Genomic DNA, 53987 nt, shown 5'->3' on the forward strand with positions numbered 1-53987 from the left:
GCGGACGCGACGGCGTAGCCTGAGGCGATGCAGAGAGCGTTCACCCACGAACCGGATGCCGACCGCTACGTGCTCCGACTGAACGGCGAGATCGCGAGCGTGCTCGACTACCGGGTGCTCGGCGATGCGATCGCCATGACCCGGGCGTTCACGAACCCGCCGTACCGCGGCTCCGGGTTCGCGGGCGAACTCGTCGCGTTCGCCGTCGACGACGTGGAGGCGAACTCGTCGCGGTACGTCGTGCCGAGCTGCTGGTACGTCGGCGAGTGGTTCGACCGCCACCCCGAGCGCGCGCAACTGCTCCGCCCGCGCACGGCCTGAGCGGCCGGCGTCGAGCGGAGCGGTTCGCGCGTTCGGACTCCCCGCGGAATCAGTACCAGTTGACCGACTGCGAGTGGGACCAGGCGCTGCAGGGCGATCCGTAGGAGCCGGCGATGTAGCCGAGGCCCCACGTGATCTGCGTCGCGGCGTTCGTCGCCCAGTCGGCGCCGGCCGTGGCCATCTTGCTGCCGGGCAGCGACTGCGGGATGCCGGTGGCACCGCTCGAGTCGTTGTAGGCCGTGTACGACCAGCCGGACTCCTTGGCCCAGAGGCTGTCGAGGCACTGGAACTGGTCGTCGCCCCAGCCGTACATCGACGCGGCGAGCGACCGGGCCGTGGCGCGGGCGCCGTCGGGCGTGTTCGCGTTGGCGAGCGCCTGCGCGGCCTCGGCGGCGGCCTGCGCGGCCGCGGCCTGCTGAGCCTTCTCGTACGCGGTGGTGTCGGCGGCGATCTTGGCCGCCGCCTCCTTCGTCTGCTTGGTGAGGTCCACGACGTCGTCGGTCGGGATCTTCTCGTAGTCGCTCAGCGAGGCGACGGATGCCGCGAGCGCCGAGGCGTCGACCTTGCCGTCGGCCTTCTCGAGGGTGGCGGTGGCCATCGAGATGGTGTCCTTCGCCTGGGCCTGGACCTTCGCGGCGGCGATGCCGCTGTACACGCCGAGCGTGTCGCGGCTGAGCCCGGTCGCGTTGGTGAGCTGGGCCGTGGCCTGCACGCGCGCGTCGGCCTCGATCGCGTTCTGCACGGCGAAGCCGCTGCCGGCGACGAGGCCGACGGCGACGACGGCACCGGCCGCGATGAGGCGGCGGCGCCCCACCCGGCGCGAGCGCAGGCTGCGGCGGGGGTGCGATTCGGGGGTGGAGTTCGAGCGTTCTGACGGTGAGTTCGTGGTGGTTCGCATGAATCCTGTGATGCTCGGGGTGGGGGGAAACGGGGGTTGGTACCCGCCGAGCCGGGCACAAGGCACAAACTCTGCCCAGCGTTTCTGTACAGATCCTCATTTCCTCCTGTGCGGACCATGACCGCGCACCCGCGTGCCCCCGGAATACTGGGGGCATGGCGCAAACCTCCGAATCCGCTGAGTTCCCCGCTTCCGGCAACCGTTGTCCGTGCACGAGCGGCCTGACGTTCGGCGAATGCTGCGGACGATGGCTCGCCGGCGGAGAGACCGCTCCCACGGCCCAGCAGCTCATGCGCTCGAGGTTCACGGCGTTCGCCGTGGGCGACGTCGGCCACCTGCTCGCGACGTGGCATCCGTCGACCCGTCCGGCCGACCTCGAGCTCGACCCGACGATCCGCTGGCTGCGCCTGGACATCGAGCGGACCGAGCGCGGCGGCCCGCTCGACCGATCGGGCATCGTGGAGTTCACGGCCCACTACCGCCACGACGGCGAACGCGGCGCGCAGCACGAGACGAGCAGGTTCACCCGCGAGGGCGGCGCCTGGTTCTACGTGGACGCCGTCGACTGACGCCCTCAGGCGTCCTCGACGCTCCCCTGATCGAGTGGGAGGCCGTCGAGGGTCGCGTAGGCGCGTTCGACCGCACCGGCGAGTCCCGCGGTCGGGAACGGCCACTCCTCATGGGCGGCGAGTGCCTCGGTCGCATCGAGGCCGGCGGCGTGGGCGGCGGTGAGGCGCTCGGCGATGAGGCGGAGCTGCGCCGCCTGTCGCGCGACGAAGGCCGCGTCGACGACCGCCCCGTGCCCGGGCACCACGAGGTCGTCGGGGCGCATCTCGGCGACCAGGGCCTCGAGCACGTCGGGCCAGCCGAGCGGGTAGCTGCCCGAGCCGTACATGGGCGGGCCCGACTCCTCGACGAGGTCGCCGAGGATCCACACCCGTTCGGCTGGCAGGAACAGCACGAGATCGGTGTCGGTGTGCGCCTCTGGCTGCGGGCGGAGCTCGACGACGCGCCCGCCGGGATCGAGCCGCGTGAGCCGGGCGACCGGATGCGTCGGCGCCACGAGTCCGACCTGTTCCCAGCGCCGCTCGGGCTCCCGGGCGTGATCCTCTCGCCAGGCGGCCACTCGCGGGCCCTCGTACCTCGCGAAGTGCCGCTCGATCGCGACATGCCCGTGGATCGCGGCATCCGTCGCCGAACCCGGACCGAACGCCTGGTTGCCGAACGTGTGGTCGAAGTGCGCATGCGTGTTCACGAGGCCGATGATCGGGCGATCGAATCGTGATCGGATCAGGTCGAGGATCTCCTCGCCCTCCTCGGGATCTCCGCCCGAGTCGACGACGAGCAGTCCGTCATCGCCCTCGATGACGACGACGGAGAGGTCGAACCCGCCGATGCGGAGCTGGTGCACCCCGGGGGCGACGATCGTCCAGGTCGGCATGGGTCGATCGTACCGACGCGGCCGCTCGGCGGCATCCGGTCAAAGCGAATGCAGAGGTTGCCCACGTAGCGTGGCCTGCGTGACTTCGAACGACGACGCGGCCTCCCGTGACGACGCGCCCCACGCGCTGACCGAACGGGCCCAGCGGGCCCTCGAGGCGATCGACGGCGGCACGCTCGACGAGATGCGCAGCCTCCGCGACGAGACCGAGCGCTTCATGCTGCGGTACAAGTTCGGCATGGACGAGGTGATCACCAAGCTCTCGATCCTCCGCGAGGAGTTCGGGCAGACCCACGCCTACAACCCGATCGAGCACATCTCGAGCCGGCTGAAGAGCCTCGACAGCGTGATCGAGAAGATGGACCGCAAGGGCATCGAGCCGACGTTCGAGTCCATCCGCGAGACCATCACCGACATCGCCGGTGTGCGCGTCACGTGCAGCTTCGTGTCCGACGTGTACCGCGTCTCCGAGCTGCTCACCGCGCAGGGCGACATCCGGGTGCTGAAGAAGAAGGACTACATCGCCGAGCCGAAGGCGAACGGCTACCAGAGCCTGCACCTCATCGTCGAGGTGCCGGTGTTCCTCTCGACGGGTACGCACCTCGTGCCCGTCGAGGTGCAGGTGCGCACGATCGCCATGGACTTCTGGGCGAGCCTCGAGCACAAGATCTACTACAAGTACGATCGCCAGGTGCCGACCGAGCTCCTCGACGACCTGACGGATGCGGCACGCACGGCGTCAGAACTCGACGCCCGCATGGAGCGCCTGCACCGCGAGCTGCACGGCGCGCCCGTCAGGTCGATCGCGACGCGGCCGATCGCGGTCTGAGACCGCCCGGGCCGCTGACCGGCCCGGCCCGCGACGGTCGACCGAGGTCCCGCGATCGAGGATGCCCGAGGGCGACGGCGCCGGAGGTCGAGCCCGCAGCCGATGCGTGGTGGTCAGTCGGCGTCGCCCGCGTCGTCCTTGCGCGCGCGACTCGGCTGCACGCGCATCGGCTCGCCCGGCATCTTCGGGAAGTCGGGCGGGAACGGCAGCTCGCCGAGGCCGTCGTCGAGGTCGCGCTGCCACCAGCCGAGCAGCGTGCCGATGCGACCGGGGTGCTCGTGCATGCCGTGCCAGGGATCGCCGTGCTCCGCCAGGCGCTGCGGCACCGTACGGATCGTGTGCGCCGTGGGGTCGGTGGACTCGAGCTCGCTCCACTCGAGCGGGCACGAGACGGGCGCGTGCGGCAGCGGCCTCGGGCTGTAGGCGCCGGCCATCGTGCGATCGCGGTTCGCCTGGTTGTAGTCGATGAAGATGCGGTCGCCGCGCTCCTCCTTCCACCAGTTGGTGGTGACCTGCTCGGGCAGGCGCCGCTCGAGCTCGCGGCCGAGCGCGATGACCGCGTGACGCACGTCGAGGAACTCGTGCTCGGGCTCGATCGGCGCGAACACGTGGATGCCGCGACTGCCCGACGACTTCACGAACGCGGTGAGTCCGACCTCGCCCAGCAGGTCGCGGAGGGCGAGCGCGATGGGCACCGCCTCGGCGAAGCCGGTGCCCGGCTGGGGGTCGAGATCGATGCGGAGCTGGTCGGGGTTGTCGGTGTTCTCGGCGCGCGACGCCCAGGGGTGGAACACGACGGTGTTCATCTGCGCGGCCCAGACGGCCCCGGCCGGCTCGTCGAGCACGAGCTGCGGATGCCGCCGGCCGCTGGGATACGTGACCGTGACGGATCGCACCCACTCGGGCGCCCCGCGCGGCGGGTTCTTCGAGAAGAACTGCTCGCCGTCGACGCCCTCGGGGAAGCGCTGCAGGGAGACGGGTCGTGCGCCGTTGGCCTCGATGAACGCCGGCCCGACCGCCACGAGGTACTCGGCCAGCTCGAGCTTGGTGATGCCGACCTCGGGCCAGAGCACACGGGACGGTGACGAGACGCGGACCTGCCGCTCGCCGTCGGGTGAGGGAACGGTGAGCTGTGCCGCGTCGCCTGCCATGCTGCGACGCTACTCCCTGCCGCCGACGCGACGCGAGCGATGGACGCGGTGCGAGCGACGGATGCGACGGACGCGACACCGGCGCGCTCGGTGAGGTCGGGCGTGAGGCGTCGCCCGGTCGTGCGCTACGCCTGGCCCCGGCGCTGCTCGCGGGCGGCCTCGCGGGCGGCATCGCGCGCCGCATCGGCCGCAGCGGCCTCGGCCGGCGTCGGCGCCGTGCCCCCGAGGCTCCTCGGCTGCCACCACGCACCGGTGCCGTCGACCGGGTACTCGCGCTGCAGGCGGTCGACGAGCTCCTGGAGCCGGCCGCGGAGCCGCTCGGTCACGGTGTGGAAGTCCTCGCCGGCACCGACCGTGATCGGAGCGCCGAACGCGAAGCTCACGGGTACCCCGAAGCGCTCGAAGAACCCGACGCGGTGCCCCTTGGTGAGCAGGCGCTGCCCGCCCCACACCGCGACGGGGATGATCGGCACGCCGGCTTCGGCGGCGAGCCTCGCGGCACCGGTCTTCAACTCGCGCACCGTGTACGACGCGCTCACGCCCGCCTCGGGGAACACGCCGAGCAGCTCGCCGTCGCGAAGCGCCTCGACCGCCTTCGCGTACGCCGCCGCTCCGGCCTTCATGTCGACGGCGATGTGGCCCATGCCGCGGAGCAGCGGCCCGGTCACGGGCGAGTCGAACACGCTCTGCTTGGCCATGAACCGGATGTGACGGCGGTTGGCGAGCCACGTGACCCACTCGACGAGCGCGAACTCGAGGTAGCCGAAGTGCGTCATGGCGAGCACGGCCCCACCCGCGACCGGCACGTGCTCGACCCCGAGGACCCGGCGCTTCAGGCCCCAGAAGCCGAACAGCCCGCGGCCGACGCCGATGGCCGTGCTGTAGATCGGTTCGCTGGGGTGTCGTCGGCTCATGGGCCCCAGCGTAGGGCTGCGCACTGTGGACGGACTGAAGAATCTCACGCCCGCGACGCCGTGTCGCCGGCCACGGGCTGGAGCCGGAACAGTCGCACCACCCGGCCGGAGTCCCGCTCGTATCCACGGTAGCCGGGCCACTGCGCCTCGATCAGTCCCCACGCGGCCTCGCGCTCGGCGTACGACCGGATCAGCGTCGCGCGCACGGCGAGCCGTCTCCCGCGCACCGTGATCGAGGCATCCGGATGCCGCAGCAGGTTGTAGGTCCAGCCGGGATGCCGCTCCTGTGCGAACGTGGTGCCCGCGACGATCGCCCGCCCGCGCCCGTCGGGCGTGTACATGAGGTAGCTCGATCGCGGATCGCCGGTCTTCGCGCCGGTCGTGTGCAGCACGAGCGAGGGCACGAGCAGCCCGCTGAGCTGCACACGACCGCGCGTGAGCCGTCGCAGTGCCCGCTCGACCGGCGGAAGCAGGATCGGGCCGAGAGCTCGGAACAGTCGAGTGCGCGTGAGCGGCGCGATCGCCGAGCGCACCAGCACCAGCACCGACGTCATCCACGTCCTCCGTCGCTCGGGTCGTCCGCCGACGACGACGCACGCTCGGCGGCGACGGCCTCACGCGCCGCGACGACCTCGGCCGCGGCATCCGCGGCTCGTCGCTCGGCCTGCCGCAGCCGCCGCGTCGCGAACGTGGGCGCGCCGTACCGCGCGCTCACCCGATCGCGTTCGTCGTCGATGCCCGTGATGATCCAGGCCGCGGCGATGAGGATCACCTGGCTCGAGAGGTTCAGCCAGAGCAGGAGTGCGATGAGCGAGCCGAACGAGGCGAGGAGCGGGTTGCCCGTCGCTCCGCTGACGAACAGGCTCGAGAGCTGCTGGAGCACGGTGAGCCCGACGCCGCCGAGCAGGGCGCCGACCCAGAGGGTGCGGCCCGTCGGCCGCATGCCCGAGAGGATGCGGAACATGGCCGCGACGACGACGGTGTCGATCGCGAAGATGACGACGACGGAGACGAGGCGGGTCGCGAGCTCGTAGCCTCCGTCTTCGGTGGACAGTCCGATCCACCCGAAGAGCGTGCCGATCGCCGTCGTGCTGAAGAAGGTCACGACCGCCGCGAGGAGGAGCGACCCGCCGAACGCGATCGCGAGCCCGAGGTCGCGCAGCATGACCCAGACGAAGAACGTCTGCGAGTTGGGCTGATCGCCGAGGTTGCGGATCGCGACCCGCAACGAGCCGATGGCGCCGATCGCGGCGAAGAGGAGGCCCACGAGCGCGATCGCTCCGGCGATGCTGAGCGTGAGCGGCTGGATGAGGTCGTCGGGGTCAATGAGGGCGCCCTCGCCGACGAGGCCCGGGATGACCTGTCCGACGGTGTCGATGAGCGCCTCCATCGCGGCGGGATTGCCCGCGAGCCAGACGCCCGCGATCGCGAACCCGAGGAACGTGCCGGCGAAGACCGAGAACAGGGTGCGGTACGTCACGCTGTCGGAGAGTGCGGGGCCGTGGTGCTCCATGTAGAGCAGGTACGCCCGAACCGGCTTCAGCGCGAGCCCCCAGGCTGTCAGCCGTCGGATGCGCTCCATGAACGGCACCGGCTTCGCGACGGCCTGCCCGGTCTCCTCATCCCCCATGCCGTCAGCGTATCGAGGGCGGATGCCGCGTGCAGGCGCTTGACAGGAGCGACGGCGTCACGCAAGGCGTGCAACACGACGGCGCCCCGACCGGAGTCGGGGCGCCGTCGTGTGCGGTGTGCGCGAGACCTGCGGACTCAGTACCAGCCCTGCGACTCGGAGGTGCTCCAGGCGCCGCACGCGCTGCCGTAGCGGCCCGCGATGTAGCCGAGGCCCCACGAGATCTGCGTGGCGGGGTTGGTCGCCCAGTCCGCGCCCGCGGTGGACATCTTGCTGCCGGGGAGGGCCTGCGGGATGCCGTAGGCGCCGCTCGGGTTGGACGCGTAGACGTTCCAGCCGGACTCCTTGTTCCAGAGGGCGACGAGGCAGCCGAACTGGTCCTCGCCCCAGCCGTAGCGCGCGGCCATCATGTCGCGCGCGATGGCCTGGGCCTCGCTCGGGTTCGACGGCGCGCTCGGGGCCGACACGACCGCGTCGGAGCCGGTCGAGGAGCTCGCCTCGGCCTCCTCCGCCTCGCGCGCGGCAGCCTCGGCGGCGGCCTTCGCCGCGGCTTCGGCCTCGGCCTTCTTCGCGGCGGCGACCCGGTCGGCCTCGGCGACGGCCTTCTTGACCTGACCGGTCTGGGCCTGCGTGGCGTCGACGAGTTCGAAGACCTTGCTCGGGCTGAGCAGCGCGTACGAGTCGAGGGCTGCGACCGAGGTCGCGAGCGCGCTCGCGTCGGCCTTGCCCTTCGCCGAGGCGATGGCGTCGTTGGCGACGCTCAGCGTGTCCTCGGCCTGCTTCTCGGCGCGGACATCGAGCACGGCTCCGTGATCCACCTCGAGGTCCTGCACCGTGTCACGTTCGGCAGCGAGCGCGAGCGCCTGCGTCTGGGCGACGCTTGCGGCCTTGGCGTCGGCGTTTCCCTGCACGGCGTAGCCGGAGCCGACCAGGGCGCCGACGGCGACGATGGCGCCGGCCGTGATGAGCGGGGTGCGGAAGCGGTGGAACGGGCCGGAGCTCCGGTTCCGGTCGCGACGCGGGGTCGGGGTCGCCGTCAGGTCGTCGGGCGCGGATTCGATGGGAGTTGTAGGAAGAGTCTCGTTCTGCATGTCTTTCACACGGGCGGAACGTCGCACGGGGGTGCGGCGATCCTGACTTGGCGTTCCACGGACGCGGGGGCGCCCGGGCGAAGTCGTCAGTCTGCCGAGAGGTTCTGTACAACCCCTCACCTTTCCCTGTGAATGTCATCCGAACTCTTGACGAAACCTCACGATCAGGAAGTGGGCTTCTGCTCCGCTTGATCGTCGTGGTGCACGTGCAGTTCGAGGCTGATCTGCGTGGCATCCAGGGCCTCGAGGGCCTCGGTGAGCGCCGCCGAACTGAACCGGCCCTCCTCGCGCTGCGCCCACAGCGCCTCGCGCTGCTCGTGGAGCACGTCCAGCCGGAACGCGTACCCGCGGGCTGCAGGGCCGGGCCGATCGTCGCCTGCGGGGGTCGCCTCCTCGATCCGCCTCCGCGCGATGTCGCGGAGCATGCCGTCCAATTCCTCGCGATCGGCGTCGATCGCCGCCTGGTCGAGGCGGGCCGGCTTCACCCAGCGCACGAGCATCGGCAGCGTCCCGCCCTGGATGATGAGCGAGGCCGCCGCGACGACGAACGCGACGAAGACGAGGAGCGACCGCTCGGGGATGTCGGCGGGCAGCGTCTGCGCGGCCGCGAGGGTCACAGCCCCGCGCATGCCCGCCCAGACGATGACGGCGCCCTCCCGCCAGCCGAGCGGCTCGGCCGTGAAGTAGTCGATGTCGGCGACCTTGCGCGTGATCCGCCGCCGGAACATCGCGAGCCGCTCCTTCGGCACCTCGCGGCCCACCTCGCCGCTCTGCGGCCCGGCGCGGCCCTCGAGCCGCAGCGACTGATCCTCGCCGAGGTTGTCGAGGCGGTCCTGCATGCCCGAGAGCTGGTCGCGCATCACGACACCGCGTCGTGCGCGCCGGCGCTGCAGTCCGAGCGTCGGGAACACGTAGACCGCCCTGACGGCGATGACGGCGGTCAGGGCGAGGCCCGCGAGGACGAGCCCCACGAGGATGCCCGAGCGTCCGCCGTGGACGTCGGCGACGATGGTCGACATCTCGAGCCCCATGACCAGGAAGACCGTGCCCTCGAGGATCAGCTCCACCGTGCGCCACGCCTGCGTGTCGGAGGCCCGATGCTGCGGTGAGAGGCGCCGGATCGCGCCGCTGCCCGTGACGAGGCCGGCGACGACGGCGGCGACGAGGCCGGACGCCCCGAGCACCTCGGCCGGCACCGACGCGAGGAAGGGGACGGTGAACGAGATGACCGTGTTCACGGTGGGGTCGGTGACCCGCTCCCGCACCCAGAGGTTCGCCTTGCCGACGAGGTAGCCGATCACGATCGCGACGACGACCGCGAACACGAAGTCGCCGAGGATGCCCCAGAAGGTGACGGATGCCGCGGTCGCGACGATCGCCGAACGCAGCAGCACGAGCGCCGTCGCGTCGTTCAGCAGGCTCTCGCCCTCGAGGACCGTCACGATGCGGGGGCTCACGCCGATGCGCTTCACGATCGAGGTGGCGACGGCATCGGTGGGGCTCACGATCGCCCCGAGGGCGATGCCGCCCGCGATGCCGAGGTCGGGGATGAGCCAGGCGAACAGCAGGCCGAGCAGGACCGAACTCACGACGACGAGCCCGACCGACAGCCCGCCGATGGCGCTGAACTCGCGCCGGAACTCCATCGCCGGCATCGACACCGAGGCGGAGTAGAGCAGGGGCGGGAGCACGCCCGCGAGGATCCACTCGGGGTCGATCTCGAAGTCGGGCACGAACGGCAGCAGGCTCGCGCCGATGCCGACGATCACGAGCAGGAGCGGCGCCGCCACGCCCAGCCGCGGGCCGATCGCCGTCGCCGCGGCGATGCCGAGCAGCCCGAGCACGACCACGACGAGCAGTTCCATGTTCACTCCCCTGGGCTGCGGGTCGCCCGGCCGCGGCAACCGAGCTCGCCGATGGGGAAAGTCTTGCGCACGGGGCGCGACCTGTCACGGCGGCACGCCTCACGGCGAACTCACAGCGTGCGGGCGCAGCATCCGGAACAGCAGGGGCCGCTCGATGGTTTTCTCCAGTGTCGCGCCGCGAAAGGCGATGCGACCGACGAGGGTGCCGCAGCCAGCGGTGCCCCACGAAGGAGGAACGACATGTCGAACGACTACCGCAGCACTCCCGAGGCGCTCGCCCGCCTCACGCCCCTCCAGCGCAGCGTCACGCAGGGCGACGGCACCGAGCCGGCGTTCCGCAACGAGTACTGGGACAACCACGACGACGGCATCTACGTCGACGTCGTCTCGGGGCAGCCGCTCTTCTCCTCGACGGACAAGTACGACAGCCGGTCGGGGTGGCCGAGCTTCACGAAGCCGCTCGACGCCACCGCCGTGACGGAGCATGTCGACCGCACGCTCTGGATGAAGCGCGTGGAGGTACGCTCATCGGGTGCCGACAGCCACCTCGGCCACGTCTTCGACGACGGGCCGACCGATGCGGGCGGCCTCCGCTACTGCATGAACTCGGCGGCACTTCGCTTCGTGCCCGTCGCCGAGCTCGAGGAGCAGGGCTACGGCGACTTCCGCAGCCTGTTCACGACGACGGATGACGCGGCCGCGGCATCCGAGAAGGAGAACGCATCATGACGAACACCGAGACCGCGATCCTCGCCGGCGGCTGCTTCTGGGGCATGCAGGACCTGATCCGCAAGCGCCCGGGCGTCGAGTCGACGCGCGTGGGCTACACGGGCGGCAGCAACGCCGAGCCCACCTACCGCAACCACCCCGGCCACGCCGAGGCCATCGAGATCGTCTTCGACCCCACGCAGACGAGCTACCGAGAGGTGCTGGAGTTCTTCTTCCAGGTGCACGACCCGTCGACCCTGAACCGCCAGGGCAACGACATCGGCACGAGCTACCGGTCGGCGATCTTCCCGCAGAGCCCCGAGCAGCAGGAGATCGCGCTCGACACGATCGCCGACGTCGACGCGTCGGGCCTCTGGCCCGCGAAGGTCGTCACCAGGATCGAGGAGGCCGCGCCGTTCTGGGAGGCCGAGCCCGAGCACCAGGACTACCTCGAGAAGTACCCGAACGGGTACACGTGCCACTTCGTGCGCCCCGGATGGAAGCTGCCCAAGCGCGACGCCTCGGCGCTCGCCTGACCCTCGCGTCGGCCCGTGCGCCGAACGGGTGACGACGAGCCGTCGAGCGGATGCCCCGCCGGAGACGATCCGGCGGGGCATCCGTCGTTCGCGGGCATGGTGCCGAGTCACAGCGAGGCGAACGTAGGCTGGATGTCATGGGTGTGCTGAATCCGGATCCGATCGCAGACGGTCTCGCGGCGAACGGCGCACCCCCCACGCTCGTGCCGGCGACGATCGAGGCGTTCAAGGCCGCGTTCCGGGACCACCCGGCCGGCGTCGCACTCGTGACCGCGACCACTCCCCTCGGGCCGGTCGGCCTCACCGCGTCGAGCGTGGCCTCCGTCTCGGCCGAACCCGCGGCCCTGTCGTTCTCGGTCACGCGCGCCACCGGTTCCGCCGGCGGACTGCTCGCCGCCGAGACCATCGTCGTGCACCTGCTCGCCGCGGGCCAGGTGGAGGTCGCCCGGGCGTTCGCCAGGTCGGGCGCACCGCGCTTCACCCCCGAGCAGGGCTGGTCGTCGCTGCCCACCGGCGAGCCGTGGCTCGTCGAGGCGCCGGTGGCGCTGCGGGCCCGGGTCATCCACACGCTGCCCGTCGGCGGCTCCTCGCTCGTGGTCGCCGAGGTGCTCGACGTGCGGCTCGGCGAGCGGGCGCCGTCGCTCGTGTACCGCGACCGGCGGTTCCACGCCCTCGACGACGAGTCCCCCCAGATCTGATCGACCCTCGTCCGCCGAATCGCCCCGTGCCCTCACCGCTCGAGAGGAACCCGCTGATGTCGCAGCCCGCCCCGCGGAGACGCCGTCGACGACGACGTCTCTCGTATGCGCTGCTCGCGGTGCAGTTGCGGCGCTGGGGACTCGCCGGGTTGATCGCCCTCACCGCGATCGGCGCGATCATCGCGGCCCTGACCACGCGCTGAGCGCGCGCCCTCGACGCGCCGAACGCGCGCCGATCCGCGTCAGCCCGCGACGCCGAGCCGGTCGAGAGCGTCCTGCACGATCGTGAGTCCGCCGAGGCCCGGCATCCCGCTGATGCTGTCGTCGACCTTGCGCGCCGCGCGACGCCCCTCGGGACCGCTCATGAGGTGGCCCATGACGTGGCGCACCTCGTCGGGCTCCATGATGCTCGACCCGACGGGTGCCCAGAACCGGCTGAGGGCGAAGCGCGTGACCTTCTGCGCCTTCGTGCTCGCGGCGAGGCGCTCGCGCGCCTGCGACGTGTAGAACGCGACGTGCCTGGCCTCCTGCTTCGCGATGCGGCGCAGGAGCTCGGCGAGCACCGGATGCTCCTCGAGCTCGGCCATGCGCTGGTAGGCGGTGATCGCCGACCACTCGTTGGCCGCACCCCACGACATGTGCACCGCCACGAAGTCCTGGCCGACGAGCCCGCCGAGCACGGACTGCTTGATCGGGTCGAGCCGATCCTTCCACCCGAGCTTCAGCCGGCTCGCCTTCAGCTGGTCGTAGTCGACCGTGATGTCGTGCATCGCGAGCACCGCGGCGAGCGCCTCCCCGTGCCAGAACTCCTCGCGGTTCCACATGGTCATGAAGGCGCTGACGTCGGCCTCGCGGTGCGAGGGGGTCGTGAGCAGGTCGCGGGTGTAGCAGACCGTGTGGTACTCGACGTCGGCCATGTACCGCAGGGTCCGCAGCGATGACGCGGGCAGCGGCTCGTGACGGAAGACCTCGAGGTCGAGGTCGCTCCAGTCCACGCTGACCGAGGTCGCGGTGTAGCGGTCGATGTCGAAAGCCATGCCCGTGCTCCTGCCGCGCCGGTCAGCCGGCGAACCTTCCGACGACGCGCGACGCCGTCCGCTCGTCGATGCCCGGCAGCGAGCGGATGCCGCGTGCGAGCCGGGTCGCGCCGTCGCCCTCGAGGGCGAACCGGGCGAACGACCGCCGGTCGGCGACGGGGATCGCCCCGCTGCCGAGCGGCCAGGCCGAGCGACGGAGCTCGCGACGTGCGAGTCGCGCGGCCCTCGGCGAGGCCGCGAGGCGGCGGGCCGCCTCGGTCTCGAAGAACGCGGCGTGGCGTGCCTTGATCGCGAGGATCCGGGCGACGGCGTCGGCGAGCGCCCGATTCGGCACCTCATCGGCGATCGCCCCGAGCCGGTCATAGGCGAGCCCGAGCATCAGGTCGTCGACGCGACCGAGTGCGAGGTGTGCTCCGATGACGTCCGGCCCCTGGCCGAAGCCGGCGATCGCACGCCGGATCGGCCCTCGACCTGTCTCCCGCCCGTGCATCGCCGTGTCGGCCCCGGGGCGGACGGGTTCCGCCGTGCCCGCGGCATCCGTCACCTGTCGCAGGGCGTCCGCGATCCAGTACTTCTCGTACGCCCATGAGACGAGGAACGCCGTGACCCTCGCATCCTTGTGCGTCGGCGTGACGAGGACGTTGCGGAGGTGCGCCATGGTGGCGCCCTCGAGTGCGGCGAGCGTCGTCACCGCGCGCACGGCCTCGTGCGGAAGCCCGGCATCCGCGATGGCATCGAGGTCGAGGTCGTCGCGAAGGCTGCCGTGCGCGGTGCGCGCGAACCCCCGGACGTCGAACGACGCCGGCTCGGACCCCATCGTCGAGGTCCGGCCGGCGTCGTGCGAGTCGTTCATGTGCCGAGGCTACTCCGTGGCGCCGCCGCCACGCAGGCCGCGGTCGCGGCATCCGCCTCAGAACTTGTTGCCGAGGGCCTTGCTCTTCAGCGCCTGGTACTCGCCCTCGGAGATGATGCCCTGATCGCGCAGGGCGGCGGCCTTCGCGATCTCGTCGCTCGGACTCGCGAACGAGACCTTGCGCACCTCCTCGTCGGAGTACTCGACGTACTCCTCCCGACGACCGGCTGAACGCTCCGCCATGCTCTTGCCGCGCACGATCAGGTAGACCAGGCCGGTGATGAACGGGACGAAGACGAGCAGGATCACCCAGAGGGCCTTCAACCAGCCGTTGAGGTCACGCGAACGGAAGATGTCGATCGCGATGTAGATCAGGATGAAGATGTACGCGATGTACGCGAAGATCCACAGGCTGAACCAGAACCAGTCCCAGACGGTGGCGAAGAATCCCATGAGCGGCGTCCTTTCGAATTCGGTGGCCCGCGATGCTGGTCGAGGCCGTCTCGCGCTCAACCTATCGGGGAGCGCTCCCCTGCGCGAGAGGCGCGCCCGCGCGTAGAGTGGCGATCGGTCGGCTTCGGACGAAGGAGTCTTCATGAGGGCGCTGCTCACCGGGTCGACGATGGCGATCCTCGTGATCGCGTGGGCGACGACGGTGTGGGCGCTCGCGTTCGGGCACGGCCTCGTCGCGCATCCGCCGAACGTCGCCGTCGGCGTGATCACGTTCGTCGTCATCCTCGCGGCGATCATGGTCGCCGCCTTCGGCGTCGTGCACCAGGCCGAGCAGCTCGCCGAGCAGGTCGGCGAACCCTTCGGCACGCTCATCCTGACGCTCACCGTAGTGGTCATCGAGGTCGCCCTGATCGCGTCGGTCATGCTCGGCCCGAGCGGGTCCGCGACGATCGGCCGCGACTCGCTGTTCGCCGTGATGATGATCATCATCAACGGCGTCATGGGCCTCGCCATCCTGCTCGGCGGCCTGCGCCACGGCCCCCAGAACTACAACACGGTCGGCACCTCGGTCTACCTGGCGGTCATCGTCGCGCTGTCGCTCTGCACGCTGGTGCTGCCGAACTTCACGAGCTCGACCCCGGGTGGAACGCTGACGAGCTTCCAGTCGATCGGCATCGCGGTGCTCGCCGCCGCGCTCTACGCGTTCTTCCTGGTCATGCAGGTCGGCCGGGACCGGAACCTGTTCGTCCAGCCCGTCGTCGCGGCTGCGACGGGTGGGTCTCCCCCGGACGCGGCGCCGACGGCGGTGGCGTCTTCGTCGTCGTCGGCCGGGCACGCGGCCGCCGCTCGGGGCGAGCTGGTCGGGCGAGCCGTCCTCCTCATCGTGACCGTGCTCCCGATCGTGCTGCTCTCGCACGACCTCGGCGTGCTCGTCGACCTCGGCATCGAGGCGACGGGCGCGCCCGTGGCGCTCAGCGGCGTCGTCATCGCGATCATCGTGTTCACGCCCGAGGCGGTGACCGCGATCCGCGCCTCGCTCGCGGACCAGAACCAGCGCGCCTTCAACCTCGGCCTCGGCGCCTTCACGTCGACGGTCGGCCTGACCATTCCCGTCATCCTCGTCATCGGGCTCATCAGCGGCCAGGAGGTCGTCCTCGGCGAATCGCCCGCGAACATGGTGCTCATCGCCATCACGCTCGCCATGACGCTCATCACGTTCTTCTCGCCCCGCACGACCGCCGTGCACGGCGCCGTGCACCTCATGCTCTTCGGGGTGTACGCGATCCTGCTCTTCGCACCGTGAGCCGTGGCGGCTCGCGTCCGCTCGCCCTCAGCGCCCGCTGCGACCGGCGAACAGCGCGTGCAGCAACGGCAGCACGGAGGCGATCATCAGCACCGTGCCGAGCACCACGTCGTCGGCCCGGATCACCGCGCCCGCGACGAGCAGCCCGCCGAAGAGGATCGCCGACACCGCTCGCCGCGTCGTGCGCTCGAGCCGGGCGACCCGTCGTTCGAGCGTCGGGTTCGACACCGCGACGGATCCCTCCTCGATGCGCGTCGCGAGCGCGTCGAGTCGCTTCGGCAGGCCCACGGCGATGCCGGCGATCTCGACGGCCTGCTTCGCGAGGTCCTGCACGACGTTGCCGCGCTCGTCGCGGATGAGCTTCGTCGCGTACGGCTCGATCGAGTCCCACAGGTTGAACTCGGGATCGAGGGCGCTGCACACGCCCGACGTGAGCGACATCGCCCGCACGATGAGCAGGAAGTTCTCCGGCAGCTGGAACGGCAGGGAGCGCACCACGTGGCCGAACTCCTCGGCGAAGTCCCGGAACTCGCGCGGATCCACCTCGCGGAGTTCGGCGAAGCCCATGCCGCCGAACCGCGCGAACAACTGCGTCATCGCCCGCTCGAGCTCACCGGTGTCGGCCGAGGGAAGCAGCACGCCGACGTCGCGCACGGCATCGACGAGCCCCTTGCCGTCGCGCGAGGCGGCCGCGATCAGCAGCTTCCGCAGGCCGCTGCGCGTGCCGGCCGGCACCTCGCCCATCATCCCGAAGTCGATGAACGTGAGCTTCCACGACCGCTTCGCCGAGCCGTCGACGACGGGCAGCGGCGTGACGAAGATGTTGCCCGGGTGCGGGTCGGCGTGGAAGAAGCCGTTCGTGAAGAGCTGGTCGAACATGACGGCGGCGAAGGCCGGCGCGACGTCGGCGGGATCGATGCCCGCGGCCGCGAGCGCCGCGGCATCCGTGACCTTGATGGCCGTCACGTCTTCAAGGGTGAGCACGCGGCGGGTGGTGCGCTCCCACGCGATGGCGGGCACGCTCACCCGATCGTCGTCGGCGAACTCCGCCGCGAAGCGCTCGGCGTTCGCGGCCTCGTGCAGGTAGTCGATCTCTTCCAGGCTGGTCTGCGCGAATTCCTCGACGAGCGCGTGCGTGTTGACCCGGTTGGACACGAGGCGCACATGGCTGAGCCACCCCGCGACCTTGCGCAGGGCGGCGAGGTCGACGTCGACGATCTCGTCGATGCCCGGCCGCTGCACCTTGACGACGACGTGCTCGAGCCCGGTGTCGGCCGCATCGAGCGGCGCGAGACGGGCACGGTGCGCCTGGCCGAGGGATGCCGCGGCGATCGGCTCCTCGTCGATCGAGGCGTACGCCCGATCGAGCGGCAGGCCGAGTTCTGCCTCGGCGAGCGCTCGGATGGCCGGGAACGGGACCGGCGGGACCTCGTCTTGAAGCCCGGCGAGCTCGGCGGTGATCTCGGGTGGAAGCACGTCGAGGCGCGAGGACATGAACTGCCCGACCTTGATCATGAGCCCGCCGAGGTCGATCGCGAGCACGTGGAAGCGCTGGGCGAAGCGCCGCATCCGCTTGGAACGCGTGCGCTCGGCGACCCCGGCGAGCCCGATGCGCGGGAGGAACAGCTCGTACCACCAGGTGACCGCGAGGTTCCAGCCCGCGAACCGCAGGATGCGGCGGTAGCGCGCGCGGGTATTGCCGGCACCGGGCATCGAGTCGCCTCGATCGCGAGGAGCGGATGCCACCCGCGTCAGTCCTGGGCGAGGATCGCGTAGAGCCGTCGTCGCGTCTCGTCGAGCGCGGCCACGGCCTGCTGCACCTGCTCGGGAGTGCCCGTGCGCCCGACCTGGGCGGCGGCCTGTGCGAGCTCGAAGCCCGCCTTGGGCAGTGCCGTCGGCCCGGTGCCGTCGCCGGCACCCGGCGCGGCCCATGGGGCGGACGCGCCCGAATCGGCCACCGACGCCCGCCCCTCGTCGGTGAGCGAGTAGGTCTTGCGGCCGTTCGACTCCTGGGCGCTGATGAGCCCCTCGTCGGCGAGCAGCTGCAGGGTCGGGTAGACCGAACCGGCGCTCGGCTTCCAGGTGCCGCCGCTGCGCTCCTCGATCTCGTGGATGATCTGGTAGCCGTGCATCGGCTGCTCGGCGAGGAGCGCGAGCACCGCCGCGCGCACGTCGCCACGACCCACACGGCTGCCCGCGCGCTTCTCGAAGGTCGAGCGCAACTGCTCGAAGGCCTGCCAGATGCTGTCGGTCGGGATGCCGGCACCGAATCCGCCGGCGGGGAACGAGCCACTCATGACAACCTCTTCCGTCGCGTGTGAACGATACTCAACGATATAACGTGACGGGCCTGAGCGATAGGGCCACGGCTCCCGCAGGCGATACCGTCGAGTGCGGTGGATCACCCCACGATGGAGGCAGGACGGCAATGGAGCACTTCGACACGATCGTGGTCGGCGCAGGAGTGGCGGGCCTGACGGCCGCTCGGCTGCTGGCGAGGGACGGCCGCCGGGTCGCGGTGCTCGAGGCCCGCGATCGCGTGGGCGGTCGCGTGTGGACCGACCGGACCGACGGGCTCGTGACCGACCTCGGCGCCTCGTGGATCCACGGCGTCACCGACAGTCCCGTCGCCGCGGCGGCCGCGGCGTTCGGCATGCGCACGGCCGAGTTCACGGTCGGAGGATACCAACCCGACAGCCGTCCGATCGCGTACCACGGGCCCGACGGCGAGCGCCTCCCCGATGCCGATGCGCATCGCTTCGCCGCCGACATCCACGACGTCGACGCCACGCTGCTCGACGTGGTGGCGGCATCCGCTCCGGATGCCTCCTACCGCGACGTGACCGAGGCGGCGCTCGCCCGCCAGGCGTGGGACGCCGAGCGCGTGCAACGGGTGCGCGAGTACCTCGAGCACCGCTCGGAGGAGCAGTACGGCGCGTGGATCGAGGACCTCGCGGCGCACGGCCTCGACGACGACTCGATCGACGGCGACGAGGTGGTCTTCCCCGAGGGATACGACCGCCTGCCCCAGCAGCTCGCCGAAGGGCTCGACCTCCGCCTCGAGCACGTCGTCTCCCACGTACGGTGGTCGGCCGACGGGGTCGTCGTCTCGACCGATCGCGGTTCGTTCGCCGCCGACACCACGGTCGTGACCGTCCCGGTCGGCGTGCTGAAGTCCGACGACCTCGTCGTCGAGCCGCCGCTGCCCGAACCCGTCGCCGGCGCCCTGGGCAGGCTCGAGATGAACGCGTTCGAGAAGGTGTTCCTGCGCTTCCCGACGAGGTTCTGGGACGACGGCGTCTACGCGATCCGGCAGCAGGGCCCCGAGAGCCGCTGGTGGCACTCCTGGTACGACCTCACCAGCCTGCACGGAACGCCGACCCTGCTCACCTTCGCCGCCGGCCCGGCCGCCCGCGAGACGCGCGACTGGCCGGAGGGGCTGGTCGTCGAGTCGGTGCTCGCGCAGTTGACGAGGCTGTACGGCGATCGCGTGGAGCAGCCGACCCACGTGCACCGCACCGACTGGCAGGGCGACCCGTTCGCGCGGGGCTCGTACGCCTACATGACGGTCGGTTCGTCGACCGCCGATCACGACGACCTCGCGACCCCGATCGGCGGGGTCCTCCACCTCGCCGGCGAGGCCACCTGGACGGATGACCCCGCGACGGTGCCCGCGGCGATGCTGTCGGGGCACCGGGCGGCGTCGAACATCCTGGGGCGCGACATCCCGATCGACGAGGTGTGGTCGAACTGACGCGACGTCACCCCTGCATCCGCGGATCCTGGGTCGGATCCCAGTAGACGGCCGGGCACCCCTCCTCGATCGCCTCGGGGTGCCGCTCGAAGTGCCACGGCTCGTTGTCGTAGGTCGGGCAGAGGCCGTATCGGGCGCCGTGCTCCTGCAGCCAGTCGATCGCGTCGTACGACCCGACATCGACCGCGTTCCCGGCGACATGTTCCGACGTCTCCGCGGTGGCGACCCACCTGGCCGCCTCGGCCTCCGAGCCGTACTCCACGACCGCCTCCTCGAGGAGCTGCTCCTGGTAGGCGGGTGACCGCCAACCGCTGCTGACGAAGACGTCGATGCCCTCGTCGGCGGCGTCGTCCGCCGCCGCACGGAGTGCGCTCAGCAGCTCGGGGTCGAGGTTGACGACCCCCGGGTACTGCTCGTCGAAAGCGCTCACCCCGTCGGGCAGGACGCCGTCGGCCTCGGTGGCGGCGCCGTCAGCCGCGAGCAGCGCCGTACCGCCCTCCCCTGGCGGCCGCTCGCCGAACGCGCCGGCCGAAGAGAAGGCTGAGGACCGGCCGAGTTCGGATCCGAGCATCACCGCGCCGGCGATGACGAGGATGAGGAGGCCGACGACCGCGGCCAGGAGGGTCCTGCGGGCACGGGCCCGGGATGGTGCGTGGTGACTCATGCTGCCAGCCAACGCGTGCGCGTGTTGCCCGCCCGTATGCGGTTTCGGATACGCCGACGATATGCCCCGGCTCCTAGCATGGCCATCATGCGAGTGCTGGTGGTGGAGGACGAACCGTTGATGGCGGAGGCCATCCGCGACGGGCTGCGCCTGGCGGCGATCGCGGCCGACCTCGCCGGCGACGGCGACACCGCGCTCGAACTCCTGAGCATCAACGCGTACGACATCGCCGTCCTGGATCGCGACATCCCCGGCCCGTCCGGCGACGAGGTCGCCGAGCGCATCGTCGCCTCCGGCAGCGGCATCCCGATCCTGATGCTCACGGCCGCCGACCGCCTCGACGACAAGGCGTCCGGCTTCGGGCTGGGCGCCGACGACTACCTGACGAAGCCGTTCGAGCTGCAGGAGCTCGTGCTCCGGCTCCGGGCGCTCGACCGTCGGCGCGCGCACACGAGGCCGCCGGTGCGGGAGATCGCCGGGCTGCGGCTGGACCCGTTCCGCCGCGAGGTCTTCCGCGACGGCCGATACGTCGCCCTGACGCGCAAGCAGTTCGCCGTGCTCGAGGTGCTCGTCAGCGCCGAGGGCGGCGTCATCAGCGCCGAGGAGCTGCTGGAGCGGGCCTGGGACGAGAACGCCGACCCCTTCACGAACGCCGTGCGCATCACGGTCTCGGCCCTGCGCAAGCGGCTCGGCGAGCCCTGGTTGATCGCCACCGTGCCCGGCGTGGGCTATCGCATCGACACCGGGGCATCCGCTCGCGACAAGACGGACCGGCATGAGTAGGGCGCCGGGCATGAGCGTGCGGCTGAAGCTCGCGCTCAGCTACGCCGGGTTCCTCATGGTGGCGAGCTTCCTGCTGCTCGCGGCGGTGTGGCTCTTCCTCCTGCGGTACGTGCCCGCGGAGGCGATCAACACGATCAGCGGCTTCGTGCCCGGCCGCGACGACCTCGTCCGCGCCTTCGGACCGGTCGTTGCCTGGGTGCTGCTCTTCCTCCTGGCGTTCGGCCTGCTCGGCGGGTGGTTCCTCGCCGGCCGCATGCTCGTGCCCCTGGCCCGCATCACGGATGCCACCCGCCGGGCCGCGAACGGATCCCTGTCGTATCGCATCGAACTGGAGGGTCGGAACGACGAGTTCCGCGAGCTCGCCGACAGCTTCGACGTCATGCTCGCCCGGCTCGAGGCCCACGTCGACGAGCAGCGGCGATTCGCGGCCAACGCGTCCCACGAACTGCGCACCCCGCTCGCGATCACCCAGACCCTGCTCGAGGTGGCCCGCAACGACCCCGACCGCGACAACGGCGCGCTCATCGAGCGTCTCGCCGTGGTCAACGCCCGCGCGATCGAGCTCACCGAGGCGCTGCTCGTGCTCAGCCGAGCCGACCAGCGGTCGTTCGCCCGGGAGACGGTGGACCTCTCGCTCCTCGCGGAGGAGGCGGCCGAGACCCTCCTCCCGCTCGCGGAGCGGCGTGGGGTCGTCATCGAGACGTCCGGGGAGGTCACGCCCGCCCTCGGGTCGCCCGCGCTCCTCTTGCAGCTGACCACGAACCTGCTGCACAACGCCATCGTGCACAACCTGCCCGAGCACGGCACGGCGCAGGTCAGCACCGCCGTGCACGATGGCTTCGTCACGCTCGAGGTCGAGAACACGGGCGAGCACCTTCCGCCGCACCTCGTCGCCACGCTCACCGAACCGTTCCAGCGCGGCACCGAGCGCATCCGCGGCGATCACGGCGGCGTCGGCCTCGGCCTCGCGATCGTGAAGAGCATCGCGCAGGCGCACGACGGGACGCTCACGATCGTCGGGCGCCCTGAGGGCGGGATGCGCGTGACGGTGCGCCTCCCGGCCGTGCCGACGGACTCCGTCCGATGAGCGTCGACGAGCGGATGCGCCCATCGGCGAGGGACGGAGCCCGATCGTCCGGGCGCGCTCGCCTCCTGCTGTCGACCTCGTTCGGGGTGTACCTCGCGCTCCTCTTCTGGATCGTCCTGTGGAAGCTCGAACTTCCGTACCTCGGCTCCGGCGACCTGCGCCAGGTGAAGCTCGTGCCGTTCCTCTCGGACGCCTGCAACGGCGCCAGCGCGCCGTCGGAGGTCGTCGCGAACGTCCTGCTCTTCGTGCCGTTCGGCTTCCTGCTCGGCCTGCTCGCACCGACGTGGCCGTGGTGGAGGTCGGTCGCCGTGTTCGCCAACGCGAGCCTCGCCCTCGAGGTCGCGCAGTACGCCCTCGCGGTCGGCAGTTCCGACGTCACCGACCTCGTCACCAACACCGTCGGGGGCATGCTCGGGCTCGGCCTGTTCGCGCTCGTGCGCCGCCGGCTCGACGAGCGGACCGTGCCGGCGATGTCGCGGGTCTGCGCGGTCCTGACCGTGCTCGCCCTGGCCGGGACCGCCGTCATCGTTGCGTCGCCCCTGAACTTCGGCCCGCAGCCCGACGTCATGGTCTCGATGCAGGGCACACCGCACGCCGCGCCGGGATCCGCGGCGAGTGCGCGCCGAATCGATGGGGAGGCGCACGAACAGCGGTGCCGGTGAGACCCGCGCTCAGTCCTGACGCGCGGTGCGTGCCACACGTGCGGTTCGACGCGACCTCGCCGCGAGCACCACACCGCCGCAGAGCAGCAGCGCCGCGAGCGCGAGCATCCGGGTCAGGTCCGTGCCGGTTCTCGCCAGGTCGGCGCTCGACGAACCGTCGCCGGACGCCCCGCCGGGCGTCCCCCCGCCGGGCGTCTCGCCGCCACCGCCCGGCGTCTCACCGCCGTCATCCGGCGGCTCGGGGGGCTCCGGTGTGACCGAGCCGGCGACCGACCAGACGCCCTGGGCGTCATTGTCGGTCTCGGATGCCTCGGTGTCGGTGTCGAGGGTCGGCACGACGAGTGGATTCAGCCGTTCGAAGACCTCGTCGACGAAGCCGTCGGCATCGAGGTCGACGGGCTCGGCCGGCGCGACGTAGGCGACGTTGCGCATGGTGGTCGTGTCGCTCGGCACCGACAGGATGCGGACGACCACGGTCAGCACGGGGCCGTCGTCGCCCGCGGGGATCGATTCGCCCGACGTCGCGATGACGTCGGCCACGGAGTATCCGTCGCCCGTCAGCGAGACCAGCTCCACCGTGTCCGGAAGCAGTTGCGTGATCGTCCAGCCGGCCGGCGCCGCTCGGGGACCCTCGTTGTGCGGGGTGAGCGTCCAGGTGACGAGTTCGCCGACGCCGAGCACCTCGTCGTCGGCGACGTCGAGCGCCTGCTCGAGCGAGAGGTCGATGCAGTTCATCGGATAGAGCACGGGGGCCTCGGTCAACTCGGACACGGCCGCACCACCGCCCTCGTAGTACGAGGCACCGTCGAGGAAGCCGGTGGCCCGGCATTCGGATCCCCAGTCGTTGGGGTCGTCGTGGTCGCGGGCGTCGACGGCGACCGGCCCGTCGACGGGCAGGGCGCGCGCGACCGGGGTGGCCGCGGCATCCTCGCCGAGGACGGCGTTGGCGTAGGTCTGCACGGCCGTGGATGCCGCCGGGAACACGTTGCCGGTCGCGAGCACCGGGTCGCGCAGGGTGCGACGCGCCGCGTCGGGCGCCGCGGGGTCGGAGGACCCGACCGAGATCCAGGTGCCGCCGCCGCTGAACGCGTTGCCCAGCACCTCGATGCCCGACGACGAGTACGAGCCGGGCTCGGCCCCGTCCTCCCACAGCGGCGCGACGGAGATCGCGACCGCGTCAGGCCCCTGCTCGACGACGTTGTCGGAGACCAGGAGCGAATGCGCGCCGCCGGCCGTGACGAACTCCGGCTGACCGCTGACCGTATTGCGGAGGATCTCGACGCCGGTCGTGCCCTGCAGCACGTGCACGCCGCCGCCGTTGCCCGTCATGACGTTGTCGTGGATCGAGATGTCATGACTGATGCCATTCTCGGGCGTGGTCACCACGAGGACACCGACCGCGGCATTGCCGGTGAACGACGAGGCGCTCACGTCCAGGTTCGCGACGCTGCGTCCGTACACGGCGCGCTCCACGACGTTCGCCACGGTCGCGTTCGTCACCGTCGCGCCATCCGCAGCCGAGTAGAAGAAGCCGTAGGACCCGCCGTCGATGCTCGCGTCGTCGACGTTCACGTCCTGCGACCCGTACGCGCGCAGGATCGCGGCGCCGGTCACGGGGGTCGGTCCTTCACGACCGTCCACGACGATGTCCGAGGCGTTCACGCCGACGGACTGGTGGATGACGAGGGCCGCGCCGGTCAGTTCGGCGTCGATGCCAGTGATGGTCGCGTTCTCGGCGCCGAGCAGGTAGACGCCGCTTGAGGCGTTCGGTGCGCCGACCACGGAGAGGTCGCTGATCGAGATGTCGACGCGGTCCGACTCGGGGTCCATCGACGACTGCGCCCCGACCGCGTAGAGGAAGCCCGTCGCGGTCTCGTTCGTGATCGTCGCCCTGCCCGCGTTCACGAGGTTGATCCCGGTGCCGTTCTCACCCCAGTCGCCGGCGTCGAGCACGGCGTCGGAGACCGACGCGCCCTGCGTCGAGCCCAGCGTGATGGCGCCGAAGGCGGTGACCCGCGGCGCGGTGATGACCGGGCCCGTGCCGGTATTGAGCAGATGGGTGGTGATGCCGTACATCATCCCGGTGACGGTGGGCGTCTCGATGACGGCCGCGGTCGCCTTGAAGACGAGGATGCCGGTCGACTGGTTCGCATCGGCGCCCGTGATGTCCGCGCCGACAACTCGGGGGGCGATCGTTGCACCGAGGGCGATGCCCTCGCGACTCGCGCCGTCGATCGTCGGCTCGGTGATGGTCGGCCCGTCGGCGGCGTTGGTCGTGCTCGTGCCGATGCCGCGGGCGAACCCGTGCACGCTGACGCCGTCGACCACCGCGCCGCTCGAATTGGCGAGGTCGATGCCCGTTCCGGTCGCGTCGGGCCCGGTGACCTCCACGTCCGTCACGTGCGGCTCGGATGTCGCGCCGAGCGAGATGCCGGACGTCGACGCCGTGACCGTGCCGCCCGAGACCGCGATGCCGCTCGCCGTCGACGCGGCGGTGGCGAGGATGCCGGTCGCGACGCCCGTGATGGCGGCGTCGGTGATCGTCGCCGACGCCGTCGTCAGGTTGACGCCGTAGGACGAGAGCTCGCCGCCGCCGTCCATCGTGTACCCGTCGATCACGACCCCGGTCAGGCCGGCACCGAGCTGGACCCCCGTCGGCCGGGCGACGGCACTCGGATTGCGCACCGTGACCCCATCGAGAGTGACGCCGGACCCGGTGACCGACACGGTGGCACCCGTCGACGCGACGCCGAGCGAGACATCCGGGGCCAACGCCAGGCCGCCGGCGCTGACCGTGAGGCGGGTGAAGAGCACGGAGGAGGAGGCGCTGTCGAGCGTGACCGACCGGGTGACGGCCAGCGAACCGGTGAAGGCGTAGTCGTTCGCGTCGAACGAGACGGTGCCGCCGTCCGGTGCGGCATTCAGCGCTGCCTGGAGCGTCAGCACCGGACCGCCGCCCGGGCGAAGGTCCGGCGTGCCGACCCAGGCGATGGGCAGGCTGTTCGCGTTCGGCACGAGGCCCGGCCGCGGGGGCGGCGGGAACTCGACGACGGAGTCGTCCGGGACCGGCGCGGGCTCGTCGAGCCCTTCGGGCACCGGGGCGTCGTCGGGCGGCAGCGGATCGCCCGTGTCGGGGTCGTCGGGATCCGCGAGGGCCGGAACCTGGCCGATCGCCGAGGCCGGCGCGACCGGCATCGCCGCAGTACCCAGGACGCCGACCAGCGCCGCCAGGCAGAGCGCGGCGCCGAGCGCGACCGCCCGCCGCCGTCGTTCGGACCTCGCGAGCACGTCGATCATGCTTCCCCCCAACGCGCCGATGGGACCCACCCCGAACCGCACCGACGACTCCTCCAGCGTAGCGACGCCTCGCCGGATGCGCACCGATCCGCGTAGTGACCACATTATGTATTCTGGTCACAACGATCGGAGGCACCCGTGAACATGCGTCGCACGACCGTCTCGGTGACCGGCGCGACGGTCTCGCTCCAGGAGTGGACGCCGGACGGCGGCGGGGCGAGCGGCGTGGGCCTCCCCACGGTGCTCCTCCTGCACGGCGGAGGGGCCGACAGCGCCGAGCTCTCGTGGGGCGAGGTCGGACCCGCGCTCGCGGACTCCGGCCTCCGCGTGTTCGCTCCGGATCACCCGGGATTCGGTCGCAGCCCGCGAGCCGAATGGCGGCTGACGCAGCCGCACCTCGTGCGGTACGTGGGCGAACTGGTCGACGCCCTCGACCTCGATGACTACGTGATCTGCGGGCTCTCGCTCGGCGGCGGCCTGACCCTCGGCCACCTGCTCGATCGGCCGGATCGGGCGCGCGGCGCGATGCTGCTGGGGTGCTTCGGCATCATGCCCCGCCTCTCCGACGGGCTGTTCGGTCGGCCGAGCCATGCCGCGACGTTCCTGCTGCTCAGATCCGGGCTCGTCTCGGCCATGACCCGGTCGTACTCGCGGAATCCAGCCGCCATGGAACGCGGCCTTCGCGCCATCGTGCGCAACCCGGACGCGCGCACGCCGAACCTCGTGCAGGCCGTGATCGCGGAGGCCGCCGCATCCGACGGCCTCGAGGTGTTCGGCGAATGGCAGCGCGAGCAGGTGCTCTGGAACCGGTTGCGCACCGACTATGCCGACCGACTGCCCGGGATCCCGACGCCGACACTGGTCATCCACGGCGATCACGACCGCGGGGTGCCGATCGCGCGCGCGAGGACCGCGGCCCGGCTGCTCCCCCAGGCCGAGCTGCTGGAGGTCCCGGATGCCGGGCACTGGGTGCAGCGCGATCGGCCCGATCTCGTGATCCCGGCCATGGTCGGCTTCCTCCGGCGGGTCGGCTGATGCCCCGCCCGCTCGTGCCCGACCGTCGCGAACGCCTCCTCGATGCCACCGAGCGCCTGATCCTCGAGCGCGGCTTCGACGCGATGGGCATCGCAGCCGTCGCCGCGGAAGCGGGCATCGGCAAGGGGGCGGTCTACCTCGAGTTCACGGGCAAGCGCGACCTCCTCGACGCCGTGCTGCGCCGCGCGACCCGACGCCTGCGCGATCGCGTTCGGCTCGAGGTCGGCGAGGCACCCGGCCTCGGTGCCGCCTACCGCGCAGCGGCGCGAGCCCTGCTCGACGACCCCCTGATGACCGCCGCGTTCCTCGACGATCGCGCGGTGCTCGGTGCGCACGTCGACACCGTCGCCGACGATCGGTACCGACGACGCCATGAGCGCTTCGTCGGCTGGGTGCGCGGCCTGCAGGCCCGCGGGGCCCTGATGGCGGATGTCTCGCCCGAGCATGTCGCGCTCGCCCTGTCGAGCGCGACCATCGGCCTCCTGTCGGCGGGCAGGCTGCTCGGGCCGATGACGCCGTCGGAGCTCGAGGGCGCGATCGAGGCGCTCGGCCGCATGGCCGCGGTCTTCGAGGTCGAGCCGTCGGCAGGCGCGTGAGCACTCGTCGCCACCTCGCGCGGTCCACCGCGACGACGGCTGGTCAGCGCAGCGGGAGCGGCGAACGCGACTTGGTGACGCCGAAGGCGAAGGTCGTCGTGATGCCGGCGATCGCCGGGATGGCGCGCAGCTGGCCGCGCATGAGTTCCTCGTACTCGCTGAAGGAGGCCACGGCGACCTTCGCGAGGTAGTCGTCGTCACCCGCGAGCAGGTATGCCTCGACGACCTCGGGGATGCCGCGGAGCCGCTCCTCGACGGCATCGACGACGTCCGTCGCGTGCGACGAGAGCCGGAGTCGTACGAAGGCGGTGATGGCCAGCCCGACGGCACCGGCGGCGATCTCGGCGGAGTACCCGGTGATGACGCCGTCGTCCTGGAGCTGGCGGACCCGGCGCAGGCAGGGCGACGGCGAGAGGCCCACCCGGTCGGCGAGTTCCTGGTTCGTGAGCCGCCCGTCCTGCTGGAGTTCGAGCAGGATGTGGCGGTCGATGGCATCGAGCGTTCGCATTGGCATATTCTGCCAAACCAACGTGTATTCGTGGCACAGTCGGCAATCGCCTGCGCCGCCGGATTTCCTAGTGTTGCGACGTGCTCACGAACCCGACCTCACGCCGACGGGCGCTCGGCGTCGTAGCCATGACGGTCGCCGTGCTGCTCTGGGCCTCGTTCGCGCTCACCCTGCGCGGCGTCGGCGCCTCCTCGTTGACGACGATCGACCTGAGCATGCTGCGGTTCGCGACGCCGGTGCTGGCGCTCGCGCCGTGGCTGCCCCGCGCGATCCGGGAGGTCCGATCCGAGCGGCGCACGACGATCCTGCTCCTGCTCCTCGGCGGCCTGCCGCACTTCCTGGTGTCGGCGCTCGGAGGCCACCTCGCTCCCGCCGCGCTCGTCGGGCTCATCATCCCCGGTACCGTTCCGCTGTTCGTGACGGCACTCGTACTCGTGGGCGGACGCGCCCGAGTCCCCGCTCGGCAGCTGGCATCCGTCGCCGTGATCGTCGTGGGCGTGGCGGCCGCCGCGATGCTGACGAGCGCCTCGGCGGCACCGATCGGGCTCGCCGCACTGCTCACGGCCGGATTCATCTGGGCCGTCTACACGGTGGGACTCAAGCGAAGCACGCTGAGCCTCACGACCACGGTGCTGGTCGTCTGCCTTCCGTCGACGCTGGCGGCCGTCGCGCTCGCGTGCTCGGGGGCGATGCCGTCGCACCTGCTCGCCGGAACGGCGCTGCCCGCGGACGTGCTGGTCTTCACGGTGCTCCAGGGCCTCGGCACCGGCATCCTCTCGACGATCTCCTACGCGTACGCGGTGCGGGTGCTCGGCAGCGGCATCGCCGCCACGGCCGGCGCGCTCAGCCCCGTGGCGGCCGCGGGCCTCGCCGTGCCGATCCTCGGCGAGCCGGTCACGGGCGGCGTCGCCATCGCGATGGCGATCGTCGTGACCGGAGTGCTGCTCTTCAACGCACCGCGTCGCCGGCGCCGGGTCGCCCAGGGCGACGGATGCCTCGTGCCCGGGCATGCGAGCATGGGACACGATGATCCACCGCGTCGGCAGCCGCCTCGCCCTGGGCGCGCTCGCGCTGGCGGTCGTGTTCGCCTCGGGGTGCTCGGCGCGCCCCGCCCCTGAGGCCGATGCCGTCGTGCTGCCGCCGGCCGGAGCCGCCCCCGACTACCAGCTCGGCGGCGCGTACGAACCCGACCCCGACGTCGGCATCGTCGCCCGCGACCGGACCAGCGAGCCCGCCGTCGGGCGCTACTCCGTCTGCTACGTCAACGGGTTCCAGACGCAGCCGGGCGAGCGCGGGTCCTGGCCCGACGACCTCGTGCTGACGCGCGACGGCTCCGATGTGATCGACCCCGACTGGCCCGACGAGGCCCTGCTCGACACATCCACCGCCGAACGACGCGCGAGCATCGCCGACGTCGTCGGGCCATGGATCGAAGGATGCGCGGAGTCGGGCTTCGACGCCGTCGAGTTCGACAACCTCGACTCGTACACCCGATCGGGCGGGGCGATGACCCTCGAGGACAACGTGGCTCTCGCGACGACGCTCGTGCGCACCGCCCACGCTCACGGGCTCGCGGCCGGTCAGAAGAACGCCGCCGAGGCGACCGCCAGGCTGCACTCCGATGCGGGGTTCGACTTCGCGGTGGTCGAGGAGTGCGCGGCCTACGACGAATGCGGCGCCTACGCCGACGTGTACGGCCCGCACGTCATCGCGATCGAGTACACGGATGCGCTCCCCCGGCCGTTCGCCGAGCTCTGCGAGGCGCCGGATGCGCCCGCGTCGCTCGTGCTGCGCGACCGCGATCTGACCGTGCCCGGCGACCCCGAGCACGTCTTCGAGCTCTGCGGGTGACCGCGTGGTCCCACTCGGCGATGATGGAAACGACCCCGAGGAGCCCAGCATGACCGATGGCACGACCCTGACCGACACCGATCTCGACCGGCTGCGTCGTTGCACCGAGCTCGCCGCCGCGGCCCGCGCACGCGGCGACCATCCCTTCGGATCCCTCGTCGTGACGGCCGACGGCCGCACGGTCGAGGCGATGAACAGCGTGGTCACGCAGCACGATCCGACCGGCCACGCCGAGACGAACGTGGTGCGCGCCGCCGCCGCGGCGCTGTCGGTCGAGGAACTCGCGACCAGCACCCTCTACACGAGCACCGAGCCGTGCGCGATGTGCTCGGGCGCCATCTACTGGAGCGGCATCCCCCGCGTCGTGTACGCGCTCGGCGAGGACGGGCTGCGCGACATCGTCGCCGAGCAGGAGGGCGTGCCCACCATGGCGCTCCCCTGCCGCGAGGTGTTCGCGCACGGCGGCAGGCCCGTGGCTGTCGCGGGTCCCGCCGACCTCCCCGAGGCGACGGCCGTGCACGACGGGTTCTGGGGCTGACGTGGCCGACATGGAGCACCTGTTCTCGTACGGCACGCTGAGGTTCCCCCGGGTGCAGCGCGAGACGTTCGGCGCCGAGCTGCCCACGGCCCCCGACGCCCTCGTCGGCTGGCGCCTCGGCGTGCTGCGCATCACGGATGCCGCGGTGCTCGCCCTGAGCGGCGCGGCCGAGCACCCCATCCTCGAGCGCACCGACGACCCTGCCGACCGAGTCGAGGGGGCGGTGCTGGAGCTCACGCCGGCGCAGCTGGCCGCGGCCGACCGGTACGAGGTCGACGACTACGTCCGCGTCGCCGTGGTTCTCGAGTCGGGCGTCACGGCGTGGGTGTACGCCGCGGGCTGACGAGCGCCGTCGGATACTGGAGACATGGAGATCGACGAGGGCGACGAGCCGCGGTTCAGGAGCCCCGATCCCTGTCCGCGCTGCGGCGACATCCTCGATGGCGGCGTGCTCTCGCTCGAGGACAACGCGCTCACCATCACGCTGGACTGCCTCACGTGCGGTTACTCGGCGCTGGTCGATCCGTTCGCGTGAGGCCGCCGCGACGTGGCGAGCGGCGCTGAAGGACGCGATCGACCACCTGTCCGCAGAGTGGCACGACAGGGCGGCGGGTGTCAGCTACAAGCGTCGCCGGGGGCCAAGGTCGTGGAGCACCTCCAGCTCATCGCCGACCGAGGTGCAGCTCGCCACCGTGCGCACCCAGGTGCCGCCCGCACGGGTCCCGGCTACGACGTCTTCGATCGCTCGACCGGTCGCTCGCGACGGCGCCGGGACGCGGTGTAGATGCGCTCGGCGATCCAGAGCAGGACGCCGATGGCCAGGAGCGCGACCGCGATCCCGTACTGCCCGGCGGGGCGGCCGGAGGTCCACGGGAACACCAGGTACAGGCAGGTGATCGCACCGATGACCGGCAGCGCCGAGGGCGTGCGGAAGTGCTTGTGCTCGACGGGCTGCCGGCGCAGCACGAGCACGGTCACGTTGACGATCGCGAACACGGTGAGCAGCAGCAGCGACGTCGTGCCGCCCAGCAGGGCGACGATCGAGCCCTCGGCGTCGAGCGAGACGTAGGTGATGAGGCCTGCGGCGAGCGCGCTCGTGAAGAGGATCGCCGCCCACGGCGTCTGCCGCTTCGGCGCGACCTTGCCGAGGAACGGCGGCAGCACCTGCTGCCGGCTCATGCCGTAGAGCAGGCGGCTCGCCATCATCATGTTGATCAGGGCGGTGTTGGCGACCGCGAACATCGAGATGAACGGGAGCAGGTCGTTGATCGGGAATCCGGGCGCGGCGGCCTCGACCGCGGTGACGAGCGGCGTCTCGCTGCCGACGAGGTCGCCGATCGGCACCAGCGCGACCACGGTGATCGACACCAGCACGTAGATGACCGCTGCGATGCCGAGCCCGCTCAGCATCATCTTCGGGAAGATGCGGCTCGGGTCCTTCGTCTCCTCGGCCATGTTGACCGAGTCCTCGAAGCCGACCATCGCGAAGAAGGCCAGGGAGGTCGCGGTGCTGACCGCGAGCAGCACGCCCTTGTCCTCGGGCGTCTCGAAGGCCACGACGCGCGACCAGTCGGCGTTGCCGCCGGCGATCGCCCACATGCCGATGAAGATGACGAGGAGCAGTCCCGAGAGCTCCACGAGCGTCAGGAACACATTGAGCCAGACGCTCTCGGACACGCCGCGGAGGTTCACCAGCATGATGAGCACGATGAACGCCAGTGCGATGAGCAGCGTCGTCACCGTGGCATCCGGGATCCCGAAGGCGACGAGGAGGTTCGCCGCGAACGCCCGCGAGGCCGTCGACGCCGACGTGATGCCGGAGGTCATCACGATGAAGCACACGATGAAGGTGAAGAAGTGGATGCCGAACGCCTTGTGCGTGTACAGCGCCGCCCCGGCCGCCTGCGGGTACTTCGTCACGAGCTCCAGGTAGGAGAACGCCGTCACGGTCGCGACCGCGAACGCGAGGAGGAACGGCAGCCAGGCCGCGCCTCCGACCTCGGCGGCGACCTGGCCCGTGAGGGCGTAGATGCCCGTGCCGAGGATGTCGCCGACGATGAAGAGCAGCAGCAGACCCGGCCCGAGCACCCGCTTCAACTGCGGCTGCTCCGGCTCGACGGCCTTCACGACTTGTGTCCACGACGGGTCGTCGTTCATGTCGCACCCCTTCCCCCGACCCAGCCGACCACATCCGCGTCGCCGGCTCAACCCCTTCGGCGGATACCGCGGACGACCTCGCTCCGCGCGGGGCGACCGGGCACGGCTCGGTGCGGGTGTGCAGCGCGCTCGGTCACGGCCCGTCGGCGCCGACCCTGCGACGCGCGAAGGTGTCGAGCCGTTCGCGCTTCGTCCGGATGAGGTGCGCCGCGATGGCCTCCCGGGCGGCGAGGGGATCGCGGTTCCGGATCCCCTCGAGCACGGCGTCGTGCTCGAGCATCGACTCGTGCACGTCCTGCCGGTGGAAGGCGTCCTGATCGAAGATGCGCAGCCGTACGATCAGGCCCTGCAGCATCGTGATGAGCGTGGCGTTCTCCGAGGCCGCCCAGAGGTGCTCGTGCCAACGCGCGTGGAGCTGTCGGGCCACGGCGGGATCCTCCTCCTGCTTGGCCTCGCGCTGCAGCTGCGTGAGCTCCGCCAGTTGCAGGTCGGTGCGACGCACCGCCGCGGCCTGTGCGGCGGCCTGTTCGAGCGCGATGCGCACGTCGTAGATGTCGATCACGTCCTCGGGGGTTCCCGACTGGATGCGGTACCCGCGGAGCGAGCGCACGATGAGCCCCTGCTGCTCGAGTCGGTTCAGCGCCTCGCGGATCGGGGTGCGGGACACGCCGTAGAGGTCGGTCAGCCGGCCCTCCACGAGCGGCTCGTCCCAGGGGAATCGCCCGGCGAGCAGGTCGTCCCTCAACTGCACGTGGAGGGGTGCGCGCGACATGGATGCTCCTCAGCTGCTCGGGCGAGTGTACGGATCAGATGGATCTGTATACAGAAAGTACACGTTCAGCAACACGTGCACACACGACCCTCGCTCGGCCGCATAGTTGTGGAATCCCACCCGAGCTTCCGAGGAGCCAGACATGAGCCAGCAGAGCGCGACCGACACCACCGCCCCGGTCGACGGCGACGAACCGCGGACGTCACCGTTCCGGTGGCGCGTCATCGACATCGTCGTCGCCAGCGTCCTCGGCGTCGCGTCCGGGCTGGTGTTCGTGCTCTGGAACATCCTCTCCAACCCGATCAGCGCGCCAGTCGGCGCCGTGCTGCCCGGCCTGCAGGCGATCGTCGGCGGGGGCTGGCTGTTCGCCGGCATCCTCACGGCACTCGTCATCCGCAAGCCGGGTGCGGCCCTGTTCGGCGAACTCGTCGCCGCTGCGGTCTCGGCGCTCGTCGGCAACCAGTGGGGGCCGCTGACGCTCGAGTCCGGCCTCGTGCAGGGCCTCGGCGCCGAACTCGTCTTCGCGGCCTTCCTGTACCGCCGCTGGAACCTCCCGGTCGCCCTGCTCGCAGGCGCCGTGAGCGGGCTCGCACTGGCGATCAACGACCTCATCCTCTGGTACCCCGGCTCCGCATCCGCCTTCTCGACCATCTACGTCGTGGCCGCGATCGTGTCCGGTGCCGTGCTGGCCGGCCTCCTCTCCTGGCTCGCCGTGCGCGGCCTCGCCCGCACGGGCGCGCTCAGCCGCTTCGCATCCGGTCGCGAGGCTCGCCCTCGCGAGGCGTGACCATGACGGAATCCGCTCCACACGGCGGCGCCGCGGTCCGCGCCGAGGGCTGGTCGTGGCGTCACGCGGGGCGGCGCGACTGGGCGCTCAGCGGCCTGGACCTCGCCATCGAGCCGGGCGAGCGCGTGCTGCTGCTCGGCCCGTCCGGCGCGGGCAAGTCGACCCTGCTGCACGGACTCGGCGGCGTGCTCGGCGGCACCGACGACGGCGACGAGCGCGGACGGCTCCTGGTCGACGGCGCCCGCCCCGCGCGACGTCGCGACCGCATCGGCATGGTCCTGCAGGATCCGGAATCCCAGGTGATCCTGTCGCGGGTGGGCGATGACGTCGCCTTCGGCATGGAGAACCTCCGCGTGCCGCGCGCGGACATCTGGGGCCGCGTGTCCCGCGCGCTCGACCTGGTCGGACTGCGCGCACCCCTCGGTCACGACACGTCGGCGCTCTCGGGCGGCCAGAAGCAGCGCCTCGCACTCGCCGGGGTCATCGCCATGAACCCCGGCCTCATCCTCCTCGACGAGCCGACCGCGAACCTCGACCCCGTCGGCGTGCGCGAGGTGCGCGACGCGATCGCCGAGGTCGCGGCCCGCACCGGCGCCACGCTCATCGTGATCGAGCATCGCACCGAGGTGTGGCTCCCCGTGGTCGATCGGGTGATCGTGATGGATGCCGCCGGACGGATCATCGGCGACGGCGACCCCGACCGGGTGATCGAACGCCAGCGCCCCGAACTGCTCGCCGCGGGCGTGTGGGTGCCCGGCGCACCGACGCCGGTGCTCGAGCGCACTCGGCGCGGCGACCCCGCGCTCCTGCTCACGGCGAGCGGCCTGAGCGTGGGCCGGGCCGCCACGCGACTCACCTCCACCATCGACGTCGAGATCCGAAGCGGCCGCACCACCGCCGTCGTCGGCCCGAACGGCGCCGGCAAGTCCACGCTCGCACTCACCCTGGGCGGCCTGCTCGCCCCCGGCAGCGGCCGGCTCGAGGCGGCATCCGGATTCGCACCCGCCCGCCGCCCGGTCGAACCCATCGCCTGGCGATCGAGGGAGCTCCTGTCGCGCATCGGCAGCGTGTTCCAGGACCCCGAGCACCAGTTCCTCGCGGCGAGCGTGCGCGACGAACTCGCCGTCGGCCCGCGCGCGTTGAAGCAGGATGCCGCGACGATCGCCCGGACGATCGACGACCTGCTCGCGCGCCTCCGCCTCGAGCACCTCGCCGACGCCAACCCGTACACGCTGTCGGGCGGCGAGAAGCGGCGCCTCTCGGTGGCGACGGCACTCGCGGCGAAGCCGGAGCTGATCATCCTCGACGAGCCGACGTTCGGCCAGGACCGGCGCACCTGGGAGGAGCTCGTGAAGCTCATCGCCGAGATCGTCGACGCCGGCACGGCCGTCGTCGCGGTGACGCACGACGAGCCCTTCGTCGCGCTCTTGGCCGACGACGTGCTCGAGCTGCCCGCATGGGAACCGCAGCTCGCGGAGGTGACCGCGTGACCGCGCGCCTCGACGTGCACCGGGCGAATCCGGTCACCCGCCTGCTCACCGCCCTCCTCATCGCGGTCGCTCTGGTCTTCAGCGTCGACTGGGTGTCGGGGCTCACCGCGCTCACCCTCGAGGTGCTCGTGCTCGCGACCACCGGCATCCCGTTCCGGCAGTTCCTCCGGCGCAGCATCCCGATCGCGATCGCGGCCGGGTTCACCGCGCTGACGATCCTGCTGTACGGCGCCCCCAGCGGGCGGATCCACGCCGAGTTCCTGCTCGTCGTCGTCAGCGACGGTTCGATCGAGCTCGCGATCGCGACGTTCCTCCGGGTGCTCGCGATCGCACTGCCGTCGATCATGCTCTTCACGGACGTCGACCCCACCGAGCTCGCCGACGGGCTCTCGCAGGTGCTCCGGCTCCCGGCCCGGTTCGTGCTCGGCGCCCTCGCCGGGTTCCGGCTCATCGGCCTGCTCCACCAGGACTGGACCTACCTCGGCTACGCACGACGTGCGCGGGGCGTGGCCGACCACGGCCGGGTCCGCCGGTGGGCGGGGCAGGCGTTCGCGCTCCTCGTCTTCGCCGTGCGCCGGGGCGCGAAGCTCGCCACGGCGATGGAGGCCCGCGGCTTCGGCGCCTACCCCGTGCGCACCTGGGCCCGCGAGTCGACCCTCGGGGCACCGGATGCCGCGCTCCTCGCGATCGGCGTCGTCATCAGCGCCACGGCGATCACCGTGGCCGTCGCGACGGGAAGCTGGAACTTCATTGGAGCTCGCTGACCTCGCCACGGGCCTGCGAGCGGATGGCGCGCGCAGCCTGCTCATCGACGGCCGCTCCGGCTCGGGCAAGTCCACGATCGCGACGGCGCTCGCAGCGTTGTGGCCCGAGGCCGTCGTCATCCGCCTCGACTCCATCTACCCCGGCTGGGGCGGACTCGCCTGGGCGTCCGAGCACCTTCGCGCGAGCGTCCTCGAACCCCGGGCGCTCGGGCTGGCGGCGTCGTGGCGCGAATGGGACTGGTCGTCCGGGAGCGTCGGCGGGTGGCATCCGGTGGACGCCGACCGCCCGCTCATCATCGAGGGCGTCGGCAGCCTCACCATCGCCAACCGCGCGCTGGCCGACGCCGCGCTCTGGGTCGAGCACGACACGGCCGAGCGCAAGGCCCGCGCCCTGGCTCGCGACGGCGAGACGTACGCGCCGCACTGGGACGCCTGGGCGGCCCAGGAGGACGTCTTCATCGCGCAGAACACCCCCGAGGCCCTCGCCGACCTCATCGCCGTCCCGGCCGACGGCGGCTTCGACCTCATGCAGACTGGAAGGACCCCATGACCATCCCCATCACGCTCGTGCTCGAGTACTTCCACCCCTGGCCGAACTCGGCGGGCTTCTACGTCGCCCGCGAGGAGGGCTGGTACGCGGAGCAGGGCATCGACCTCGAGATCCGCACCGTCGACCCCGGCATCGGCGACGGCCTCGAGCACGTGAACCGCGGCCTCGCCGACCTCGCGGTCTTCCCCACGAACCGCCTGCTCGTGCGGGCCGAGCGGGGCGAGCACCTGCACGCGCTCAGTGCGATCAACCAGCGCGGACTGGAGACGGTGCGCACGCTCGAGCAGAGCGGCATCCGCACCCTCGCCGACCTCGAGGGCCGGCGCCTCGCGCTCAACCCCACGCCGCGCGGGCTCGCGATCGTGCGCGACCTCGTGCAGCGTGCCGGCGGCGACTTCGACCGCGTCGAACTCGTCGATGCCGGCGTGCGCGAGCTCAGCGCCGACGACCTCCTGAACGGCGAAGCGGATGCCACGTTCGGCTCGTACTGGGCGTGGGACATCCTGCTGACCGAGCAGCCCGACCTGCCGGAACGGCACTGGCGCGTCGACGACGAGCTCGGCATCCGGTACCACAGCTACCTGCTCGGCGGCGGGTCGGCGGCCGCACAGCTGCCGGTGCACGTCGTCGACGGCTTCCTGACCGCGACGGCCCGCGGATTCGCGCACGCGGCTGCGAATCCCGCACCGACCGTCGAGCTCTTCTCGACCGTCACGCCCTACTTCACGGAGGACGTGATCGCCCGATCGCTCGAGGCGATCGCGCCCACGTGGTTCCATGAAGGCCGCTGGGGCGGCATCCGGTCGGACGCGATGGACCGGTACGCGGAGTGGATGGCGATGAACAGACTCATCTCGGATGCCGCCGGCTGGCGCCGAACGCTCGCGCCCGGCGCCATCACCGACCGCTCGGAGTTCGCCGCATGAGCGCGCCCGTCTTCGTCGACGCACTCGACCTGCACGCGCAGCTCGATTCCGGCGATGCGCCGATCGTGCTCGACGCCACCCTGCTCCTGCACCGTCCGCGGTTCGACGGGGACTTCCGGGCCGAGAGCGGCCGGGACCGGTGGCGGGAGGCGCACCTCCCCGGGTCGCGGCACGTCGCGATCGACACGGAGTTCTCGGTGCCCCACGCCACGCACGATCACCACGAGCAGCCGCAGGGCATCGCCGATCGGCTGGCGGCCCTCGGCGTCGGCGAGGGCACCCGCGTCGTGGTCTACGACAGCGTCGGGACGATCTGGGCCGCGCGCCTCTGGTACCTGCTCGACTGGATCGGCGTCCCCGTCAGCGTGCTCGACGGCGGTCTCGCCGCGTGGCGATCCGCCGGCCTCCCGATCGAGTCCGGCGATGACGCGACGCCGCCCGGTGCGTCGCAGCCGGCACGAGAGTGGGTGGCCCGCACCGTCCGCGACGCCTGGGTCGAACGCGACGAGATCGCGCTCGCCCGGAGTGGCGCCCTCGTCTGCGGCCTTCCCGCTTCCGCGTTCACGGGTGCCGAGCCGACCCGGTACGCGCGCCGCGGTCACATCCCGGGCAGCGTCAACGTGCCCGCGCGCACCCTCTTCGACCGTGACGGACGCATCCTGCCGGCCGACGAGGTCCTCTCCCGGTATCAGGAGGCCGGAGCCGACCTCGACGGGGAACTGCTGCTCTACTGCGGCGGCGGCATCTCGGCCACGGCCAACGCGCTCGCGCTCGCCCATGCGGGCTTCCGCCGCGTGCGGGTCTACGACGGCTCGCTCGAGGAGTGGAGCGCCGACCCCGCCCTCCCGCTCAACACGGAGGAGGCGTTCGCCGGCACCCGCTGAGGTCCTGACGGGATCGTCCGTCCGACATCACCGCGTGCGGGCGACTCTCGCGCGTGCCTTGATCTCGAGGATGACGTCGGTCTTCGCGTCGGCGTAGTCGTTCATGTCGTCCCACCGCCGACCGAGCAGGGTGCGCTTGGTGTTCTCGTAGAGCGCCCGGTCGTCCGCGTCGGCACGGAGGTGATCCCGCAGGAGGAGGTATTCGTCGACCGCGGGATCGTCCCGCTCGAAGAGATGCACGTGGACGTCGCGGGCCGGCGTGCGCACGAGACGATGCCCCGGCTCGCGCACGCGCAGTTCGTATCCGGCCCCGAGGAGCGGATCGAGGTAGTCCTCTTCGGCGGTGATGTCGTCGACCGTGACCACGATGTCGATGATCGGCTTCGCCGCCAATCCGGGAACGGATGTGGATCCGATGTGCTCGATCTCGATGTCGATCGCCGCGAGCGCATCCGAGATCCGCCGTCGGTGATCGAGGTACATGCCGACCCAACGGTCGTCGGAGGCGTGCAGCCGGAGCTCGAGCGGCTCGGCGCCTCCCACCAGCTCGAGGGTCGTGACATCCGGTCGTCGGTGTTCTCGGTGTTCGCTCACACGAACATTCTCACGCGGGCCGACAGAACGCCGGGGCGCGGCATCCGCTCACCCCTCGGTCTTGCGCGGGGTCATGAACCACTCGACGAACTTCACTGCGCGTCCGTCGGGGGCGAACCAGACCTCCCACAGGTTGGAGTAGCTCTGGTCGCCGGGGTACTCGACGGTGCCCTTGATGATCCCGAGGTCGTCGTTCTCGATGAGCACGGCGAGATCGTGGACGGGCTCGCTCGGTTCGGGGTCGCCCCACATCTCCACGATCGCATCGATGCCGATCACCGGATCGCCATCGTCGGGCCGGAACCAGTACTGCGCGTCGTCCGTGAAGATCGCGCGGACATCTGCGGCGTCCTTCGTGCTCCACGCCGTGATGTAGCCGTTCAGCCAGTCATTCGCCCGTGTCATACGTCCTGTCTAGTCGCTGATGGGTTCCGCGCCAAGCGCTGCCGTGAGCACGTCAGACGGCGACCTGCGCCGCGTCGAGATGTCGACGCGCGGCGCCGATTGCGAGGCGGGCATGCTCCTTCGCGCCCACCTGCGCCACGAGCATCGCCTTCGGGATCTCCAGTGCGTACGGAATCCCCGCCGGCAGCGCCGCGAGGATGCCGAGCAGGTCGAGCTCTCCCTCCCCCGGGAACAGCCGCTCGAAGCGAGCGGTGTGGATCAGCCCGGCCGTGGTGGTTGGGATCTCCCCCGGCGCGTCGCACACGTGCGCGTAGTGGAACCATTCGGGCGGGAGCTGCCGCAGGTCCTCGACGCTCGATCCCGACCTGGCGAAGTGCAGGACATCGATGAGCAGCCCCGCATTGGGCTGGTCCGCGGCCCGCAGGACCCGGGTCGCCTCGGTGAGGTTCGGGGTCTCCGTCCACGACGGGAACTCGAGGTCGAGGGTCAGCCCGAGCGGCCGGGCGAGCTGGCACAGCTCGGCGAACCGGTCGGTCTTGCGCGAGAAGTCCGAATCCGGCAGCTGCGTGATGACGTGACGCGCCCCGAGTTCGGCGCCCGCCTCCAGGAAGCGAAGGTAGTCGCGCGGGTTGTCGCCGGAGGTGATGCGAGCGAGCTCGATGTCCAGGACCTCGATGCCGGTCGCCGCGAGGTGCGTCTTGGTGGTCCGCATCAACGCCGGATCGTAGGCCAGCGGGTAATGCGGTTCCTGCGGGGTGACCTTCGTCATGCGCAGGCCCACGTAGCGGTATCCGGCAGCGGCAGCGGCATCGACCAGCTCCGGCGGCGACAGGCTCAGCGCGGTCAGGTGGGCCAGCGAGTAGTCGTGCCGGGGCTCGATCGAGGGTTCGGTCGGCGCGCTCGCCATCGTGCGCATCCGCTGGCGGCGGTGCGCGGCCATGCGCAACGGAACGCTGTGCGGTTCGCCGAACCCGTCGTAGCCGTCGACGCGCTGGACCACCTCGAAGAAGATGCGCGAGCCCAGCATCTCGGTGAAGAAGTGCAGGAACTCGCCGTGCTCATCGCGGTCGTACAGGATCGAGTACTCGCGGAAGCCGTCGACCGCCCCGGCAGGCAGCGACAGGCGGGCGTCCAGGTCGTCGTAGTAGTTGCCGGGGATCTCGAGGATCGGGGCGCCGCGCTCGCGCAGCGCCCTCGCGCACGCGATCGCGTCATCGGTGGCGAAGGCGATGAGTTGCGGGCTCGACACGCCCGGCGCCCAGTCGCCGCGCCGGAGGGGGGTGGTGCTCAACGCGATGCGCACGCGCCCGTCCGGGTCGCGCGTCGACCAGTTGCGGGTGAGTCCGAAGGGGGCGGTGATCTCCGTGGACTCCCCCGGCAGGAGGCCGAGGACCGTCCGGAAGAACAACGCGGACTGGTCGAAGTCGTCGATCGACTCCGTGATCGACACGTGGTCGATCTCCCGGAGCAGCCCGGATGGGCCGGCCTGCGACCCGGTCGGACCGAAGTCGTCGAGCCAGGAACGCTCGCCGCCGGAGTTGCAGAAGAACAGCGCCGTGCCATCGGGCGCGGCCACCGAGTCCAGGTCGGCCTCATCGGGGCCGCGACGTCGCGCGAGCCTCGGTGCCAGCAGTCGGTCCGCCCGTTGCATCGACGCGGCCGGGTCCTCGCTCTCGACGGCGAGCGCGCTGATCGATGCGGTGGCAGGATCGACCGATCGCTCGGGGGCGAGGTTGAGCAGGATCCGAGCGCCGCCCTGCTCCCACAGCTGCACGGGCTTGGAGCGGTGCTGCCCGACGTGGGCGAACCCCAGCGTCACGAGGGCGCGCGCGACGAGGGGCGCCGAGACGTCGTCGACGGCGAGCTCGGCGAACGCGAAGCCGCCGAGCCTCGGAGCGGGCGGCAGGAGGCTGTTCGCGCGCAGCCCGGTCGCGTCACCGTCACCTGAGCCCGGTGCGGCCACGGCCTCCGCGAGCGCGCGCATCGAGCGCATCGCGTCGGTGGCCGCGTGCCTGGGGTCCTCCTGCTGGTAGACGTCGTTGAACACCTCGAGCGCGATCGGCCCGGTGTACCCCATGGCCAGGATCCGCCTGAGGAACCCCGCCACGTCGAGCGAGCCCTGCCCCGGGAACATCCGGGAGTGCAGGCTCCATTCACGGACGTCCGGGTTCGGGCGCGGCGCATCCGCGAGCTGGACGTGGAACACCTTGTCGCCGGTGACGTCGGCGATGACGGACGGGTCGTTCTCCATCGAGAGGATGTGGAAGCTGTCGAGGCACAGGCCCAGCCCGGGGTGGTCGACTCGGCGGACGATACGCCAGGCGTCCTCGTGGGTCCGGATCCGACCCCAGGGCACCGCTTCGTAGGCGAGTCGCAGTCCTCGCTGCTCGGCGCGGTCCGCCAGGGTGGCGAGCTGCTCCGCGGTGAGATCGTCGTCGTCGATCCCCCGCGCGGTCCTCGACGAGCAGCAGACCAGCACGCGTGCGCCCAGCCCGGTGAGGAGGTCGAACTTCCGCTCCGCGTGGCGCAGGCTCGCGCCGAACTGGTCCGGCGGAACCGTCTCGACGTGGAACGGCTGGTAGACCTCGATCGACAGGCCGAGGTCGGCCGCCTCCCCGGCCAGTCGGTCCGGCGACCACGGGGACATGACGAGGTCGTACTCGAGCATCTCGATCCCGGCGAAGCCCGCCGCCGCGGCGGCGCGCAACTTGTCCTCGAGCGTGCCGGCCAGGCACACGGTCGAGATGGACACGTCGTGCGCACTCGGGATGAGTTTCATGAGCGGATCGCCTGCGATCGGTGGACGGGGTCAGCTGGTCGCGACGTGCACGACCGTCTCACCGGGTGAATAGATGTCGAGGATGTTCCAGTGGCCCGTGGTCGGCGTCGGCACGTTGACCATCGACACGTCGATCACGACCGGTCGCTCGAGCGCGATCGCCCGTTCGAGGGCGGGCTTGAACTCCGCAGCGGAATCGACCCTGATGCCGGTGACCCCGTACGCTTCCGCGATCGCCGCGAAGTCCGTGTACATGGGATCGTCGGCGTCGCCGAACACCGTCCCGTAGGTCGTGTCGAAGGCGGCCTTCTCGAGCCCCGCGATGGTGCCGAAGGCGTTGTTGTTCATCACGACCCAGACCACGGGGACGTTCTGCTCGCGCGCCGTGGAGAGCACCGCGGGATTCTGTCCGAAGCCGCCGTCGCCCACGAGGGAGACGACGACCCGGTCGGGGCGGGCGATCTTGGCCCCGACCGCCGCCGGCGCGCCGAATCCCATGGTCGCGAACCCGCCCGGGGTGAGGAACGTGCCGGGCGTGAGGATGTCGAACTGCTGGCCGACGCCGTTCTTGTTCCACCCCACGTCCGTGGTGATGATCGCGTCGGGCGGCAGCACCTCCCGAGTCTCCGAGAGGATCCGTTCGGGCCGCATCGGCCAGGCATCCGAGACCTGCGCATCCGCATTCCGGAGTCTCACCGTCGCACGGGTCGCGGCGATCTGCGCCAGCAGGTCGTCGCGCCGGACCCCGGTCGGGGCGAGTCGTCGCGCGACGCGGACGAGGACGGCCAGCGCGGACTTGAGGTCGGCGAGCGCACCGAGCTCGAGTGGGTAGTTGCGCCCCAGCTCGGCCGGATCGATGTCGATCTGCATGAGCTTCGTGGCCGGGATGTCGAAGGTGTAGTCGGCGTACCACGAGCTCGAGTCGGCCTCCGCGAATCGGGTGCCGAGGGCGAGGATCCAGTCGGCGGTGCGCGTCGTCTCGTTCGTGAAGGCGGTTCCCCAGAAGCCCGTCATGCCGAGGACCAGCGCGCTGTCGTCGGGCATCGCACCCTTGCCCATGAGGCTGTGCGCGACGGGCAGCGACAGCAGGCCGGCGAACTCCGCGAGTTCGGATGCCGCGTCCGCCGCGACGATGCCGCCGCCGACGTAGAGCACGGGCCGTTCGGCATCGAGCAGGTTCTGCACGATGAGCTCCGCGGTCGCCTCATCGAGGCTGGGCTTCACGAGCGATCGGGTGTTGCCGACGACCTTGTCGAACAGCGCGACCTCGACCTCCGCCGAGAAGACGTCCATGGGCACGTCGACGAGCACGGGACCGGGTCGGCCGCTCTCCGCGAGGGTGAACGCCTTGTCGAGCACCTCGGCGATGAGGTGGGGCTGGTCGACGCGCCACGCGCGCTTCACGAAGGGCCGGTAGATCTCGTACTGGGCCGCGTCGGCGTGGAGGTTGATCTCCTGGTGCGGATGCTTCCCGAAGTAGTGGGTCGGAACGTCGCCCGCGATGACCACCATCGGAATCGAGTCGAGTGCGGCATTCGCCACCCCAGTGGTCGCATTCGTGAGTCCCGGGCCGAGGTGGGTCAGCACGACGCCCGCGCGCTTGGTCACCCGCGCATACCCGTCGGCCGCATGGGCGGCGATCTGTTCGTGACGCACGTTCACGAAGGAGATGCGGTCGCTCTTCTCCAGTGCCGCGAGCAACGCGATGTTCGTGTGCCCGCACAGCCCGAACACGTGCTCGACGTCGCGCGCTTCCAGGTAGCGCACGATCTGGTTGGACACCAGGTCCTTCATTGAGGTCTCCTTCATTCTTCGCGTTCGTCGGGGACGGATCGGCGAGCCGGTCCCGTGTACGTGTAGCCGATGGACTTCGGCATCGGGCCCTTGATGCGGCCGCCCTGCGTCATCTGCTCGATGGTGTGGGCGAGGATGCCGACCGATCGCGCGAGGATGAAGACCCCGCGCCCGAGCGCGGGAGTGAACCCGAGCTCGCAGTAGATGACGGCCGTCACGCCGTCGACGTTCATGGGGATCGGCTTGGCCTTCCCCTCGTTGATCGCGTCCTCGACGGCTTGTCCGATCGCGGCGAAGCGACCATCGACCACCCCGTTCGCCGCGGCCTCATCCACGAGCGAGAGCAGGGGTTCCTTGCGCGGATCGAGCGGATGGAATCGATGGCCGAATCCCGGGAAGTACCGGACGCCGGCGTCACGATGGCGCTGCAGCACGGTCCGGGCCGCCCCGTCGAGGTCGCCGCCGTGCGCCAGTTCGGCCTCGACCTCGAGGTACAGCTCCATGCACTGCTGGCCGGGGCCGCCGTGGATGTCGTCGAGCACGTTGATCCCCGAGGCCATCGCGCTGTTGACGGGCGACCCGCACGTCGTCGCCATCCGGGCGATCGCGATCGACGGGGCCTGGGGCCCGTGGTCGACGGACGCCACGAGCGCGGCTTCGAACAGCGCCGCCTGGGCGCGCGTCGGCAGTTCGCCCCGCACCATGAGCCAGATCGTGTCGACGAAGCCCACGTTGCCGATGAGCTCCTGGATCGGATACCCCCGCAGCGCGATCTCACCCGGGCTGATGTCGATGATGTCGGTCTGCCACCATCGACGGGCCTCGTCGACGAGCGCCTCGGGCGTCTCCTCGGTCATCGTCTCCCGCTCCTCGCGTCGCTCGTTCACAGTGCGGCGACCGGCGGCTCGACGGACGACTCGAGCACGGCGTCATAGAAGTCGCCGAACAGCTCCTCGTCCGATGGCCGGTCCTCCGCGATCGTGCGGGCGACCCAGGTCGTGTTCAGGTAGTGGCGGAGGGAGACGTTCTCCGAGGTGATGTTGCCGCCCCAGGTGCCGCATCCCATCGACGAGGTCATCGGCATCCCGTTCGTGAACGAGCCCGCGTTGGCCTTCGAGTTCGGCTGGCGGACCATGATGCGCGAGACGGGCATGTGCCGGGCGAAGTAGTCGATGTGCGCGTCGTCGGTGGAGGCGATGCCGCACGAGTGCCCCTTGCCGCCGATGTCGTAGAGCCTCTTGGCGAGTTCGACGCCGTCCTCGAAGCCGCCCTCGTAGGCGTGCACCGCCATCAGGGTCGTGAGCTTCTCCTTGCAGAACTGCCGATCCTCGTCGATGCCGTCACCCTCGACGAGGATGAACCTGCTCTCCGAGGGGATGTCGAATCCCGCCGCCGCGGCGAGCGCCTGCGGCGATACGGCCACGGTGTCGGGAAGGCGGTGGCCCTCGTCGTCCCACATCACGCCCTGCAGCGCTGCACGCTCCTCCGCGGTCGCGAGGTACCCGCCCTCGGCCTGGAGCGCATCGAGCATGTCACGGTAGCGGGATGCCGGCACCAGCACGTTCCCGTCGGCCGAGCAGCCCGAGCCGAAGTCCGACGTCTTCGACAGCATGCAGTTGCGCGCCGTCTCGCGCAGGTCCGCCGTCTCGTCGACGAACTCGGTCGCATTGCCCGCGCCGACCCCGTAGGCGGGCGTCCCGGAACTGTAGGCGGCCCGGACCAGCCCCTGGCCGCCCGTGGCGATCACGAGGTCCGAACGGCGCATGATCTCCTGCGACGCCGCAAGGCTCGGGAGCGTGATGCACTGCAGGATGTCGGCCGGAGCACCCTCCGCCTCCAGCGCCTCGCGCATGAGCCGCACCGTCTCGAACGTCGTGTGCTTCGAGCGCGGGTGCGGCGAGAACACCACCACGTCGCGCGCCTTGATGGCGTAGATCGCGTTGCCGGCGGGCGTCAGGTCGGGGTTCGTGGTCGGGACGACGCATCCGATGATCCCGACCGGCTTCCCGTACTTGACGAGCCCCTTCTCGGCATCCTCCTCGATGATGCCCACGGACGGGCTCCGGAGCGCGTCGCGGAGCACGCCGCGGATCTTCATCCGCTTGTTCATGCGGCTGTCGAAGTCGCCGAGGCCGGACTCCTCGATGCCCATCCCCACGAGGCGGTGGAATGCGGACCGGTTCGCGACGGCCCACGCGACGGCCTGGACCAGGCGGTCGACGCGGGCCTGATCGTACGTCTCGATGATCGCGAGCGCCGCCTGCGCGCGGGCGAACACCTCGTCGAGTTCCTGCTCCTGTTCGGGCGACAGGGATTTGGGTGCTGAAGCAGCCATGACAACTCCGTCCATGGGCATTGATGCCGACTGCCGCATGGTAGGCACACGGTGCTGCCGTCGCCAACGGATGTCCCACTGGGCAGAAAAGCGTCGGCGTCGCTCGGCCTGACGCTCTCCACACGCGGCACGGGTTGTACCACTCGATGAGTCGCGCGGTTGCCCGTCGTCGCACTCGGGGTTAGCGTCCGAGCGCTGGCAGGTCTGCCCGATCCCCGGGTCGGCGGTCCCGTCGGCAGCCCCAGAGCAACGGTGGGCGGGCGCGAGCCGGACCGCCGTCGATCAACGACGATCAAGGAGTCAAGGGATGCGCACACGGCTGATCACGAGATTGGGCATCGCGGGAATCGGAGCACTGGTCGTGCTCGCGGGAACCGCGTTGCCCGCCAACGGGCTGGCGAGACCTGCCGAACCCGTCCCACCGGTCGGCCTGACCGGACTCGAGCCGACCGGGGCCGACACGCCCACGGTGGGCGGCAACCTCGGGAACCAGCACTACTCGGGGCTGACGGAGATCACGAAGCGGAACCTGAAGCACCTCGCGCCGGCCTGGCGGACCCACGTCTCCGCGGTCGCGCCGGCATCCGACGACACTGGCCAGCAGACGACCCCGATCGTCGTCGACGGGGTGATCTACCTCGACACGCCGAGCGGCGGGGTGATCGCCGTCGACGGCGCAACCGGCGAACCGACTTGGAAGTGGGAGAACACCGTCTACGGCCTGTCAGGGACGCGCCGCGGCGTCTCGGCGGGTGACGGCAAGATCTTCACGCTCGCAGGCGACAACCACGTCGTCGCGCTCGACGCGGCGACCGGCGCGGAGATCTGGGCGGTGCAGCCCACCGGACCGGCGGGTGAGGATCTCGGACGCGTCGGGAAGGTCGCGACCGTGTACTCCGACGGCATCGTCTACGCCCACGCGGCGGACGGCGACCGCGGCGCCGTCGTCGCGCTGGACGCGACCGACGGATCGTACCTGTGGCACTTCTTCGGTGGACCGAAGCGTGGCGAGCAGTTCACCGGGGTCGACGGCGTGACGTTCGACGCCTCGGAGACCTGGGGTCCGGTCCTTCCGGACGGCACCGACTGCGCGGAGGAGGGCGGCGCCACCTCGTGGATGCACGGCGCGGTGGACCCCGAACTCGGCATGTACATCATGACCTTCGGCAATGCCCGCAGTTGCACGTCATCGCAGAACGGGTCGCTCCGCCCCGGAGACAACCTCTTCTCGAGCACGATGGTGGCCGTCGATGCCGCGACCGGTGCGTACCAGTGGCACTACCAGTCCATCCGCCACGACGTCTGGGACATGGACAACGTGCACCCGCCGACGCTGGCGGACATCGAGATCGGCGGCGAGGAGCGGAAGGTCGTCTTCTACGGGAGCAAGTCGGGGCACCACTTCGTGCTCGACCGCACGAACGGCGAACCCGTGCTGCCGGTGGTCGACAAGCCGATGATCACCGACTCGCGCCAGAACCACGCCACGACCCAGCCGTTCCCGACGAGCCGGCTGCTGCCGGAGTGCCTCGTCTGGGAGAAGCTCGACCCCGAGAACATCCCCGGCGACCCCTGGCGCGGCGTGCCGAACTACAACGGCTACCAGCCCGACGCCGACGGCGACCTCGTCTTCAACCCCGACAGCTACGTCGCGGTCGACGAGCCGTACCTCACGTATCCCGAGGGCTCTTCGGGGCACCGCGAGGGCTGCATGTACGACCCGCAGTGGGATGCGCCGATCCTGTCGACCACGAGCCAGAACGGCGGCGGCGACTGGTCGAACCACTCGTACAGCCACAACACGAACCTCGTCTACTTCCCGTACGGCACGAACCCGGTGGCGCACTACAACGGCGCCTCCGCGAACGGCCTGCGGGCCATCGGCCAGTACCAGACGGGCGGGATCCTCGCGTACGACGCCTCGACCGGCGAGGTCGTGTGGCGCAACCACCTCGGCACGGACATGTCGCACGGTCAGGGACCGCTGACGACCGCCTCCGACCTGCTGTTCGTCGGTCAGATCGACGGCAGGGTGCTGGCGATGGATGCCGCTGACGGCGACGTGCTCTGGGACTTCCAGACGGGCTCGGGCATCGCATCCGCACCGGTCACGTACGAGGTCGACGGCGAGCAGTACGTCGCCGTGTTCGCCGCGGGGTCGACCAACCCCTATGGCGGATCGGTCACGCAGGGCGACTCGCTCTGGTCGTTCAAGCTCGGCGGCGACTACACGACCGAGTCGGGAAGCCCGGAGGGGCCGGACACCGCGCCGCTGACGATCCGTCGCCCGGTGGGCGGTGCCGCCGTGGCGGGCGAGACGGTCGGCAACACCGTGCTCCTCGCACGCGCCAACCGCACCGACGACACGGCGGCCGCGCGCGACAGCGTGTCGACGAACGGCATGCAGCCCACGCATCTGCGGGTGCCGGTCGGCACGACGGTGACCTTCCGCAATCCGGGGGCGGAGACGTTCCCGAACTTCCCGAACGCGAAGGCGCACTGCGCGACGCAGTTCTTCGAGGGCGAGTTCGACGTCGAGCTGGCGCCGGGCGAGACGTACGAGCACACGTTCGACCGCGCGGGCGAGTACTTCTTCAACGACTGCACGGACCCTCGTCCGACGGGCAAGATCGAGGTGATCCTCGCCCCGACGGACCAGCCGGGCGCGCTGAAGTTCGTGCCGGGCAAACTGCAGCTCAGTGACAGCGGCGGGTGGCTCAGCCGCCTGAACCAGACGGTGACGGCGACGTTCGAGGTTCCGGCGGGGTACGAGTACGAGAGTGGCGCGCAACTGCTCACGCCGCTGTCGACGAACCCCGTCGAGGCGACGAAGGTCCGTACCACCGGAGCGGGCCTGACGAAGGCGACGAAGCGCACGTTGCTGGTCCTCCAGTTCGACAAGGCGGACCTCGACCACAACGTGCCGCAGGGCGCGACGTCGCTGACCTTCGAGGCGAACTTCCTGCATGAGGGCGTCCAGGAGCGCCTCAGCTCCACGGCGACGGTGACCGTCGTCAAGTAGCCGATCCCGCCGCAGCATCGATCCGTCTCCGTCGTCCTCGACGGAGGCGGATCGGTCTGTACGGGATGTGTCCCATTCGGCGAGACTCGACTTTGCACGTACCGGATCGCAGACCAGAGTCTCAGGGGCAGCGATGTGCGCGAGCACGCCCGGCCCCGCATCAACAGAGAGGTTGACCATGCATCCCGAAACCGTGGCGGTGACGCCATGACCGATGAGGAACGCGGGCGCGAGCCCGAGCAGGGCGGGCCCGACGACTCCGAGAAGGCGCCGGCCAAGGCATCGGAGGCCGCCCTCGGCGACTCCATCTACCCGCACACCGACACGTTCTACTCGGGACCCGAGCTCAACCGGGGCGTCCCCAAGGATCCCGCGTTCATCCGCGTGCTCTCCAGGGTCGAGATCACGATCGGCGTCGCGCTCTTCGCGCTCATCGTCTTCGGCACGATGTACCAGGTGCTCGGCCGCTACTTCCCGTCGGTCAGCTGGGTCGGTGCCGGCGAGGTCGCCCTCATGTCGATGATCGCCATGACCTTCATCACGACCGGATACCTCGTCGGCCGCAACGGCCACATCGTGCTCGAGATCTTCGACGAGATGCTCGCCGGCACCCGGCTCTTCGTCGCGCTGCGGGTCATCTCCGCGGTCATCATGGCCGCGACGAGCCTGGCCCTCGCCTATGAGGCGTTCGTGAAGATCGAGACGGAGTGGGGCCGGCTCAGCGCGGCGATGCACATGCCGGTGGGCGTGCTCTACCTGTTCGCCCTCGTCGGCTTCCTGTCGGCGGCGATCCACTCCACCTTCAAGATCCCGTTCGCGAACCGCCCGGAGCGCAAGCTCGACATCGGCGAGATGGAAGGCTGATCCTTGGACCTCTGGCTCTACATCCTGCTGTTCGTCGTCTTCCTCCTCCTGCGGGTGCCCGTCGCCTTCGCGATGATCGCGTCGAGCATGCTGTACTTCTACAGCCACGGACTGTCCGCGGGCTACGCGATCTCGTCCGTCGTGAACGGGATCAACAGCTTCCCCCTGCTCGCCGTTCCGCTCTTCATCTTCGTCGGCACCGTCGCCAACCAGCTCGGCATCGCCACGCGGCTCTACGACCTGGCGCGGGCGGCCCTGCCCCGGCTCCGTGGGAACCTCGCCTACGTCAACCTCGGCACGGCGATCGGCTTCTCCTGGATCAGCGGCTCGGCGCTCGCGGATGCCGCGTCGACGAGCAAGGTCCAGATCCCCCAGATGCTGAAGGCCGGCTACCCGTACGGGTTCTCGGCGGGCCTCACGGCGTCCGGGTCGCTCATGAGCACCGTCATGCCGCCGAGCATCCCCGCCGTGCTCTTCGCGGCGACCGCCTCGATCTCGACCGGTGCCCTCTTCGCCGGCTCGATCATCCCGGCCATGCTCATGGCGCTGGGACTCGCCGCCTACGTCTTCTTCTGGGTGCGTCGCCACCCCGACGTCGCGAAGAGCCAGCCGTTCGTCGGGTCGATGCTCGCCAAGGCGTCCGTGCGCGTGATCGGACCGGCGATGCTGCCGGTCATCATCCTCGGCGGCATCTTCAGCGGACTGTTCACGCCGACCGAGAGCGCGGGCATCGCGGCGGTGTACATGCTCATACTCGGTGCGATCTACCGCACGCTGACGTGGCGCGTGTTCTGGAATGCGGCCAAGGAGACGGTCATCATCTCGGCCGGGATCCTCCTGATCCTCGGCGCGTCGAACCTCATGGGCCAGGTGCTCGCCCGCGAGCAGGTGTCCCGCGCACTGGGCGAATGGCTCACGGGGTTCACCGACAACCCGATCGTCTTCCTGCTGATGCTGAACGTGCTCCTGATCCTGCTCGGCGTCCCCCTCGAAGCACCCCCGGTCATCCTGGTGCTCGTGCCGATCCTGATGCCGATCATCGGCCAGTTCGGCATCGACCCGGTGCAGCTCGGCGTCATCATGATCCTCAACCTGATGATCGGATCGCTGACGCCACCGGTCGGCGCCGTGCTGTTCGTCGTCGGCTCGATCACCCGCAGGCCCATGGGCGAGCTGTTCCGTGGCATCCTGCCCTTCCTGATCCCGCTCGGCGTCGTCCTGCTCCTGCTGACCCTGTTCCCGGTGATCGTCACGAGCCTGCCGACGTGGCTCGGCCTGATGTAGCCCGGCCGGACGCCGTGGTGAACCCCACGGATCCGTTTCGCGGGCACCTGCGCCCGCACCGGCATGACGACAGGAAGGGAACCGGACATGGCCAGAGGGCTCTTCGTCCTGAACGGCTCGAACCTCAACATGCTGGGTCTGCGCCAGCCCGAGCTGTACGGCAGCGCGACGCTCGACGATGTGCGAGGCGACTGCGAGCGGGTCGCGGCCGAACTGGGGTTCGAGCTCTTCTTCGCACAGACGAACGCCGAGTACGAGATCGTCGAGCAGGTCCACGAGGCGTTCCGGCAGGATGCGGCCGTCGTGATCAACCCCGCCGGCTTCAGCTTCCGATCCGTGCCGTTGCTCGATGCACTCCGGATGCTCGTCACGCCCGTCGTCGAGGTGCACATCACGAACATCCATGCCCGTGAAGCCGTCTACCAGCACTCCCTCATCTCGCCGGTCGCGCAGGTGGTGATCGCGGGCGCGGGCGTGTACGGGTACGAACTGGCGATCCGAGCCGCCGACCGGTTGGTACCCAGGGACTGAGCAGCGAAGGTCGAGCGGATGCCGCAGCCGAGGCATCCGCGTCTCCGTGACGTATGCCGCCGTGCCGTGCGGTCAGGCGACGAGACGAATCAGCCCGCCGCGATCGCGTCGGCCGTCCTGAACCCGAACACCAACGCCTTCGTGAGCGCCGTCCCGGTCATGTACGACGCCCCGTGGAAGCCGCCGACGACCTCGCCCGCCGCGAACAGCCCCTCGATGTGCGATCCGTCGACGCGCTTCACCGAGCCGTCGGCTCCGACGCTCAGCCCGCCGTAGGTCGAGGTCATCGCCGTCACCGCGGCGTATGCGTGGAATGGTCCGGTCGCCACGGGCACCAGCGCGCCGACCCCGTTCACGAGGCCCGTGCGCCCGAACGGGTCCTCCCGGCGGCCGGACACGCCCTCGTTGTACCGGGCGACCGTGCGCTCGAGTCGGTCCGGAGGGATTCCGAGCTCGCGCGCGAGCGCTGGGATCGTCGGCGCGCTCACGAGGTGCCCGAGCTCCTCGAGGCGCTCCATGTCCGAGAGCGGCACGCCCGGCCTCGAACGGGCCCGGACCACCGAATCGAAGATCTGGAAGGCCGTGCGCCCCGGCTGACCGAGTACCGCCGAACCGAGCACCTTGTACGACTCGGACTCATCCGTGAAGCGCTCGCCGTGCGCGTTCACGAGGATCGCGCCGAGGTAGTTGGCCGTCAGCAGCTCATGCTCGTCGTCCTTCGTGTCGGCATGCTGCCCGTAGGTGCCCGACACGTGCCCTATGTCGGCCAGGCCCGCACCGAGCATCCAGGCCATGCGAAGCCCGTCGCCCGTATTGCCGGCGCCGCCGTACGGCATGGCGGCCGCCTGATCGGGCACGAAGAGGTCGAGCAGTTCGCGCGACCGCGAGAATCCGCCGCTCGCGAGGACGACCCCTGATCCTCCGACGAAGACGTCGTCGTCGGTCGCGATGCCGACCACCCTGGACCCGTCCGTGACGAGTTCGCGTGCCGCGCGTCCGAGGTGGATCTCGGCGCCCGCGGCGACGGCCTCGCGTTCGAGGTGCGCGAGCAGCTCCCGGATGCGGACCAGATGTGCGCGAGCCACGCTCATGCCGGCGCTGACCTTGAGTTCGTCGGTCCAGGCTGCGGCCTGCTCGATCGCAGCGACGGCGTCCGCCTGCCCGGCGACGAGCGCTCGCAGCAGCGTCTCGTCGGCGTATCCCCCGCCGGTCGCCGCCATGTCCGCGAGGAAGAGCTCGTCGGAGTCCTCGATGCCGGCTCGACGTTGGAGCTCGGTGCCGGACAGCGCGAACCATCCGCCGCTCAGGGCGGAGCTGCCGCCCGGCCGGTCGCGCTTCTCCACGAGAGCGACGCTGCGTCCATGCCCGCTCAGCCGCTGCGCCGCAGCCAGGCCGGCGAGTCCGCCGCCGACGACGATCGCGTCGAACACCCGGCGATGCGTCGTCACGGCCGGCCCTCCGCATCGGCGGCGGGAGTCATGCCGGCTCCGACGCGTCGATCGACGCCCGGAACTGCTCGACGTCGATCGTCGCGCGCAGGTCGGCC

The 53987-nt window shown here is 70.9% G+C and carries 56 protein-coding genes (2 of these 56 cut by a window edge); 30 read left to right on the forward strand and 26 right to left on the reverse strand.

From position 1 onward, the window contains the following. Nucleotides 1-23, forward strand: partial view of an RNA-binding S4 domain-containing protein gene (locus ACR3IO_RS16430; protein WP_434072303.1) — the 3' portion only. Its footprint begins 367 nt before the window's first position; 23 of the gene's 390 nt are visible here — the last part of the coding sequence; its start codon lies off the left edge, out of view; its stop codon occupies nt 21-23. Nucleotides 24-27: 4 nt separating this feature from the next. Then, a complete protein-coding gene (locus ACR3IO_RS16435; RefSeq protein WP_434072304.1) occupies nt 28-321 on the forward strand; it encodes a GNAT family N-acetyltransferase in 294 nt (97 codons plus the stop codon). 49 nt (nt 322-370) lie between these two features. Here the strand turns inward: ACR3IO_RS16435 and ACR3IO_RS16440 are convergent, their stop codons facing one another. After that, nucleotides 371-1219 (reverse strand): hypothetical protein, encoded by an 849-nt coding sequence (locus ACR3IO_RS16440; protein ID WP_434072305.1) that lies wholly within the window; start codon nt 1217-1219, stop codon nt 371-373. A 155-nt stretch (nt 1220-1374) separates the two neighbouring features. Here ACR3IO_RS16440 and ACR3IO_RS16445 point away from each other — a divergent pair, with 155 nt between their 5' ends. After that, on the forward strand, nt 1375-1788 hold the full coding sequence (locus ACR3IO_RS16445) for a YchJ family protein (protein WP_434072306.1): 414 nt from the start codon (nt 1375-1377) through the stop codon (nt 1786-1788). A gap of 5 nt (nt 1789-1793) precedes the next feature. Here ACR3IO_RS16445 and ACR3IO_RS16450 read toward each other — a convergent pair whose 3' ends face one another. Then, nucleotides 1794-2660 carry an MBL fold metallo-hydrolase gene (locus ACR3IO_RS16450; protein WP_434072307.1) on the reverse strand — a complete coding sequence of 289 codons (867 nt, stop codon included), beginning with the start codon at nt 2658-2660 and terminating at the stop codon, nt 1794-1796. A gap of 184 nt (nt 2661-2844) precedes the next feature. Here ACR3IO_RS16450 and ACR3IO_RS16455 point away from each other — a divergent pair, with 184 nt between their 5' ends. Further along, nucleotides 2845-3489 carry a GTP pyrophosphokinase gene (locus ACR3IO_RS16455; RefSeq protein WP_434072382.1) on the forward strand — a complete coding sequence of 215 codons (645 nt, stop codon included), beginning with the start codon at nt 2845-2847 and terminating at the stop codon, nt 3487-3489. A gap of 113 nt (nt 3490-3602) precedes the next feature. Here ACR3IO_RS16455 and ligD read toward each other — a convergent pair whose 3' ends face one another. From ligD to ACR3IO_RS16485, 6 genes are all read right to left on the reverse strand, one after another. Further along, a complete protein-coding gene (gene ligD, locus ACR3IO_RS16460) occupies nt 3603-4640 on the reverse strand; it encodes a non-homologous end-joining DNA ligase (RefSeq protein WP_434072308.1) in 1038 nt (345 codons plus the stop codon). A gap of 125 nt (nt 4641-4765) precedes the next feature. Further along, nucleotides 4766-5554, reverse strand: a complete 789-nt coding sequence (locus tag ACR3IO_RS16465) for a lysophospholipid acyltransferase family protein (protein WP_434072309.1) — start codon at nt 5552-5554, stop codon at nt 4766-4768. A gap of 44 nt (nt 5555-5598) precedes the next feature. After that, nucleotides 5599-6108 carry a nitroreductase/quinone reductase family protein gene (locus tag ACR3IO_RS16470; protein ID WP_434072310.1) on the reverse strand — a complete coding sequence of 170 codons (510 nt, stop codon included), beginning with the start codon at nt 6106-6108 and terminating at the stop codon, nt 5599-5601. Continuing rightward, entirely contained in the window at nt 6105-7184 is a 1080-nt protein-coding gene (locus ACR3IO_RS16475; RefSeq protein ID WP_434072311.1) for a YihY/virulence factor BrkB family protein, read from the reverse strand. Before ACR3IO_RS16475 ends, ACR3IO_RS16470 begins: the two co-directional genes overlap by 4 nt. Nucleotides 7185-7321: 137 nt before the next feature. Then, nucleotides 7322-8275, reverse strand: a complete 954-nt coding sequence (locus ACR3IO_RS16480) for a transglycosylase SLT domain-containing protein (protein ID WP_434072312.1) — start codon at nt 8273-8275, stop codon at nt 7322-7324. Nucleotides 8276-8439: 164 nt separating this feature from the next. After that, the gene (locus ACR3IO_RS16485) at nt 8440-10140 is read right to left on the reverse strand and encodes a cation:proton antiporter (RefSeq protein WP_434072313.1); all 1701 of its coding nucleotides are present in this window, start codon (nt 10138-10140) and stop codon (nt 8440-8442) included. Between the two features lie 240 nt (nt 10141-10380). On the opposite strand from ACR3IO_RS16485, the gene msrB reads away from it, so the two are divergent. From msrB to ACR3IO_RS16505, 4 genes are all read left to right on the forward strand, one after another. After that, entirely contained in the window at nt 10381-10869 is a 489-nt protein-coding gene (gene msrB / locus ACR3IO_RS16490) for a peptide-methionine (R)-S-oxide reductase MsrB (RefSeq protein WP_434072314.1), read from the forward strand. Continuing rightward, nucleotides 10866-11384, forward strand: a complete 519-nt coding sequence (gene msrA / locus ACR3IO_RS16495; protein ID WP_434072315.1) for a peptide-methionine (S)-S-oxide reductase MsrA — start codon at nt 10866-10868, stop codon at nt 11382-11384. The genes msrB and msrA overlap by 4 nt, the downstream gene beginning before the upstream one ends. 137 nt (nt 11385-11521) lie before the next feature. After that, nucleotides 11522-12082 carry a flavin reductase family protein gene (locus ACR3IO_RS16500; RefSeq protein WP_434072316.1) on the forward strand — a complete coding sequence of 187 codons (561 nt, stop codon included), beginning with the start codon at nt 11522-11524 and terminating at the stop codon, nt 12080-12082. Between the two features lie 56 nt (nt 12083-12138). Continuing rightward, nucleotides 12139-12285, forward strand: coding sequence for a hypothetical protein (locus ACR3IO_RS16505; protein ID WP_434072317.1), 147 nt, complete (start codon nt 12139-12141; stop codon nt 12283-12285). Nucleotides 12286-12324: 39 nt separating this feature from the next. Here ACR3IO_RS16505 and ACR3IO_RS16510 read toward each other — a convergent pair whose 3' ends face one another. Genes ACR3IO_RS16510 through ACR3IO_RS16520 form a run of 3 tightly spaced genes read right to left on the reverse strand, consistent with a single transcriptional unit; the run spans nt 12325 to nt 14425 of the window. Further along, entirely contained in the window at nt 12325-13119 is a 795-nt protein-coding gene (locus ACR3IO_RS16510) for a ferritin-like domain-containing protein (RefSeq protein WP_434072318.1), read from the reverse strand. 22 nt (nt 13120-13141) lie between these two features. Next, entirely contained in the window at nt 13142-13972 is an 831-nt protein-coding gene (locus ACR3IO_RS16515) for a hypothetical protein (protein WP_434072319.1), read from the reverse strand. 57 nt (nt 13973-14029) lie between these two features. Further along, nucleotides 14030-14425, reverse strand: a complete 396-nt coding sequence (locus ACR3IO_RS16520) for an SHOCT domain-containing protein (protein ID WP_434072320.1) — start codon at nt 14423-14425, stop codon at nt 14030-14032. A 142-nt stretch (nt 14426-14567) separates the two neighbouring features. On the opposite strand from ACR3IO_RS16520, the gene ACR3IO_RS16525 reads away from it, so the two are divergent. Beyond that, the gene (locus ACR3IO_RS16525; protein WP_434072321.1) at nt 14568-15728 is read left to right on the forward strand and encodes a calcium:proton antiporter; all 1161 of its coding nucleotides are present in this window, start codon (nt 14568-14570) and stop codon (nt 15726-15728) included. Nucleotides 15729-15755: 27 nt separating this feature from the next. Here ACR3IO_RS16525 and ACR3IO_RS16530 read toward each other — a convergent pair whose 3' ends face one another. Next, entirely contained in the window at nt 15756-17441 is a 1686-nt protein-coding gene (locus ACR3IO_RS16530) for an ABC1 kinase family protein (RefSeq protein WP_434072322.1), read from the reverse strand. A gap of 38 nt (nt 17442-17479) precedes the next feature. Further along, nucleotides 17480-18025, reverse strand: a complete 546-nt coding sequence (locus ACR3IO_RS16535; protein ID WP_434072323.1) for a PadR family transcriptional regulator — start codon at nt 18023-18025, stop codon at nt 17480-17482. Between the two features lie 131 nt (nt 18026-18156). Here ACR3IO_RS16535 and ACR3IO_RS16540 point away from each other — a divergent pair, with 131 nt between their 5' ends. Next, the gene (locus ACR3IO_RS16540) at nt 18157-19482 is read left to right on the forward strand and encodes a flavin monoamine oxidase family protein (protein WP_434072324.1); all 1326 of its coding nucleotides are present in this window, start codon (nt 18157-18159) and stop codon (nt 19480-19482) included. Between the two features lie 7 nt (nt 19483-19489). On the opposite strand, the gene ACR3IO_RS16545 is transcribed toward ACR3IO_RS16540, so the two are convergent. Further along, nucleotides 19490-20146: a M15 family metallopeptidase gene (locus ACR3IO_RS16545; protein ID WP_434072325.1), complete on the reverse strand. Its 657-nt coding sequence runs from the start codon at nt 20144-20146 to the stop codon at nt 19490-19492. 87 nt (nt 20147-20233) lie between these two features. Between ACR3IO_RS16545 and ACR3IO_RS16550 the strand changes: the two genes are divergently transcribed. The 3 genes from ACR3IO_RS16550 to ACR3IO_RS16560 are packed head-to-tail and all read left to right on the forward strand — an operon-like array spanning nt 20234 to nt 22678. Continuing rightward, nucleotides 20234-20929: a response regulator transcription factor gene (locus ACR3IO_RS16550; RefSeq protein WP_434072326.1), complete on the forward strand. Its 696-nt coding sequence runs from the start codon at nt 20234-20236 to the stop codon at nt 20927-20929. Then, nucleotides 20922-22016, forward strand: coding sequence for a sensor histidine kinase (locus ACR3IO_RS16555; RefSeq protein ID WP_434072327.1), 1095 nt, complete (start codon nt 20922-20924; stop codon nt 22014-22016). The genes ACR3IO_RS16550 and ACR3IO_RS16555 overlap by 8 nt, the downstream gene beginning before the upstream one ends. Continuing rightward, nucleotides 22013-22678 (forward strand): VanZ family protein, encoded by a 666-nt coding sequence (locus ACR3IO_RS16560; RefSeq protein WP_434072328.1) that lies wholly within the window; start codon nt 22013-22015, stop codon nt 22676-22678. Before ACR3IO_RS16555 ends, ACR3IO_RS16560 begins: the two co-directional genes overlap by 4 nt. Before the next feature lie 9 nt (nt 22679-22687). Here ACR3IO_RS16560 and ACR3IO_RS16565 read toward each other — a convergent pair whose 3' ends face one another. Beyond that, the gene (locus ACR3IO_RS16565) at nt 22688-25975 is read right to left on the reverse strand and encodes a beta strand repeat-containing protein (RefSeq protein WP_434072329.1); all 3288 of its coding nucleotides are present in this window, start codon (nt 25973-25975) and stop codon (nt 22688-22690) included. 144 nt (nt 25976-26119) lie between these two features. Here ACR3IO_RS16565 and ACR3IO_RS16570 point away from each other — a divergent pair, with 144 nt between their 5' ends. Both ACR3IO_RS16570 and ACR3IO_RS16575 read left to right on the forward strand, forming a co-directional pair. Further along, nucleotides 26120-27010 (forward strand): alpha/beta fold hydrolase, encoded by an 891-nt coding sequence (locus ACR3IO_RS16570; RefSeq protein WP_434072383.1) that lies wholly within the window; start codon nt 26120-26122, stop codon nt 27008-27010. Beyond that, complete coding sequence (locus tag ACR3IO_RS16575; RefSeq protein WP_434072330.1) at nt 27010-27606, forward strand: TetR/AcrR family transcriptional regulator; 597 nt, start codon at nt 27010-27012, stop codon at nt 27604-27606. The genes ACR3IO_RS16570 and ACR3IO_RS16575 overlap by 1 nt, the downstream gene beginning before the upstream one ends. A gap of 43 nt (nt 27607-27649) precedes the next feature. On the opposite strand, the gene ACR3IO_RS16580 is transcribed toward ACR3IO_RS16575, so the two are convergent. After that, complete coding sequence (locus ACR3IO_RS16580) at nt 27650-28114, reverse strand: Lrp/AsnC family transcriptional regulator (RefSeq protein WP_434072331.1); 465 nt, start codon at nt 28112-28114, stop codon at nt 27650-27652. A gap of 80 nt (nt 28115-28194) precedes the next feature. Here ACR3IO_RS16580 and ACR3IO_RS16585 point away from each other — a divergent pair, with 80 nt between their 5' ends. Genes ACR3IO_RS16585 through ACR3IO_RS16605 form a run of 5 tightly spaced genes read left to right on the forward strand, consistent with a single transcriptional unit; the run spans nt 28195 to nt 31038 of the window. Beyond that, nucleotides 28195-29232, forward strand: a complete 1038-nt coding sequence (locus ACR3IO_RS16585) for a DMT family transporter (RefSeq protein ID WP_434072332.1) — start codon at nt 28195-28197, stop codon at nt 29230-29232. Then, nucleotides 29141-29965 (forward strand): endo alpha-1,4 polygalactosaminidase, encoded by an 825-nt coding sequence (locus ACR3IO_RS16590; RefSeq protein ID WP_434072333.1) that lies wholly within the window; start codon nt 29141-29143, stop codon nt 29963-29965. The genes ACR3IO_RS16585 and ACR3IO_RS16590 overlap by 92 nt, the downstream gene beginning before the upstream one ends. Nucleotides 29966-30014: 49 nt before the next feature. Continuing rightward, on the forward strand, nt 30015-30503 hold the full coding sequence (locus tag ACR3IO_RS16595) for a nucleoside deaminase (protein WP_434072334.1): 489 nt from the start codon (nt 30015-30017) through the stop codon (nt 30501-30503). Between the two features lie 10 nt (nt 30504-30513). Then, nucleotides 30514-30846, forward strand: coding sequence for a gamma-glutamylcyclotransferase family protein (locus ACR3IO_RS16600; RefSeq protein ID WP_434072335.1), 333 nt, complete (start codon nt 30514-30516; stop codon nt 30844-30846). Nucleotides 30847-30870: 24 nt separating this feature from the next. Next, nucleotides 30871-31038: a hypothetical protein gene (locus tag ACR3IO_RS16605; protein ID WP_434072336.1), complete on the forward strand. Its 168-nt coding sequence runs from the start codon at nt 30871-30873 to the stop codon at nt 31036-31038. A 191-nt stretch (nt 31039-31229) separates the two neighbouring features. Here the strand turns inward: ACR3IO_RS16605 and ACR3IO_RS16610 are convergent, their stop codons facing one another. Both ACR3IO_RS16610 and ACR3IO_RS16615 read right to left on the reverse strand, forming a co-directional pair. Next, the gene (locus ACR3IO_RS16610) at nt 31230-32660 is read right to left on the reverse strand and encodes an APC family permease (protein WP_434072337.1); all 1431 of its coding nucleotides are present in this window, start codon (nt 32658-32660) and stop codon (nt 31230-31232) included. A 133-nt stretch (nt 32661-32793) separates the two neighbouring features. After that, a complete protein-coding gene (locus ACR3IO_RS16615; RefSeq protein WP_434072338.1) occupies nt 32794-33432 on the reverse strand; it encodes a GntR family transcriptional regulator in 639 nt (212 codons plus the stop codon). Between the two features lie 142 nt (nt 33433-33574). On the opposite strand from ACR3IO_RS16615, the gene ACR3IO_RS16620 reads away from it, so the two are divergent. Genes ACR3IO_RS16620 through ACR3IO_RS16645 form a run of 6 tightly spaced genes read left to right on the forward strand, consistent with a single transcriptional unit; the run spans nt 33575 to nt 38833 of the window. After that, nucleotides 33575-34219 (forward strand): ECF transporter S component, encoded by a 645-nt coding sequence (locus tag ACR3IO_RS16620; RefSeq protein ID WP_434072339.1) that lies wholly within the window; start codon nt 33575-33577, stop codon nt 34217-34219. Between the two features lie 2 nt (nt 34220-34221). Beyond that, nucleotides 34222-35709, forward strand: coding sequence for an ABC transporter ATP-binding protein (locus ACR3IO_RS16625; RefSeq protein ID WP_434072340.1), 1488 nt, complete (start codon nt 34222-34224; stop codon nt 35707-35709). Then, nucleotides 35706-36473, forward strand: a complete 768-nt coding sequence (locus ACR3IO_RS16630) for an energy-coupling factor transporter transmembrane component T family protein (RefSeq protein ID WP_434072341.1) — start codon at nt 35706-35708, stop codon at nt 36471-36473. Before ACR3IO_RS16625 ends, ACR3IO_RS16630 begins: the two co-directional genes overlap by 4 nt. Continuing rightward, the gene (locus tag ACR3IO_RS16635) at nt 36460-37023 is read left to right on the forward strand and encodes an ATP-binding protein (RefSeq protein ID WP_434072342.1); all 564 of its coding nucleotides are present in this window, start codon (nt 36460-36462) and stop codon (nt 37021-37023) included. Before ACR3IO_RS16630 ends, ACR3IO_RS16635 begins: the two co-directional genes overlap by 14 nt. Beyond that, complete coding sequence (locus ACR3IO_RS16640; protein ID WP_434072343.1) at nt 37020-37949, forward strand: ABC transporter substrate-binding protein; 930 nt, start codon at nt 37020-37022, stop codon at nt 37947-37949. Before ACR3IO_RS16635 ends, ACR3IO_RS16640 begins: the two co-directional genes overlap by 4 nt. Further along, complete coding sequence (locus ACR3IO_RS16645) at nt 37946-38833, forward strand: sulfurtransferase (RefSeq protein WP_434072344.1); 888 nt, start codon at nt 37946-37948, stop codon at nt 38831-38833. The genes ACR3IO_RS16640 and ACR3IO_RS16645 overlap by 4 nt, the downstream gene beginning before the upstream one ends. 27 nt (nt 38834-38860) lie before the next feature. Here ACR3IO_RS16645 and ACR3IO_RS16650 read toward each other — a convergent pair whose 3' ends face one another. The 6 genes from ACR3IO_RS16650 to ACR3IO_RS16675 are packed head-to-tail and all read right to left on the reverse strand — an operon-like array spanning nt 38861 to nt 46740. Further along, complete coding sequence (locus ACR3IO_RS16650) at nt 38861-39427, reverse strand: GrpB family protein (RefSeq protein ID WP_434072345.1); 567 nt, start codon at nt 39425-39427, stop codon at nt 38861-38863. A 48-nt stretch (nt 39428-39475) separates the two neighbouring features. Beyond that, nucleotides 39476-39832, reverse strand: coding sequence for a nuclear transport factor 2 family protein (locus tag ACR3IO_RS16655; RefSeq protein WP_434072346.1), 357 nt, complete (start codon nt 39830-39832; stop codon nt 39476-39478). Between the two features lie 52 nt (nt 39833-39884). Beyond that, nucleotides 39885-42611, reverse strand: a complete 2727-nt coding sequence (locus tag ACR3IO_RS16660; RefSeq protein ID WP_434072347.1) for a TIM barrel protein — start codon at nt 42609-42611, stop codon at nt 39885-39887. Nucleotides 42612-42641: 30 nt separating this feature from the next. Beyond that, entirely contained in the window at nt 42642-44405 is a 1764-nt protein-coding gene (locus ACR3IO_RS16665; RefSeq protein ID WP_434072348.1) for a thiamine pyrophosphate-binding protein, read from the reverse strand. Nucleotides 44406-44416: 11 nt separating this feature from the next. Next, nucleotides 44417-45262 (reverse strand): citryl-CoA lyase, encoded by an 846-nt coding sequence (locus tag ACR3IO_RS16670; protein WP_434072349.1) that lies wholly within the window; start codon nt 45260-45262, stop codon nt 44417-44419. 26 nt (nt 45263-45288) lie between these two features. Further along, the gene (locus ACR3IO_RS16675; RefSeq protein ID WP_434072350.1) at nt 45289-46740 is read right to left on the reverse strand and encodes an aldehyde dehydrogenase family protein; all 1452 of its coding nucleotides are present in this window, start codon (nt 46738-46740) and stop codon (nt 45289-45291) included. A gap of 307 nt (nt 46741-47047) precedes the next feature. Between ACR3IO_RS16675 and ACR3IO_RS16680 the strand changes: the two genes are divergently transcribed. From ACR3IO_RS16680 to ACR3IO_RS16695, 4 genes are all read left to right on the forward strand, one after another. Continuing rightward, on the forward strand, nt 47048-49762 hold the full coding sequence (locus tag ACR3IO_RS16680; RefSeq protein ID WP_434072351.1) for a PQQ-binding-like beta-propeller repeat protein: 2715 nt from the start codon (nt 47048-47050) through the stop codon (nt 49760-49762). Between the two features lie 207 nt (nt 49763-49969). Then, nucleotides 49970-50626, forward strand: a complete 657-nt coding sequence (locus tag ACR3IO_RS16685; RefSeq protein WP_434072352.1) for a TRAP transporter small permease — start codon at nt 49970-49972, stop codon at nt 50624-50626. A gap of 3 nt (nt 50627-50629) precedes the next feature. Beyond that, nucleotides 50630-51910 carry a TRAP transporter large permease gene (locus ACR3IO_RS16690; RefSeq protein WP_434072353.1) on the forward strand — a complete coding sequence of 427 codons (1281 nt, stop codon included), beginning with the start codon at nt 50630-50632 and terminating at the stop codon, nt 51908-51910. An 87-nt stretch (nt 51911-51997) separates the two neighbouring features. Beyond that, nucleotides 51998-52441, forward strand: a complete 444-nt coding sequence (locus ACR3IO_RS16695; RefSeq protein WP_434072354.1) for a type II 3-dehydroquinate dehydratase — start codon at nt 51998-52000, stop codon at nt 52439-52441. A gap of 89 nt (nt 52442-52530) precedes the next feature. Here ACR3IO_RS16695 and ACR3IO_RS16700 read toward each other — a convergent pair whose 3' ends face one another. Further along, nucleotides 52531-53889: an FAD-dependent oxidoreductase gene (locus ACR3IO_RS16700; RefSeq protein WP_434072355.1), complete on the reverse strand. Its 1359-nt coding sequence runs from the start codon at nt 53887-53889 to the stop codon at nt 52531-52533. Between the two features lie 28 nt (nt 53890-53917). After that, nucleotides 53918-53987, reverse strand: partial view of a Gfo/Idh/MocA family protein gene (locus ACR3IO_RS16705; protein ID WP_434072356.1) — the end only. 1019 nt of this gene lie beyond the right edge of the window; only the last 70 of its 1089 coding nucleotides appear in the window; its start codon lies off the right edge, out of view; its stop codon occupies nt 53918-53920.

The sequence above is a fragment of the Agromyces sp. Marseille-Q5079 genome (genome assembly GCF_051016555.1).
Lineage (GTDB): Bacteria > Actinomycetota > Actinomycetes > Actinomycetales > Microbacteriaceae > Agromyces.

Excerpts from the sequence above, each read along its gene's own strand:
- ACR3IO_RS16575 (WP_434072330.1), top strand. The coding sequence starts at position 27,010 with ATGCCCCGCCCGCTCGTGCCCGACCGTCGCGAACGCCTCCTCGATGCC.
- ACR3IO_RS16625 (WP_434072340.1), top strand. The coding sequence starts at position 34,222 with ATGACGGAATCCGCTCCACACGGCGGCGCCGCGGTCCGCGCCGAGGGC.
- ACR3IO_RS16655 (WP_434072346.1), bottom strand. The coding sequence starts at position 39,832 with ATGACACGGGCGAATGACTGGCTGAACGGCTACATCACGGCGTGGAGC.
- ACR3IO_RS16530 (WP_434072322.1), bottom strand. The coding sequence starts at position 17,441 with ATGCCCGGTGCCGGCAATACCCGCGCGCGCTACCGCCGCATCCTGCGG.
- ACR3IO_RS16455 (WP_434072382.1), top strand. The coding sequence starts at position 2,845 with ATGCGCAGCCTCCGCGACGAGACCGAGCGCTTCATGCTGCGGTACAAG.
- ACR3IO_RS16565 (WP_434072329.1), bottom strand. The coding sequence starts at position 25,975 with ATGATCGACGTGCTCGCGAGGTCCGAACGACGGCGGCGGGCGGTCGCG.
- ACR3IO_RS16540 (WP_434072324.1), top strand. The coding sequence starts at position 18,157 with ATGGAGCACTTCGACACGATCGTGGTCGGCGCAGGAGTGGCGGGCCTG.
- ACR3IO_RS16665 (WP_434072348.1), bottom strand. The coding sequence starts at position 44,405 with ATGAAGGACCTGGTGTCCAACCAGATCGTGCGCTACCTGGAAGCGCGC.
- ACR3IO_RS16670 (WP_434072349.1), bottom strand. The coding sequence starts at position 45,262 with ATGACCGAGGAGACGCCCGAGGCGCTCGTCGACGAGGCCCGTCGATGG.
- ACR3IO_RS16435 (WP_434072304.1), top strand. The coding sequence starts at position 28 with ATGCAGAGAGCGTTCACCCACGAACCGGATGCCGACCGCTACGTGCTC.
- ACR3IO_RS16680 (WP_434072351.1), top strand. The coding sequence starts at position 47,048 with ATGCGCACACGGCTGATCACGAGATTGGGCATCGCGGGAATCGGAGCA.
- ACR3IO_RS16515 (WP_434072319.1), bottom strand. The coding sequence starts at position 13,972 with ATGAACGACTCGCACGACGCCGGCCGGACCTCGACGATGGGGTCCGAG.
- ACR3IO_RS16610 (WP_434072337.1), bottom strand. The coding sequence starts at position 32,660 with ATGAACGACGACCCGTCGTGGACACAAGTCGTGAAGGCCGTCGAGCCG.
- ACR3IO_RS16570 (WP_434072383.1), top strand. The coding sequence starts at position 26,120 with ATGCGTCGCACGACCGTCTCGGTGACCGGCGCGACGGTCTCGCTCCAG.
- ACR3IO_RS16645 (WP_434072344.1), top strand. The coding sequence starts at position 37,946 with ATGAGCGCGCCCGTCTTCGTCGACGCACTCGACCTGCACGCGCAGCTC.
- ACR3IO_RS16505 (WP_434072317.1), top strand. The coding sequence starts at position 12,139 with ATGTCGCAGCCCGCCCCGCGGAGACGCCGTCGACGACGACGTCTCTCG.
- msrA (WP_434072315.1), top strand. The coding sequence starts at position 10,866 with ATGACGAACACCGAGACCGCGATCCTCGCCGGCGGCTGCTTCTGGGGC.
- ACR3IO_RS16450 (WP_434072307.1), bottom strand. The coding sequence starts at position 2,660 with ATGCCGACCTGGACGATCGTCGCCCCCGGGGTGCACCAGCTCCGCATC.
- ACR3IO_RS16440 (WP_434072305.1), bottom strand. The coding sequence starts at position 1,219 with ATGCGAACCACCACGAACTCACCGTCAGAACGCTCGAACTCCACCCCC.
- ACR3IO_RS16445 (WP_434072306.1), top strand. The coding sequence starts at position 1,375 with ATGGCGCAAACCTCCGAATCCGCTGAGTTCCCCGCTTCCGGCAACCGT.
- ACR3IO_RS16675 (WP_434072350.1), bottom strand. The coding sequence starts at position 46,740 with ATGGCTGCTTCAGCACCCAAATCCCTGTCGCCCGAACAGGAGCAGGAA.
- ACR3IO_RS16555 (WP_434072327.1), top strand. The coding sequence starts at position 20,922 with ATGAGTAGGGCGCCGGGCATGAGCGTGCGGCTGAAGCTCGCGCTCAGC.
- ACR3IO_RS16580 (WP_434072331.1), bottom strand. The coding sequence starts at position 28,114 with ATGCGAACGCTCGATGCCATCGACCGCCACATCCTGCTCGAACTCCAG.
- ACR3IO_RS16695 (WP_434072354.1), top strand. The coding sequence starts at position 51,998 with ATGGCCAGAGGGCTCTTCGTCCTGAACGGCTCGAACCTCAACATGCTG.
- ACR3IO_RS16520 (WP_434072320.1), bottom strand. The coding sequence starts at position 14,425 with ATGGGATTCTTCGCCACCGTCTGGGACTGGTTCTGGTTCAGCCTGTGG.
- ACR3IO_RS16470 (WP_434072310.1), bottom strand. The coding sequence starts at position 6,108 with ATGACGTCGGTGCTGGTGCTGGTGCGCTCGGCGATCGCGCCGCTCACG.
- ACR3IO_RS16560 (WP_434072328.1), top strand. The coding sequence starts at position 22,013 with ATGAGCGTCGACGAGCGGATGCGCCCATCGGCGAGGGACGGAGCCCGA.
- ACR3IO_RS16615 (WP_434072338.1), bottom strand. The coding sequence starts at position 33,432 with ATGTCGCGCGCACCCCTCCACGTGCAGTTGAGGGACGACCTGCTCGCC.
- ACR3IO_RS16485 (WP_434072313.1), bottom strand. The coding sequence starts at position 10,140 with ATGGAACTGCTCGTCGTGGTCGTGCTCGGGCTGCTCGGCATCGCCGCG.
- ACR3IO_RS16535 (WP_434072323.1), bottom strand. The coding sequence starts at position 18,025 with ATGAGTGGCTCGTTCCCCGCCGGCGGATTCGGTGCCGGCATCCCGACC.
- ACR3IO_RS16640 (WP_434072343.1), top strand. The coding sequence starts at position 37,020 with ATGACCATCCCCATCACGCTCGTGCTCGAGTACTTCCACCCCTGGCCG.
- ACR3IO_RS16595 (WP_434072334.1), top strand. The coding sequence starts at position 30,015 with ATGACCGATGGCACGACCCTGACCGACACCGATCTCGACCGGCTGCGT.
- ACR3IO_RS16525 (WP_434072321.1), top strand. The coding sequence starts at position 14,568 with ATGAGGGCGCTGCTCACCGGGTCGACGATGGCGATCCTCGTGATCGCG.
- ACR3IO_RS16510 (WP_434072318.1), bottom strand. The coding sequence starts at position 13,119 with ATGGCTTTCGACATCGACCGCTACACCGCGACCTCGGTCAGCGTGGAC.
- ACR3IO_RS16500 (WP_434072316.1), top strand. The coding sequence starts at position 11,522 with ATGGGTGTGCTGAATCCGGATCCGATCGCAGACGGTCTCGCGGCGAAC.
- ACR3IO_RS16465 (WP_434072309.1), bottom strand. The coding sequence starts at position 5,554 with ATGAGCCGACGACACCCCAGCGAACCGATCTACAGCACGGCCATCGGC.
- msrB (WP_434072314.1), top strand. The coding sequence starts at position 10,381 with ATGTCGAACGACTACCGCAGCACTCCCGAGGCGCTCGCCCGCCTCACG.
- ACR3IO_RS16590 (WP_434072333.1), top strand. The coding sequence starts at position 29,141 with ATGATCCACCGCGTCGGCAGCCGCCTCGCCCTGGGCGCGCTCGCGCTG.
- ACR3IO_RS16660 (WP_434072347.1), bottom strand. The coding sequence starts at position 42,611 with ATGAAACTCATCCCGAGTGCGCACGACGTGTCCATCTCGACCGTGTGC.
- ACR3IO_RS16480 (WP_434072312.1), bottom strand. The coding sequence starts at position 8,275 with ATGCAGAACGAGACTCTTCCTACAACTCCCATCGAATCCGCGCCCGAC.
- ACR3IO_RS16620 (WP_434072339.1), top strand. The coding sequence starts at position 33,575 with ATGAGCCAGCAGAGCGCGACCGACACCACCGCCCCGGTCGACGGCGAC.
- ACR3IO_RS16545 (WP_434072325.1), bottom strand. The coding sequence starts at position 20,146 with ATGAGTCACCACGCACCATCCCGGGCCCGTGCCCGCAGGACCCTCCTG.
- ACR3IO_RS16685 (WP_434072352.1), top strand. The coding sequence starts at position 49,970 with ATGACCGATGAGGAACGCGGGCGCGAGCCCGAGCAGGGCGGGCCCGAC.
- ACR3IO_RS16550 (WP_434072326.1), top strand. The coding sequence starts at position 20,234 with ATGCGAGTGCTGGTGGTGGAGGACGAACCGTTGATGGCGGAGGCCATC.
- ligD (WP_434072308.1), bottom strand. The coding sequence starts at position 4,640 with ATGGCAGGCGACGCGGCACAGCTCACCGTTCCCTCACCCGACGGCGAG.
- ACR3IO_RS16475 (WP_434072311.1), bottom strand. The coding sequence starts at position 7,184 with ATGGGGGATGAGGAGACCGGGCAGGCCGTCGCGAAGCCGGTGCCGTTC.
- ACR3IO_RS16605 (WP_434072336.1), top strand. The coding sequence starts at position 30,871 with ATGGAGATCGACGAGGGCGACGAGCCGCGGTTCAGGAGCCCCGATCCC.
- ACR3IO_RS16600 (WP_434072335.1), top strand. The coding sequence starts at position 30,514 with ATGGAGCACCTGTTCTCGTACGGCACGCTGAGGTTCCCCCGGGTGCAG.